This is a genomic window from Prevotella pallens, from assembly GCF_900454935.1.
GTDB classification, from domain to species: Bacteria; Bacteroidota; Bacteroidia; order Bacteroidales; family Bacteroidaceae; genus Prevotella; species Prevotella pallens.
In genome coordinates, this window is sequence record NZ_UGTP01000002.1 from 57,672 (window position 1) to 115,342 (window position 57,671).

The window sequence follows — 57,671 nt, forward strand, 5'->3', positions numbered from 1 at the left end:
TCTTAATTGTGGGGTGTGTTCCTATGGTAGTAATATCAATCTTTCGTGGTACAGTAGGTTCAGTGTAGTTGTCTACAAGGTATTTTCCACCATCGCTAAGTGTTGCATTGTGGTAGCCACGACCATTATCTAACAAGGTACGGATGCCATTTTCAACATTCACAGACCATGTATTGCGTTGTATTGGACTACATTCGTTAGACACATAGACAATAGATTTTGCTTTGCTATTAAAGCCTAACACATCCATAACTACCCAGTTACCTTTTGTGATCTGCTTTATTTGCTTACCATCTTTATCGAATAAGTAGATATGATTGTAACCATCTTTTTGCGAAAGCATAATAAACTGATTGGCATTCCATGGCAAAAAGAGGATAGGATGAGTTGGTTCAACGTATTTAGCATCGGTCTCACGATACAATTCGGCAATTCTCTTGCCAGTCTCTGCATTGTATGACACCAAACGACAATCGTTCTGATCGCGATTTAGTTCGAACATATAAATGATTTTGCTGTCTGGACTCCACTGAATGTTAGTGAAATAACGGTCGGTCGGGTCGCCAGCATCAAGGTAAATTGTTTTCTTGGTATTTATATCGTACACGCCTACGGTTACATTGTGAATCTTTTCTCCCGCCATAGGATATTTTGTGGGTTCTGGTGTTGCTATACGTGATTCGCCTTTTGCTGGCTTCCAATCTACCTCTGGTATATGAACAAGTGGATAATCGGTTACCATACTTTGGTCCATACGGTAGAATGCAAGACGATTACCTGTTGGGCTCCAGAACAAACCGCCTTTAATACCAAATTCGTTGCGGTGTACAGCTTCGCCATACACTATATTGCGTGAACCATCGTTAGTGAGTTGTGTTGTTTTTCCAGTATTATCTGTAACAAATAGTTGGTTGTTCTGCACGTAAGCTATTGCTCTCGACTCTTTATTATAAGCTTGTGCTTGAGCATCAGCAACAGTTTCGGTTGAGCTTTCTATCTTTTTAGTTTTAAAATTTATTGTTAGAAGTTCTTTTCTGGTGGGTATCTGCACCAATGGTTGATTGGCAGATGGAAAAGAAACATGGAACAACGAACGCACAGTTCTGTCGCTATTGTCTTTTGAAAGTATAGCATTAATGTCATCAAGCGTGAATAATGTTGTTTCTTTCAGTGTGTTTGGGTTTACGATGGAGCATTTATTGTTCTCTAAATGCACTATCTGGTCGCCCCACCACGTGGTATAACGGTTTTCTGCCCGTAGGTTCTGAAAGTTCTTGCCACCGAAATTAAGGTCTTCGAGTGTAAATGTTTTCTGTGCCATAGCGTTGTTAGGCAATGCTAAACATAGGGTTGCTATTGCTAATCCTGTAGTTACTATTAGGTTCTTAGTCTTCATTTGTATTATATTTATCTTTTTTACGAAACTTATTTCCTTTGTTTCCTTTATCGAATCGCTTACCATCGAACTTCTTTTTTCCTTGAAAAGCTCCTCTTTCATCGTCGAAGTGGTCATCTTTTCGGAAGTTCTTACGTCCGCCTCGTCTACCGTTTTCGCTTTTCTTTCCACCTATAGATATGTTGTGTTCAAAGCTATGGAACGTGAAAGAGCGTATATCTCCTTCTTCGTTCTCTTCGGTTTCATCGAGTCTTTTCTTAAATTCACGGTTCTTTTTAAAGCGATGCTTTTGTGCCATTTCGCGCTTTTCGTCCTCTGTTTTCACAATGCCACCTTCTGCACGGAAGTTGTCTAATTTACCATCGAACATTTGATAGCGTCGAAATTCGCATTCTAACGAGCCGTTGTACACTGGTATTTTAATACTTGGCTTCAGTCCTATTTCACGAAAGCATTCTTCCCGATACGATAGAATCCAAGCCTCGTTACCTATGAATTGGTGCTTTAAGCGTTCACCTATCATTTTGTATGTACCTAACAGATTAGGTGTAGAGATGCGTTCTCCGTATGGAGGATTCATCACAATAATACTCTTCTGAGCTGGCTGAGTAAAGTTTTTAAAGTCTTTGTTCTCTATCGTTATATCTTTAGAGAAGCCTGCTGCAGCTACGTTTATCTTTGCAGTGTTCACTGCTTTCATGTCTACATCGTAGCCATAAATATGATGTTCGAATTCGCGTTCTTGTGAATCGTCATTGTATATCATATCGAAAAGTTCCTGATCGAAGTCTGGCCACTTTTCAAAAGCGAACTCTTTGCGGAATACGCCTGGCGAGATATTACGTGCAATGAGAGCTGCTTCGATAGGCAGAGTACCCGAACCGCACATAGGGTCAATGAAGTCTGTTTCTCCTTTCCAGCCTGTCATCAATATCATACCAGCTGCAAGCACTTCGTTTAATGGAGCTTCTACGCTTTCTTGACGATATCCTCGACGATGCAAAGACTCTCCACTAGAATCTAACGACAGTGTTGCTTTGTCTTCAGCAATATGGATATTCAGTCGAATATCTGGATTGCTCACCGATATATTTGGTCTGATGCCTGTATTTTCACGGAACTGATCGACAATGGCGTCTTTCACTTTATAGGTTACAAACCTTGAGTTTTTGAACTCTTCAGAGTAGACTACTGAGTCTACCGAGAATGTTTTGCCTTTTAAGATGTACTTACTCCAGTCTATTTTCTTAACTTCATCGTACATATCATCGGCACTCTTAGCCTTAAAATGTGCTATAGGTTTTAGCACTCTTATGGCTGTATGCAGCTGGAAGTTGGCGCGATACATTGTTTCTTTGTTTCCGGTGAACGATACCATACGCCGTCCTATCTGTACGTTGTTAGCTCCCAGCTGGGTGAGCTCCTGCGCCAAAACCTCTTCTAACCCCATAAAGGTCTTGGCAATGAGTTCAAATTCTTCCATTAATTTGTTTGTTAAAACTTATATTTGCCTGCTTTACCTACTGATTGTGGATTGGCAGACAAGATGTTATTTCTTGTTTATGATATTATTATTTTTGCTTTTTCAAAATATTCTTACTGTCATTATATTGCTGTTCCTGCTATTTTATGGTGGCAGAAAGGTTGTAACGACTTTGCAAAGATAATGATTTTCAACGAAAAAACAAGCGAGTAGAGAAAAATATAGTGGTAATAACAGACTTTTTCTAAACAAATATCCCCATTATCTTATTGACAATGGGGTGATATGTGCTATTATCTAAATATATTGGTTCTCATTTTACGTTGCGAGCATCTTTCCTTTACTCGCAATGTATACAATTCTTACACCTTATTATATATATAACAACATTTGCAGAGAAACGTTGTTGTACGCCTGCATACCTGCTTTACACTTTTATTACATTAGCCAAGATACTTCATTAACACACGTGCGTTACCACTTAAGCGTATTTTTTCTATCGCCTTTTCGCGTATTTGGCGCACACGCTCGCGTGTAAGTTGCATTTCAGTGCCGATTTCTTCTAAGCCTTTTTCCTGACAGCCTATACCGAAACATTCTATCACTATTTTGCGTTCGCGCTCTTTCAGTGTGTTCTGTAACACCGATTTAAGATCGTCCGACATTGATTCGAAGTCTACACCGCGGTCTGTTCGAGAGTCTTCTCCCGATGCCAACATATCGCTCATAGAGTTATCGTCGTCGTCGCTAAATGGCGCATCTATACTCATGTGATGGTTGTCGGCATTCTGACTTTGGTGAATACGTGCCTCATCAATGCCTGTTAGTTCGGCTAACTCGTGGATAGAAGGACGACGATTGTGCTTTTGAATGAACTCGTTGGTTACTTGGTTTATCTTTGAAATTGCTCCCACCTGATTTAAAGGCAGACGCACTATGCGACTTTGCTCTGCAATGGCTTGCAGTATGCTTTGTCTAATCCACCAAACTGCATACGAGATAAACTTAAATCCACGTGTTTCGTCAAACTTTTCAGCTGCCTTCACAAGTCCAATGTTACCTTCGTCTATTAGGTCTGTAAGCGAAAGTCCTTGGTGTTGGTATTGTTTGGCAACAGAAACCACAAAGCGTAGGTTCGCTTTTATAAGTTTCTCTTTTGCGCGTTCGCCTTTTCTGCCGCCTTTATGAATTTCCTGAGCAAGCTCAATTTCTTCATCAACGGTAATCATTGGTTCACGTCCAATCTCCACTAAGTACTTGTCTAGTGCCTCACTGGAACGATTGGTAATACTTTTTGATATCTTAAGTTGTCGCATTAGATAAAATATACCTAAATATTAAATATGGTGTTATGCTCCGTCTGGATAGACGGAATATTGTGCAAAGTTACTAAACATTTATTGAATAACAAAATATTAACTCATAAAATATACTTTATTAACATCTCATATCCTCCTTTTTGTTCGTTACACGGTATTCGTTGCAAACTGTATGCCAAAAGTCATACTGTGTCAGTGGTATTTTGGTTAGTTGTTTCGTTATGTTTCAACGCTTCAAAGCAAATGCCCCAAAATATGGCTATATATAGCTTTCTTTCTGGGGCAATACTTTCTTATGCGACGAAAGTCGATATGCACACTCTTTATATTCTATAGAAACCTTGTCTGCTTTCTATGCGGTTTACATTGGCTACTTAGTTTCTTAGTTCTTTCTATTCTGCCTTCTTGGCAGCTTATTTTATTTTGTGTGCCAGCTCGGCTTTGTAAATATCGCTGTTAATGTTTGTTTCTACTTCTTTAAAGCGTTCTTTGCTTTAGTATAGGTCTTTTTTACTGCCTTTCCTACTTTCACTTCGTCGCGTTTCACAGCAGCTCCAACTTTCTTTGCATCGCGTTTGAATGCACAACCTGCCTTGTGAGCAGCTGTTTTTACTTTTGCTTCGTCGCATTTTACAGCAGCTCCAACCTTTTTAGCATCGCGTTTAAATGCACAACCTGCCTTGTGAGCAGCTGTTTTTACTTTTGCTTCGTCGCATTTTACAGCAGCTCCAACCTTTTTAGCATCGCATTTGAATGCACAACCTGCCTTGTGAGCAGCTGTTTTTACTTTTGCTTCGTCGCACTTTAAGTCTTTCTCAAAACGATTTACTGTAGTACCATTTTTAACCTTTGTGGTAGTGCTTTTCTTGCAATTGTTTGTACACTGAGCTTGTACTGCTGTTGTACCAAGTGCCATTGCTGCTACGAGCGATAAGGCAATTTTACGTATTTCCATTTCTTTCGTCTTATAAATTAAACAAAATTGTTATCCAAAAACTGGTGTTAAGTCGTTATTTTAGTTTCCCTAATCCAATTTTATGTTGTTGCAAATATACTTAAAACTTATTGACTTTACAAGTTATGCGTGGTTTCTTTATTGTTTCTTAACAGTAACTTTAGTCTAATTCAGGCATTAGAACTATGATAGAATATAATGATATTACACCTTATTATATATATAGGGTTATAACTAAGTCTTCAGCATTACTTTTCAAACTATATGTTTGCAGTGGATTACACCACTGCAAAAAGATAATGGAAGAACAAAGCATAAGCAATGCTGAGAGGTATGCTGTAAACATATCTCTCTGCAAATTAAAGTCGTAGTTTGTTGTTTCTTTATTAAGGCTTAATAGAGCCTTGCATTTGGAGTAATAATGTTGTGGAACAATTCAAAGTTTGATGCGTCTACTGGTTTTGTTTCATCATTATCGTCTGCTCCTACATATACAGGTCTGATAGAAGCCCCTTGGTCTTTAGATGGAGCGGCAATATTCATTGTTTAATGTTAAGTTAATGTTATTCTCTTTGATTTATGTTTTTATTACGTCTATAATGTGAGATGATGCACTGCTGTTTTTTACTTTTTGCGAAAAAAAGAAACACAGGTAATGCTATAAGCTATGTGGTTTAACCAAAATTGATAGTTAGGGCATAAACATATTTCGGTTTATTATCGAGCATCTGTCTGTCGTTGTAACACAGGCGTAACGGGCTACGTAAAGTTACAACTACTGGCAAAATGCCAATAAGAAAATAAAAGATGTTAGCAAACAATTCCATAGTAATAAGAATTATGCATATTGTGTCTAAGTATCCATTTGGTTTTAAAACAGTTTAGCTACCGTTTGTTCCGTAGATTACTCTTTTGCAGTAGTTTCATTGTCTGCCCAATGCACCATATCATAAGGATAATACTGATTGTTCTTTAAGTCTGAATCGTCTATGTGCATTATCTTAGCAACGGCTGCAACCTCCCACGCCCAGTAGCCTCGATAACAGTTATCTTTCAGATGACTGTTATACCAAGGTGCATCGCTATTTAGATTATACCACCTATCAAGATACTTGTTAAGGGCATCTTTGGCAGCGGCTGCATTTGGTGCCTGTATCACCTTATACAGTCCGTTATACAATCGGGGATAAGCAAGTGTCTCTGCATATTTCTGCTTCTCTTGCTCTTTCATTCTAGAGTTCAGCATAAACCAGAGCAACAAGTCTGGTGTCCAGCCAGATGGTTTTGCCTGCTTATCCATTCCGCAAGGTTCAACAAAGAATATGTCTCGCGGTGTCCAGCCAGATGGTTTTGCCTGCTTATCCATTTGTTTTACATAGTCAATCAGTTGCCTGAAGTTATTATCGGGAATATTTAATAGTACACCCAACGAAACATAATTCAGTATATCTGCATAAATTGGATTTCTTTTATTAAACGCCTGCAAGAAATAATACATAGATTTTATATATATATCGCGCAGTTCGTCTATTTTGGCATCAACAGAATACTTAGATTGAAGAATTAAGATATAACTATAGCTAAGAGAACGATACATATACAAATTTATATTTTTTGCTGTATCCATTCTCGCTTTAGTTGTTTCCATTATATCCAAATCTTCTGCCAGAACTCTCTCAAAATCCTTTCTGGTCTTCAATTTGTCTCTAATAGGTTTATCTTGCTCCTGCTTTGAACGGCTAAAGAGGAAGTTTAATATCTTCATAAATTATTATCAATTAACTAACCTTTCTCCAGTGAATGAATCACCTTACGATTTTATGATTATACATATTTCGTTGTAAATGTAGACATTGTTATGCTACAAAGTTGCGCATCGCAACCATTTAGATGAGAAGTCTTATGTAGTTATTGGGTTGTTCTGGTGTTTGTAATATATTGCAAAGTTATAAAATATTAGAAGAATAGCAAATTTTTGTAGACAAAAAACGAAAGAAAGACTAAAAATAGTGCATTAACAGAATTAATTGCATTACTACCGGGTTGGCAAGAAACAATAAAAGCAGAGTTTCTTCATAATATCTAAGTGGTGAAAAACAGATATCTAAAACGATATTCACAGATATCTGAAACGATGCTCACAGATATCTGAAACGATACTCACAGATATCTGAAACGAATGCCCTCTATGTGTGCCACCGTTTTGCCACATTTGTTCCGCAGATATTGGAATGTATAATTCAGTGGAATTAATATATTGTTTATGGTATTGCGTTCTGTGTTTTTCTGGTTCTTTGCTGGTGTATTGTTTTACTTTACAACTTGCCGTTGTTTGCTACATTTTTATTATAAAGTTAAAGCGTCTGTTCAATAATAACACAAAATATACCAAAACTTTAATAGTCTATTTAACCCTAATAGGTTGTTATAGCATAAACATATTTTGCTTTATTAGCGAGCAAATTGGCTATCGTTGCATAGCAGACGTAGCGAGCTATGTCAAATTAAAAAGGCAGATAAGATGCTGATAAGAAAATAAAATATGTTAGCAAACAATACATCGTGATAAAAACTATACATATTGTGGTTTAATTATCCATTTGTGGTTAAATTTATAAAACCTCTCTATTGTTATTATACATATTCGTAGCAAAGAAGGGCAAGAAGCATAAAACCATCATCGAGAATATAAATATGTGGTTTTAAAGAGGTTATAACACCTATAAACATAAGCCATTTTAAGCGTTATGGTGCTATAAAACGAAAGAACTCCCTCCATGGAGAGACCATTGAGGGAGTCTTTTAAGCTATGAGAAATGTTTTTTGTTGTTTTTGGTTAGTAAGCGAACAATGGATAACCTTTCATTGTTTCATTTACCTTCTTGCGAACATCTGCAATGACCTTTTCGTCTTCTGGTGCAGAAAGAACCTTGTCTATAAGTTCTGCAACAAGCACCATTAGGTCTTCTTTTGCTCCACGAGTAGTCATAGCAGCTGTACCAAGGCGTATACCAGATGTTTGGAATGCAGAACGAGTATCGAACGGTACCATATTCTTATTCACTGTGATATCAGCAGCAACAAGAGCATTCTCTGCAACCTTACCAGTTAGTTCAGGGAATTTAGTGCGTAAGTCTAGCAACATAGAGTGGTTGTCTGTACCACCAGAAACGATGCCATATCCACGCTTCACAAGTTCGTCGGCAAGCACAGCAGCGTTTTTCTTCACCTGTGTTGCATATTCTTTCCAGCTTGGAAGTAGAATTTCGCCAAATGCAACAGCTTTAGCAGCAATAACGTGCTCTAACGGACCACCTTGGTTTCCTGGGAACACAGCAGAGTCGAGAAGTTGCGACATCTTCTTTACCACACCCTTTGGAGTTTTCTTTCCCCATGGATTGTCAAAGTCTTCTCCCATCATAATAACACCTCCACGCGGACCACGCAGTGTTTTGTGTGTAGTGGTTGTTACGATGTGAGCATACTTAACTGGATTCTCAAGCAGTCCCGCAGCAATTAATCCTGCAGGGTGAGCCATGTCTACCATAAAGATAGCACCAATTTCGTCAGCTACCTTGCGGAAACGTGCATAGTCCCATTCACGGCTATAGGCAGACGCACCTGCAATGATGAGCTTTGGCTTGTGCTCGCGTGCTAGTTTTTCCATGTGGTCGTAGTCTACACGTCCCGTCTCTTTATCGAGTTGGTAACCAATTGGGTGGTAGAGAATACCAGAGTTATTCACTGGGCTACCATGCGAAAGATGGCCGCCATGGTTCAGGTCGAGTCCCATAAAAGTGTCGCCCGGTTGGAGAACAGCAGCAAGAACGGCTTGGTTAGCCTGTGCCCCAGAGTGTGGTTGCACGTTAGCCCAGCATGCGCCGAATATCTTCTTAACACGCTCGATGCAGAGGTTCTCTACTACGTCTACTACCTGACAACCACCGTAATAACGCTTTCCAGGATATCCCTCAGCGTACTTGTTGGTTAGGTAAGACCCCATTGCCTGCATTACTTCGTCGCTGACGAAGTTTTCCGAAGCAATCAGCTCCATGCCTTTTAATTGGCGTTGGTGCTCTTGCTCGATGAGATCAAAAATCTCAAGATCTTTTCTCATGTTGTTTAAGTATTAAAAGATGCCTCCTTCGACTATCCACGGTTTTTAGTAAGATGCCGTCAAAAGCAAGGTTGTTATAATTAGCTGCAAATATAGGAAAAATCTAATAACACGGCAAATATTTCGTATAAATATTTGCATAGACACGCTGAAACTTCATTTTAGTATAATTTTTCTGGTAGGGTACACTCATAATAAAAGTGGTAAACTTAGCTTTCTACACACTAAGAATACCACTTTTATGTTTTGCTTAACTCAATGCGGTCATTAGCAATTTTGCCAGGCTTCGTTCTATTGTTAAGCTGTTTGAATTAACTTTAGAACGAAAACGACATAATAGCATAATGAGCAATTTAAGTTAAATATATTTGTTCACCCTTTATACACTCCTAACACAGTTCCACATTATCTATTTGTTGTTCTTTATCGCAATAATGGCATTTCAATATACCCGCAGCTTTATCTACAACGTTAAATATTGTAGCCATTGGCTCGTTGTTGGTTACACATTTTGGATTGTTACATTTCACTATTCCGCACAATTCATCGGGCGTTATCACTTGCTTTTTCTCTACCACTTCATAGTCGCGAATAATATTCAATATAATGTTTGGAGCCACTACAGAGAGGCGCGATATTTCGTTATCGGTAAAGAACTTATCGCTTACTTTAATAATTCCCTTACAACCCACCTTAGAAGATGTGAAGTTATAGCCAATGGTAACAGGAGTTGATAACTTCTGAAGCTCTAATAAGTTCACCACTTGAAAGGTTTTTTCAGCAGGTATATGGTCTATTACGGTTCCATTCTCTATGGCTGCTACCAAGCGTTCTTTCTTGTTCATTTCTATCATCTCCTTATTTTATAATAGTTGTATCGTTTTTCACGTCGTCTATTCCAATTCCAAGACAGTATGCAAAAATTGCTTCACGAGCAAAAAGACCATTTTTAGCTTGCTGTATATAGTAAGCATGTGGATTAGTATCCACGTCGTATGCTATTTCGTTTACACGAGGTAATGGGTGCAATATGCGCATATTAGGTTTAGCAAGATGCAACATATCGTTACGCAGAATGTAGACATTCTTCACTCGTTCGTATTCCATAAGGTCAGAGAAGCGCTCTTTCTGTACACGTGTCATATATAATATATCAGCTCCAGCAATGGCTTCAGGTGTAAAATCTTCCTGTTCTGTGTAACGAATGCCGTGCTGTTTACAGAACAATTTGTATTCCTCAGGCATCGCAAGTTCGGCAGGTGCAATAAAGTGGAACGTAGGATTAAAGTGTCGCATTGCCATTAGTAGCGAGTGAACGGTGCGTCCGTACTTAAGATCGCCTACAAGATATATGTCCAAATTCTCTAAAGTACCTTGTGTTTGGTTGATTGTGTAAAGATCGAGCAAGCACTGTGATGGGTGTTGATGAGCACCATCGCCAGCATTAACTATAGGAACAGGCGATACTTCCGATGCATATTGTGCAGCACCTTCAATGTAATGGCGCATAACTATGGTGTCTGCATAGTTCGAAACCATAAGAATTGTATCTTTCAACGTTTCGCCTTTGCTCACACTCGATGCCTTTGCATCGGTAAAACCAATAACTTTAGCACCCAAGCGATTGGCTGCTGTTTCGAAACTAAGACGTGTACGAGTGGAAGGCTCGTAAAAGAGAGTCGCAATAATGCGACCTTTTAATAGCTCGCGGTTGGGATATTTCTCAAATTCCTGAGCCATCTGAATAAGGTATAGTAGTTCTTCCTTATTCAAATCCTGAATGTTCACAAAGTTTTGTTTCACCATTTGTATTGTGTTGAATTGGTCGTTTTCGTGTGTAAAGGTACGTATATTATTTGCCACCGAAGAAGTTTTATAAAAGAAAATATAGATTAATTGCATTCTACAAAAAACACGTCAGTTTTATTTTGCCTTTTCATCTATTTACTTTACCTTTGCAATCTAAACACAATAAACAAGGAATGCGAAGACATTTTGTACATACTCTGTGGCTAATCTTGATACTTCTCATTAGTTCTACCACAGTCTTTTTTGTGTCGGTTTGGAACGGTTGGGTTGGTTATATGCCCGACATGGAAGAACTATCGAACCCTGTAGATAAGTTTGCTTCACAGGTTTATTCTGCCAATGGTAAACTTATTGGTACATGGAATCAGGATAATGCTAATCGTATAGCGGTAGATTATAATAGTCTTTCACCCCATTTGGTGCACGCTTTGGTGGCTACCGAAGATGAAAGATTTTACGAACACTCTGGTATAGACTTTATTGCACTTGGCCGTGCCATACTTAAACGTGGTATATTAGGACACGACAATGCTGGTGGTGGGTCTACTATTACGCAGCAATTGGCAAAGCAAGTATTCTCGGAAAAAGCACATAGTACATTCGAACGACTGTTACAAAAGCCTATTGAATGGATTATTGCTGTGAAACTGGAGCGCCACTTCACAAAAGAAGAGATTATTGCGATGTATCTAAACTACTTCGATTTCCTCCATAATGCCGTTGGTATTAAACGAGCTGCTAACATTTATTTTAGTAAAGAGCCACGACAACTCTCTGTTACCGAAGCTGCTACCCTTGTTGGATTGTGCCAAAACCCATCATTATATAATCCTTTGCGACACCAAGAACGCTGTCGTACACGCCGAAACGTTGTGTTAGGGCAGATGTGTAAGTCTGGTTATATTACGCGCGAAGAATATAACGAGCTTATAGAACGTCCACTTGGTATTAAGTATTCGAAAGAAAAAAGCATAGAAGGTTCGGGCGATTACTTTCAAGCATTTCTACGTCAGTATATGATGGAGAAGAAACCAGAACGCAAAAACTATCAAGAATGGCGTATGCGCGACTTCGTTCTCGACTCTATTGCGTGGGAAAAGGACCCTCTTTTTGGCTGGTGTAACAAGAATACAAAGCGAAATGGTGAACACTACGACGTGAATACTGATGGTCTACGTATATTCACCACCATAGATACTCGTATGCAACATTATGCCGAACAGGCTGTACGCAAACATGTTGGAGGGTATTTACAGAAGGAATTTAATATTGCAAACCTATATAAAAAGAACGCTCCGTTCTCGTCAAACATCTCCTTAAGCACTATAAAAGCCATTCTCAATCGCTCTTGTCGCCAGAGTTTAAGATACCTCAGACTAAAGGAACAAGGTGCAACTCCCGATGAAATACGTCGTAGTTTCCGAACAAAACACGAAATGACTCTCTTCACTTATCACGGCAATATAGACACGTTGATGACACCAATCGACTCTATACGCTACTACAAATCGTTCTTGCGAGCTGCCTTTATAAGTATGGAGCCACACACAGGAGCAGTGAAAGCTTACGTTGGTGGTATCGATTACGACCACTTTAAATACGATATGGTAATGGGGGGACACCGACAAGTGGGGTCTACCATTAAACCTTTCCTCTACGCTTTGGCTATGCAGAACGGTATGACACCATGCACCACTGCGCCTAACATACAACGTTCGTACGGCAATTGGACTCCGCGCAATGGCTCAAGAGCACGCTACGGTCAGCAAGTTCCGTTGCGATGGGGCTTACAACAGTCTAACAACTGGATATCAGCATACCTAATTAGTCTACTCGGACCATCACAGTTTGTGAACATTCTGCACGATTTTGGGTTAAACAATCCAGATATCGACAAGAATGCAACGCCTGTTTTATGCCTTGGACCGTCAGAGCTGTCGGTTGGCGAAATGTGTAGTGCATACACTACCTTCGTTAATCATGGTGTGCGGTGTGCACCTCTCTTTGTTACCAGAATAGAAGATAGTCATGGAAACATAGTGGCTAAGTTCCAACCATTAATGAACGAAGTAATCTCAGAAGAGAGTTCTTTCAAAATGCTCGATATGCTGCAAGCTGTTATTCAAGGGGGAACTGGTGGACGTTTACGCTACAACTACCATCTTACTGGCGAAATTGGAGGCAAAACGGGTACCACAAACAACAACTCCGATGGGTGGTTTATGGGCTTCACACCACAGCTTGTAAACGGCTGTTGGGTGGGCGGAGAAGACCGCGATATTCACTTCGATAATACGGCAATGGGACAAGGTGCTACAATGGCTTTGCCTATATGGGCTTACTTTATGCAAATGGTATATGCCGACAAGTCGTTACACTATTCACCAAATACTAAATTCGATATTCCAGCCCATTTCGACCCGTGTCATTCTACAGATTCTATCTCTGTGAATGGTATACAAGAGGTTTACTTCTAACATTCAGAAACTCACTTTTAAACAAAAATAATAACAAATCAAATATACGTATATGAAAACAATCTTATTATCGATCGTTATGATGGGCGCAGCCCTCACAGCAGACGCACAAGCTACTGTAAAGGTAAACTTTAACAAAAACGACACCACTATATACAAAGATGTATTTAAGGTGGCTATTGATTTGCCTATGGGACAGGGAAGCAAGAGCGTAACAGTTACAAAAAATACACGATATGTGGTGCTCGATAAAACGCCACAAGGATACAAAATAGAATATAACGTGGTGGATACGCAGTTTGATGGCGACAAAGATGTTGTTGAGCAAGCGCAGGTTGCAGGCAATCAATACCTGAAAGGGGTAAAAATGATACTGCAAACAAACACCGATGGAAAGGTAGAGAAAATATTGAATTTGGCTGAAGTGGCTGCAGCAGGAAGCAAAAATGCTATTGCAGATATTGAAGAGGATTATAAGAAAACTCCTGAAATGGAACAAATTCTGCCAAAAGCTAAGGTTCTTACGGCTATCAGCGAACAATTCGAAGAGAAGGCTCTCATTGATAATTTAAACGAAACAAGCTTCCTTCTCTATTATGGCAAAGACCTGAAGAAAAACAGTAAGGAAGATATAATGAAGCAAGGCATGAAGCTTACTTCTACATACACAGTGGCTAACAATGGAGGAAACACTGTAATAACAACGAACCTGAAAGACAATATGACCGAAAGCGACGTTAAGAAGATGATAATAGACCAGATGAAAAAAATGGGTATGGGAGACGAAGTTACCTCGCAAATTGAAGTAGGCTGGGATCAGATGAAAGCAATGGGTATGACTAATATCAGTGCTAACGGCACCGATATCAACACATTCCTACCCAATGGTTGGTTGCAAACACAAACAGGAAAGGCATCAACCAAATTAATGGGTATGGAAATGAAGTTCAATACACAATGCGACATTCTATATAAAAACTGGAAATAAGTGGGTTTATACCACATCTTATACTAAACTATTTGTTTAGATCTGTCTAAAACTTTTATTTCTCAGGGTGGGCATACTGTATGGTGTGCCCACTTTATGTTATATTACATCATTACCCATTATGCCCAAATATCTAAGTTTACAATATGAATTGCAAACTTAAATATTTAGATTTAAATAGCAAACAAAAATACTATCAGGAAAACATAACACATTAATGTTCAGATACCTATAATAGCATTCACATAAAAATAGCACAAACAATGTAATGCATAATTCGTCAGCAAAATAGATTTCTTTTAGGTGCTGCAATCCACAATTATATAGGTGGTTATTTTGTGTGATATCTAATTTGCAACTGACAGATATCTGAAACGAATGCGACAGATATCTAAAACGAACGCTACAGATATCTGAAACAAAGCTAACTATATATGGTAAATTTTTATAAACACTAACGGTGGCTTGTTTGGTTATAAAATAGACTGTGAATGCTGCCTATAGTTATCCTATCTATTCTCTACCTAACGCTTAAACTCTTTGCAGAAAAATTGCTGTATGGTATATCTTCTTTATGCTACGCTACATTCATACAGCATCTTCCGTAGCATCTTAAAAATCCTATTATTATTCCTATTGTCAAGCGTTACGCTGTCTGTTTTCTATAGAATATTGCAATTGCTCTACCCTATTACAAGCTATTATAACTATGTTTTCTAATGGTTAAGCATTTAGCAACACACCATTGTTTGTTGTTTTACGCCTAATAAAAAAACATATTTTACGGCTCAACTGTACCTCGTCGTCTAAATTCAGAACACACTATAGCAGTTGCAATTGCAACGTTCAACGACTCAGCGTGCGTAGCCTCCGTAGAGAAATTAGGTATTAACAGCCTACGGTTTATACGTTCTCTAATGGCAGCAGAAATTCCATTACCTTCGTTCCCCATCACTATTAATCCCGCAGCAGATAGCTTTTCGGCATAAATATCATTACCATCTAACAGTGTTCCATATATGGGATAACTCTTCGGCAACAAATCTATTAATCTCCCTAAATCTAAATAATGCATTGTTACACGCGCTATACTCCCCATAGTGGCTTGCACCACCTTTGGATTCCAACAATCGGCTGTATCCATCGAACAGAATATATGCTTTATTCCAAACCAATCGGCTATGCGAATAATTGTACCCAGATTACCAGGGTCTTGCACTCCGTCTAATGCAAGCGACAGTTCCGATACACAAAAAGCCTCGTTGTGGTCTGTGTTCTCTTGTGTTTCGTTCGTTAAAAAAGGCTCTTTTGCTTGTTCGGGCAATCTAAATATGCCTACTTTTCCTTGCGGATGCTGTAAGAACGACACCTTTTTTATATCGTCTTCAGCATCAAACAGTTCTACTAAATGGAAACCTGCAGCCAGCAAATCTGCCACTACCTTTGGCCCTTCAGCCACAAACAAGCCATGTTTTGCACGCCCCTTTTTCGTCTCAAGTGCTCTAACGAGCTTTATTTTATTCTTCGATATCACCCCACAAAATTACAAAAAAACCATCTATTTGCATTCTCTTACTGCTAACTTTTTAGTATCTTTGCGCAAAAAATCGGCTATATTGATGTTTCGAATAAAACTCTTCTATATATATATTCTATTGTTTTTTACCTTTGAAACGATGTTTTTAGCATCGTGTTCCACCGATAAGTTCGTACCAGATGGTAGCTACTTGCTAGACAAAGTGGAACTACGTTCCGATGCAGCCGACTTCAATGCTTCGCAATTGGCACAATACGTACGTCAGAAAGAAAACTCGCGGTGGTTTTCCTTCTTCAAAATACCGCTTGGAACTTACTCTTTAGCTGGCAAAGACACCACAAAATGGATTAACAGAACATTGCAACGCATAGGCGAAAAACCAGTTTATTACGACACTTTGCAAGCACGCTTATCGTGCGAAGACCTCCGTTTGGCTATGAATAACATGGGCTATATGAATGCGCGTGTGGACTTTAGCACCAAAGTAAGAGGAAAGAAACTCAAAGCAATATACACTTTAATGCCCGGCGAACCGTTTATGATAGACAATTTCAGTTACGACATACAAGACTCAACCATCGCCAATATTCTTAAACCCACACTTTCGCAAGGCATTAACACGGCTCGTCCACACCAATTCACCGTGGCAGCACTCGACAACGAACGAAAACGCATTACAAAAATTCTGAACGATCAGGGGTATTATCGTTTCAATAAAGACTATATTTACTATACTGCCGATTCTATTCGGGGATCGCGTGGCGTAAATGTAACTCTCCACCTTACTAAATATAGGACTACCGACACTGCAAAGCCAACCTTACACCCGCGTTATATGATTGGAAAGGTGAACATTATACCCAGCGACTCCACTGGACTGCACCTTCGCCGAAGCATTATTGCCGATAACACGCTAATAGAGCCAGGCAAATACTTTTCGGCAACCGACCTTCAAACTACTTACAACAACTTTGCAAGATTGGGAGCTATACGCTATACGGATATAGAGTTTAAAGAGATGCCACAATTCGACTCTGTTGCCATTAACAGAATATTCGACTACACATCACCTTCGTTTCGTTTCTTAGAAGCCAACATAAAACTTTCGCACACCAAACCTAACACAATTGCGTTTCAGCCAGAAGGCACTAACACAGCAGGCGACCTTGGTGCGGCTGCCGTTCTTACCTATCAAAACCGAAACCTATTTCATGGTAGCGAATTGTTTAGCATTGAATTGCGTGCCGCTTTCGAGGCAATAAAAGGTTTGGAAGGATATTCTAACCACAATTACGAGGAATATGGCATACAGGCTAAACTACAGTTCCCACGTTTCCTTTCACCTTTCTCTACGCGAGAGTTTCGCCGTCGCAGCAATGCCGTGTCCGAACTGTCGGTTGGTTGGGACTTTCAGGACCGACCAGAGTTTCACCGTAGAGTTTTTTCAGCAGCTTGGAAATACAACTGGAGTAACATTCGGCGACATCTGAACTACGAACTCGAAGTGCCAGACCTTAGCTATGTGTATATGCCATGGATAAGCGAGCGTTTTAAGGCAGACTATCTGGACAACGTTTCTAACCGAAATGCCATACTACGTTATAACTACGAAGACTTGTTCATTATGCGTTCTGGATTCAGTATTGCTTATAATCGTAACGACAATGTAGCCATTAAAGCAAAAATAGAGTCAGCTGGCAACTTGCTATCAATGACTAACAGCATTGCGAAGTTTAAGAAAAACGAACAAGGACAAGCTAAAATATTCAATATAGCTTATGCGCAATACCTTAAATTCGACTTTTCTTTTACTCGCATTCTACGGTTCGACCCACGCAACTCGCTTGCCTTGCACACCGATTTCGGCATTGCTTACCCCTATGGCAATAGTAAAGTGTTGCCGTTTGAGAAGCGTTACATTGCTGGAGGACCTAACTCGGTGCGCGGTTGGAGTGTTAGAGAACTCGGACCGGGTAGCTTTCGTGGCACCGATGGACGTATAGACTTTATTAACCAAACGGGCGATTTAAAACTTAATCTTAGCTCCGAATACAGAACACATCTATTCTGGAAGTTCGATGGGGCTGCTTTCGTTGATGCGGGTAATATATGGACGCTCAGAAAATATGCCGACCAAACAGGCGGACAGTTTACTTTCAGTAAGTTTTTAAAGCAAATTGCTGTCTCATACGGCTTAGGATTGCGCCTCAACTTCGATTATTTCATTCTCCGTTTCGATGCTGGTATGAAAGCTATAGACCCTGCCTACTCTTCTGGAAGACGACACTACCCTATTGTTAATCCTAAGTTTAGCCGCGACTTCACTTTCCATTTTGCTGTGGGACTGCCGTTCTAATAAAAACATAGAACTATATGCCCTAAAAAACAGTGGTTTATAACCACCACACAACACACAGAAAGCTTATAATGTTTAATAAATAACACATAATACCCCATATACCCACAGACCTTAACGAAAGTGAAAAACAACAGCACAAATACAAGTCGATGCCTATACGCATTGTTGTGTAAAATTTATTTATTACTTTTGCAACAAATTAAAAAGCAATGCTAAAATTTATATCATTTGGTAGCGGAAGCAGTGGCAACGCATACCTCTTATATACAGAGAACGATAGTATTATTATAGATTGTGGCGTAGGTATACGCTCCATGAAGAAGTATATGCATAGCTACGGACTAAACTTATCAATGATTCACCATATTCTTATTACGCACGATCACGCCGATCACATTAAGTCGGTGGGAAGTATAAGCGATAGCCTCAATATTCCTGTATACTCTACACAGGCTGTTCACGAGGGTATTGCTAAAAACTGGTGTGTAAAGAAGAAAGTTTCACCCAACCAAGTGAGGTATGTTGAAAAAGGAAAAACACAACAAATTGGCGATTTCACTGTTACTCCTTTTGCAGTGCCACACGATAGCTCCGACTGTGTTGGATATTGTGTGCAATGCGAAGGTATTACTTTTACGCTCGTAACCGATTGTGGACACGTAACAGAAGAGATATGTGCGTTTGTTGCAAAAGCAAACTACTTAGTGATTGAAGCTAATCACGAGGTGGAGAAACTTATGGCTGGGCCGTACCCGCTATATCTGAAGGAACGCATTACAAGCCAAATAGGACATTTAAGCAATGCTGAATGTGCGCGAACCATAGTAGAAAACGCCACCGAAAACTTAAAACATGTTTGGCTCTGCCACTTAAGTGATGAGAACAATCACCCTGAACTGGCACGAATAGCGGTTACAAGTTTAATGGAAAGCTATGGACTACGAGCTGGAGTAGACTTTATTGTAGAGGTGTTGCGACGGAAAATTCCAAGCGAAATATACGATTTAAAGTAACCCAAAGATACTTTAGAACTCTGCTCCAGAGATTGCTGTCTTGTTCTACGCTCTCAAATTATTTAAAACAAATATAGTGCTAATATAACACACAACCATTGGTTTCTGCCCTGCATTGCAACAGCAAAAACTAAACGTTTATAGCAATTCTGCAAAAAAAATGTGGCTATATTCTGGAATAGTAGACTATTGTAATGGCTTTCAAATTCATACAACAAAACACGGAACAACATATTGCTGTTAAGCTACTTATAGCAATAATAGAACCAAAACATTGTAGCATAAATAATTTTATATTTCTCAGCCAAATAAGTTTCTTTCTGCTGTTACAACATAGAGCCATAACTGTTGTTACTTTATGTGATATCTGAAACGAACACGACAGATATCTAAAACGAACACGACAGATATCTAAAACGAACGTGACAGATATCTGAGAAAAAACGAACTATATTTAGCTGACTTTTATAAACATTAGAGGCATTTTATTTGATTTATAAACAAACCACAGAAGCTGTTTACACCCCCGCCACCCATTTCCTACCAAACCTTTATTGCAAGAAGGCTGTACTGTTGCTTTTGCTTAATCCTAAATTTACAGTATTATTAGCATTCAATGGGTTATTATAACCACATAAAAACAAAAAGTCCCACTCAACCTGCTGTTGTATGGGACTTTATGTTTGCTTGTTTTTATGCTATTGCACAACCACTTTCACATAACTGTTGGTATTTTCATAATTCGCGTTTCCGTCGAAAGCGCTTTCTCTAAATATATCACCAAACTTTGCTTTCTGTTGTGCTGTCATCGTAACAACAATATTGGCAAGAAAACCGTTGGGCGATTGACTACCAGCATAGAACGTTGTTAGCCTTGTAAACTTGCGAATGTCAAGTGTAGTAAACTTGCAATGAGACACTCTCAACTCTTTTAACGCTACGTTGTTTCCTAATTTCAGTTCACTAAGATTAGAAGCAAACGATGTACGCAGCTTGGTAAGTTTTAAGTTGTTTCGTACATCTAATGTTGTTATCTCTTTAACAGCATATACATCTATCATCTGTAGGTTAGGATTGTGCGACACATCTAAAGCTCCAACATGGCTTAGTGCCAATTCCAAGCTAAGTAAGTTTTCACCAGCAGAAGCCAATCCCTTAATTTCTGTAACATCTGAATACGATATATTTACTGTCCGCAACTTAGTTTGTTTAGAGAAATCCAGCTTTTTAAGTTTTGTATAAGACGCTACGAAATCCTGAAGCAATAGATTATCGTCCAGACCAGTCATACTTTCTAAACCGTTAACCGATGCAGCATTTATGCTTCTTAGTTCAGGCGTATTCGATGTATTGACGGTTTTAACGCGCGGACTAGAATAGAATCTTACTTCTTTTAGTACAGGCAAATTGCTAACATCTACGCCTTCTAATACCTTGTTACTGTACAAATCAAGTGCTTCAAGTTTTTTGTTGCCACGTGTTACTACCTCTTTCACACCGTCCATATTGTGCACTTTTAGCGTGTTTATATCTAAGCCCGTAACATCTACCTTTGTAACGGCAGGACAGTGCTGTATTTCTACCGAACCTGTTAGCTGCTTATATTTAGACAAATCTATATTGCCTGCTAAGTTTTTGTTACCATCAATGTTCAAACTGGTAACATTACGGAAGTATTGCAGTCCATCTAACGATGTAATATTATCGTTATTGGCAATGTTTAGATTACCTTTAAGCGATAGTATTTTCTCTAAGTTATTGCCCTTATAGATATCTAAAGTTCCATCAGGATTAATCTCTAAGTCGCTGATTTGTTGTTTTACCGACTCTATTAACCCTTTATTCGATAGTATTTCTACCTTCGCTTTCGATGCATTGAGCGCAATGTTTCCCAAATCATAGCGTTTTGCACGTTCTATATTTACAGCATCGTTCAGCTTAACTTGTAGACTTTTACCATCGGTTAATATAAATGCAAGTGTTAGCCCAGAAGCAAGTTTGCCTGTTGGAAGCACAACAAAATAGTTGGTATTTTCTGCCATTGTGCCCGAAGCAGGCACATAGTTTACTATGCCTGTTTGTGTATTTGCAACAAAAGTAGAGTTTGCGGTGCCAATTGTTCCATTATCTTTAAACTCAACCTCTGTACTCACATCGCCAGCCAATGCTTCTAATCCGCGAGAAATAAGCTTTATTTGTGCCACATTACTTACACCATGAAAGCTGAACTGCAATAAGCCACAAAGGTTGTAGGCAACAAATGGCTTATATTCTTGTGGAATAATTCCCACCGCAAAATTAACTTTTGGGTCGAACGTACCAGCAATAGCGGTTTGTGTTTTAGGTATGGAGTAAGTATATTTAGCCTTGTTGTTTGCCAATACTTCTATTTTCTGTCCATTTTGGTATGGATACATCATAAAATAAGGTGCCTTATTATCAGGCGCTTGTCCCCAAAACCTTACATCGCTGGCTGTGGTAGGTGTTGTAAATGGTTGTACAGCGCCAGCTGTAGAACCTTTATAGCCGATAGCTATTACGTCGTTAGCATTCCATATTACTTGTGTTTGGTCGGCTTCCAAAGATGTCCGAGTAGGTGCATTCTTTAGAGTGTCGGTTGTCTCATTATCATAATTAGGAACACCCACTGTACGAAACGACATTTGTGTTAAATGTTCGTTGCTATTTTCGCAGACAATATCTGTATCGTTGGTGCACGAAACGGCAGCAACCACTGTTGCACAAAGCAAGAATTGTGTTACTATTTTGTTCATTTCAGAGTTGTTTAATGTTGTTATCCTGTATGCTTACTATTCTTTCGCCATTTGTTTACAGCGTTTAGAAAGGCGAATCGTCGCCGGTTCCATCTTCAACATGGGGAGAAAGATCAGTTACTTCAGTAAATCCTTCGTGTTGAGCGCCATGTGCAGAATCCATTAAAAAGTTTTGCGTAACATCCATTATTACTACCTCTGTTATGGGAGAATCATACCTCTTTTTCATTTTTCATTCCTTTGTTATTCATAGTAAAAGCACTTTTATCTGCAAAATAAGCAAGTTAGTTGCCAACAAACTGCCTCACACGTATTGCGGAACAATCCACAAGCGGTGTAAAGATAGTTTCAGTGAACAGACTTTCGGAACTTCGATTACTGTTATTTTGAGTTCATCAGCGTGCTAAGCAAGCTCTTTTAAGAGTGCTACTACTACTATTATTTATCCTAAAAACAAGTTTACTTTTAGCAAACGTATATAGTTAAGTTTCTTAATATGTAATTTTTTCAGTGCAAAGTTACATAGTCTTTTGGTATTTAAAACAACTTTAGGTGAAAAAACAAATTATATACAACATTAATTAACAACGTATGCGAATAGCAGAACACTTTTTTTGTTAAAGAAACAAGATGCGAAGCACAGAGCAAACAAACTTTTTTGTTATACTAAAATGAGCACGAAGTTTCAGATATCTGTCGCAATCGTCTCAGATATCTGTCGCAATCGTTTCAGATATCTGTCGCAATCGTTTTAGATATCTGTCGTGATAGTTTTAGATATCTATTTTGAGAGCGTCTGAAAACTAACCCATTTTCTTTTAATCAAAATAGGTTGTTAGAATATGAATAGAAAGCGATGGAAACTACCTAAAAAACTTGATAAGCAGTGGAATAAGCCATTGGTTTCTGAAAAAAGGCGTGCGAAGAATAGTTTCATACTAGGTATAAAAGAAACCAATATGCCAACATAAAAACAAGAAAGAACAGAGCGCAAGAGCATAAACAACATAGAATGGTTTATGCCATAACAAAATTGTTGGAGCGAGAAAAAGCCAACAAAAACAAAGCAGGAAGCAAATTTTTTAAATTCACTTCCTGCTTCATTGTATATTATTTACACCTTATTAATATATAGCACGATATTCTACAGAACAAGTGCAACAAACAACCATAGCAAATGCCACGTGTTTACAATGCACTCTCAAACTCTTTTAAGAATCGAACATCGTTTTCGGAGAACATACGAAGGTCGCTCACCCTATATTTAAGATTGGTAATGCGTTCTACACCCATACCAAAAGCATATCCGGTGTACACATTCGAGTCGATACCACAAGCCTCAAGGTCGTGAGGGTCTACCATTCCGCAACCTAAAATCTCTACCCAACCCGTGTGTTTACAAAATCCGCAGCCTTCGCCACCGCATATATTGCAACTTATATCCATTTCGGCACTGGGTTCGGTAAATGGGAAATAGCTTGGACGAAGGCGTATTTTGGTATCTGCACCAAACATTTCGCGAGCAAAAGTAAGTAGAACCTGCTTTAGGTCGGTAAAGCTAACATTCTTGTCTACATACAGTCCCTCCACCTGATGAAAGAAACAATGGGCACGTGCACTAATGGCTTCGTTTCTATATACACGTCCTGGGCAAAGCACACGTATAGGTGGCTTGTGAGTGGACATATAGTGAGCCTCGTCGTTAGAGGTATGGCTTCGTAGCAGAACATTCTTTGTAACGTCTAAAGAGTGCGAATGTTCAATAAAAAAAGTGTCTTGCATATCGCGCGCAGGGTGGTCGGCAGCAAAATTCAGCATAGTAAACACATGCTCATCGTCATCAATTTCTGGACCCTGATAAAGGGTAAACCCCATTCGTGCAAATATATCTATAATTTCTTTCTTTACTAACGTAAGCGGGTGTCGAGAGCCTAAACCAACAGGGTATGCAGTTCGGGTAAGGTCAATATCGTTACCTTGCGCCTCGTTCGTTTCCAACTGTTCGCGTAAGTCGTTTATTTTAGCTTGCGCAAGCTGCTTTAGCTCGTTTATTTTCATACCCACCGTCTTCTTCTGGTCGGTAGCTACATTGCGAAATTCGCTCATTAAGGCATTTATTTCGCCTTTCTTGCTAAGATATTTTAATCGAAGCAGCTCAACTTCTTCAGCGTTCTTTGCCGATACGTTGCTCACTTCTTTTAATAGTTCTTCTATCTTTTCGAGAATCATAACGCTTAAAATTTTCGGCAAAGGTACAATATATAATCTAAAATATAAGCACTGCAATAGAAAAATATTGCTTATTACAGACTTTAGTAGCTACTGAAAACAAAACGTGTGGGGGGGTACAGAGTGTTTTCATTTTGCTTTCTCAACATATTTAATTATAAATACCTACTTTAATATAAAATAAATGTAGTACATTTGCAACAGTTTTAGGAGCAAAGAAGATAATTTGAGAAATATAAATAGAGAATATGAGAAAAGCAATTTTACTCGTTGTACTTGTGTGTGTAGCTATGATAAGCCTCACAACAAGTTGTAACAAAAAGAAAGTGGAGCCAGCTGACTCTACCAAAACTGTTGTTGCCGACACCACAGATACTACAAACAATGTGGATTCGGCTACAAAAATTATTGCAGAAACACCAATGCCAAAAGCCGCCGACCAACTATTCGACGACTTCTTTTTCAACTTTATCGCTAACAAAAAACTACAGCGCAAACGCATTGTGTTTCCACTGCCCGTTGAAAACAATGGGAAAGTAACGAAACAAATAGCTCGCAACCAATGGAAAATGGATTATTTCTTCCGTCCAAAAGGCTATTATACGCTGATTTTCGATAACGAAGATCAGGCAGAATATGCTAAGTCTACCAAGCTCGACACTGTAATTGTGGAGAAAATAAACCTGACTCAGAAAAAGGTAGAACAATATTGTTTCGACCATCAGGACGGTAAATGGAAGATGAACAAGATAAACAACATTGGATTTGCACAGAAATATAACGCAGCGTTTCTTGAGTTTCTTAGCAAGTTCCTTGCAAACAACGGACGAGGAAGCATAAAAGACCCGCTGCCATACGTGGGAATAGACCCAAGTGGAGAAACAACAAACAAGGTAAACACTACTATTCCTGCATCGGAGTGGAGCACGTATCTGCCAGAAGTGCCAAAGAACAATATCTATAACATTCTGTATGGACAAAAGTACGGAGAGAGCAAAAAGAAAATTCTTGTATTTAGAGGACTTTCTAATGGTATTGAAACCCAATTAGAGTTTAAAAATAGAGGAAAGAGCTGGCGTTTAGAGAGAATTATTGCTTACTAAAAGGATATGGCAAACGCTCAACAATAAAAACAGAAACAAATTAGAGACAACGTATGATAGACCAGGAAAACTACAGCCTACTTAGGCACAATACGTTTGGAATAGACGCTAAATGCAAACGATTTATAGAGTACAGTTCGGTGGAAGAGGCACAGCAAGTAGCGGGAATGATTACTGATGCCGACCGACCACTACTTATTTTAGGTGGAGGAAGTAATCTATTGCTTACTGGCGACTACAATGGAACGGTGTTGCACTCAGGCATTCGCTTCCTTGAACAAACCGACGAATGCCACGTTCGCTGTGGTTCTGGTTTCATTTGGGACGACGTTGTAGACTATTGCGTGGCAAATAACTTGTACGGAGCAGAGAATCTATCTATCATTCCAGGAGAGGTGGGTGCCAGTGCCGTACAAAACATTGGCGCATACGGCGCAGAAGCCAAAGACTTAATAGAATGCGTAGAAGCAGTAGAGATAGAAACAGGACAAATTTGCCGCTTCACAAACACAGAATGCGCATATAGTTATCGGCAAAGCAAATTTAAACACGCATGGAAAAATCGCTTTCTTATCACTGCTGTTACTTACAAACTTTCTAAAACATACAATCCGAAGTTAGACTATGGCAACATTCGTGTAGCATTGGCTGCAAAGGGTATAGACAATCCAACGGCAATGCAACTTCGCGAAACCATTATTGACATAAGAAATGCCAAACTACCTGATCCAAAAGTACTGGGAAATGCTGGTAGCTTCTTTATGAATCCAGTGGTATCAACACATAAATATAACCAGTTGGCACAGCAATATGTTGGTATGCCCCACTACACTATTGATAGCGAGTACGAAAAGATACCAGCAGGTTGGCTCATAGAACAATGTGGTTGGAAAGGTAAAGCATTAGGAAAAGCCGCCGTACACAATAAACAGGCACTGGTATTGGTGAACTGCGGAGGCGCAACTGGTAGCGAAGTGGTGCAACTTTATAAAACTATTCAGCACGATGTTAAGCAGAAATTCGACATCGAAATTAAACCAGAGGTGAACATTTGCTAAACAAAAACAATGAAATTACGCTTCTTAGGTACTGGTACTTCTAATGGTGTGCCCGTCATTGGGTGTACATGCAAAGTGTGCAAAAGCAACAATGCTAAGGATAAACGACTACGTACATCGGCATTACTCGAAACCGAAACTACTCGCATTCTTATAGATTGCGGTCCCGACTTTCGTCAGCAAATATTGCCTGTGCCTTACAAAAAGATTGATGGTATATTAATAACACATATCCATTACGACCATGTGGGTGGAATAGACGATTTGCGGCCGTTCAGTTGGTTATCTGATTTGGAAATTTATGCTAACAAAGACACCTGTCAAGGACTACGCCACAACTTTCCTTACTGCTTCAAAGAGCATCTTTACCCGGGTGTTCCGAAGCTCAATCTGCACACTATTGTTCCGCACAAAGCATTCTCAATAGGCGATTGCACCGTTACACCCATCGAGGTAATGCATGGAAAGATGCCTATTATGGGTTACCGCATAGGCAACTTTGCATATATCACCGATATGAAAACCATAAACAACACAGAGCTATCATATCTCAAAGGTGTAGATACACTTGTAGTAAATGCCTTGCGATGGGAAAAAGAACACCACTCGCACCAATTAATAGACGACGCCATTGCATTTAGTCGCACCATTAAGGCTAAACAAACCTACCTAACACACCTAACACACGAGATAGGTTTACACGAAGAGGCTCAGCAACGCTTACCTAAAAACTTCTATTTTGCGTACGATGAATTGGAGATAGAAGTATAGAGAAGCATATACATTACTAAACTATAAGCATGCAATGGCACTTGTTCCATAGCATTCTAAGATATCAGAAAACCGTTCGCTACACCTCATTTACCTCAATAGCATAATGTAGTAGAAGGTGCACAAAATACTAAAAAATATGTATTTTTACGCAATTCCTTGTAGATTTAGTTTTTTTTCTCTACTTTTGCACACAATAAAAACATTGTGCAATGGTATAAACAGCTACCATTTCGGCATAATAAACCAGAGGAGTTTAAGGAGAGAAAGAGATGTCTATTTCAAAGACAAGACAAATGTTTGTAGACGTAGCAAGGCAAATCTTTGCTAAGAAAGGTATTGCAAACACAACAATGAACGACATTGCAGAAGCGTCGGGAAAAGGGCGTCGCACACTATACACGTATTTTAAAAGTAAAGACGATGTGTATTATGCCGTCATTGAAGGTGAATTAGAACGCTTATCAGACAAGTTAGACGAAGTGGCATCGAAACGAATACCACCTCACGATAAGATTATAGAACTCATTTACACCCATCTTAGTATGATTAAAGAAACTGTTATGAGAAATGGAAACCTCAGAGCAGAGTTCTTTCGCAATATATGGATGGTAGAGAAAGTACGCAAAAACTTTGATGAAGACGAAATAGAACTCTTCAGAAAGGTTTACACGGAAGCTAAAAACGATGGCGATTTCGATATAGACAACGTAGACTTAGTTGCCGATATAACACACTACTGTATTAAAGGATTGGAGGTTCCATTTATATATGGCAGACTCGGACACGGATTAACCGAAGCAAGTAGTCGGCCACTCGTGGCAAAAGTGGTGTACGGAGCGCTCGGAAATAAGTTAGGAAAAGGCAAAACAGACAACAACACCTATTAAAATGTGTATCAATACCTATATATATAATAGGTGTAACTTGTATTGTTTAGATTTCCAAAACATACATTATTGAGATACTAAACCTACCAAAAACATAGATATTAAAAACATAAATAAAAACAGATTATGGGATTATTAACAGGTAAAACAGCCCTCATTACAGGCGCTGCACGTGGAATAGGTAAAGCAATTGCTATAAAATTTGCAAGCGAAGGTGCTAACATTGCCTTCACCGACCTCGTTATCGATGAAAACGGAAAGGCTACTGAGGCTGAAATTTCAGCTCTCGGAGTTAAATGTAAAGGCTACGCAAGCAATGCAGCCGATTTCGCTCAGTCTGAAGAAGTAGTAAAACAAGTGAAAGAGGAGTTTGGAAGTGTTGATATATTGGTGAACAATGCTGGTATAACCAAAGATGGTTTAATGCTCCGAATGTCTGAAGCACAATGGGACGCTGTTATTGGTGTTAATCTAAAGAGTGCATTCAACTTTATACATGCTTGCGTGCCAGTTATGATGCGCCAACGCAATGGTAGTATAATCAATATGGCAAGTGTGGTGGGAGTACACGGAAACGCTGGTCAGGCTAACTACGCAGCCTCTAAAGCGGGTATGATTGCTCTAGCAAAGAGTGTAGCGCAAGAAATGGGACCAAAGGGCGTGCGTGCAAATGCTATTGCGCCAGGCTTTATTGACACTGCTATGACACAACAGCTGTCAGAAGAAATACGCAAGGAATGGACATCTAAGATTCCATTGCGCCGTGGGGGTACCACCGAAGATATCGCTAACACTGCTCTCTATCTGGCATCAGACCTATCAAGCTATGTTTCTGGACAGGTCATTCAGGTTGATGGTGGTATGAATATGTAATATTCCTTTCTATTTTCTATCGTCCTTACTCGCATAGGGAAAGGGCGATAGATTCTTTTAAAACTATGCAAGTTCTTTACGAAGACAACCATATTATTATTGTATATAAGCAAAGCGGAGAAATAGTACAAGGCGACAAGACTGGCGACAAACCGCTCTCTGAAACTATTAAGGAATGGATTAAACAGAAATATGCAAAGCCTGGCAATGTATTCTTGGGCGTTGTGCACCGTTTAGATCGTCCTGTGTCTGGTATAGTTGTCTTTGCCAAAACATCAAAAGCTCTCTCCCGACTTAACAATATGTTTAGAAATGGCGAAGTCAGAAAAACATATTGGGCTATGGTGCAAACGGCACCTAATATGCCAGAAGCTACACTAACTAATTGGCTGGTGCGAAACGAAAAGCAAAACAAAAGTTATGTGTATAATAACGAAATGCCAAACGCTAAACAAGCCATACTGAAATATAAGACCATTGGACAGACCGAACATTACACCTTACTCGAAGTAAACTTGCTTACTGGGCGCCACCACCAAATACGGTGCCAACTCGCTGCGATGGGTTGCCCTATTAAGGGAGACTTAAAATATGGCGCGCGCCGTTCTAATCCAGATGGTAGCATATCGCTACTAAGTCATAAGGTTGAATTTATACACCCCGTAAGCAAACAAAAAATTGTTGTTGTTTCACCTTTACCAACAGAAAAGGTATGGGACAATTTTAGATAACACCCACATAAATGACTACTCCTACCCTATTGAAACGTTTTGTTGCATGGCTTCAAAAATTGTCGTTCTGCACTGGCGTTGTTGTTTTGGCTATGTGCATACCGTGCTATATTGCATCGTTCGCTCAAGCCGTTTTCCCCATATCTATGGAGATGAAAGGTATCTTGTGGGTTATTTTCTTCGGATTAGCAAAGGCTTTCCAATATTGTGGACTCGCTATATTGGGTGTTGATGGCTACAAACGATTGAAAGCAAAATTTAGAAAAGTGTAAATTAAAACATAAAGGGCGAAGCACTGTAAGAGGACAACTACCTCTCTACAATGCTTCGCCTTTTTGTTTCTTCTTATTTGTAGTGCAATATCTGCCTTACTTTCTCACAATCACCGACCCATTTGCCTGATGTGTTGCCAAAATTAGCACTTCGGCTATCTGTACATGGGCAGGAGCACTTGCCGCATAGAATGCTACATCGGCAATATCGTCGCCTGTAAGTGGTTTCACACCTTTATAAACACTTTCTGCACGAGCATCGTCGCCATGGAAACGCACATTAGAGAAGTTGGTTTGAACCAATCCTGGTTTCAAGTTAGTTACACGCACATTACTTTCTGCCACATCTATACGCAGTCCGTCCGACAATGCTTTCACTGCTGCTTTTGTTGCACAATACACATTTCCGTTTGCATAAGCAGCATCGCCTGCCACCGAGCCTATATTTATAATGTGTCCTTCGTTGCGTTCCACCATTCCGGGAACAACAAAACGGGTCATATTCAGCAAACCTTTTATGTTGGTATCTATCATTGTGTCCCAATCTTCAAAGCTGCCTTCGTACTCTTTGTCTAGCCCTAATGCCAACCCTGCATTATTTATCAGCACATTTATATTTGCCCATTTACCTTTTAAAAAGTCTACTGCCTTGCGTGCTGATGCACGTTCGCGCACGTCAAACTCCATTGCCAACACTTCTGCTCCCATATTCTCAAGCTCACGGCGCAGTGTGTCGAGCTTCTCTTTGCGGCGTCCGGTAATTATAACATTATATCCACCACGTGCAAACTTGCGTGCACAAGCTTCGCCAATGCCACTTGTTGCACCCGTAACCATTACTATTTTCTTTTCCATGTATTATATTGTTTAAGCTGAGCATAGTGCTTCCACTACACCTTATTATATATATATCGTTGTTTTGTTTTGCTTCTGCGCCATGCTCAAGGCAAGCAACCAGAATAGACGACAAAGGTAATAGATTTTATTTAGTCTGCAAAATTAATTCCTACTCTCTTCTCAACATTTTTAGTAACTATAATGTTTACTTATGTTAAAATATACCGATTCGTCAGCAATATCGCCTGTATATCTTGCATATATAAAAATAAATACCTACCTTTGCACTCGCAATTCAGGAACAAGTAATTAGAACTTATTTTTTAAATTGCAAATGGTAATATCGCGGGTTGGAGCAGTTGGTAGCTCGCCAGGCTCATAACCTGGAGGTCGCATGTTCGAGTCCTGCACCCGCAACAACAGAAAAAAGAAGTCGTCTTACTAAAGGCGACTTCTTTTGTTTTTAGCACTACCCTCACTCAGCTACACTCTTACACTAACAGCAGCACATTATTTTGCTAAACAAAGAAGTTTCAGTAGAAAAGAAAACTATTGTAATAGTCTCCACGCTTGTACCACAAAACACAAAACTACATATTGGTGGTTAGCCATTCATTATAATACCCAAATGGAAACACCGAACAACAACAAATGTCGTATTTTGCAACAGAACAAACAACTCTTATATATTTTAATATAAAAACATAAATGTTGCTGTTTTGTGTGATATCTATTTACTTACTAACAGACGTCTGAAACATTACTGACAGACGTATAAAACGAACGCCACAGACGTATAAAACAAAAGCAACTATATTTAGCAGTTTTATATATACATCTAATATGGCATATCGGCTTATAAAACAAGCAGTTGGCGCAGTTTATAGCTTTCTCTCTTATTTTTAACCGAACCTAAAAAAAGATATTTAAATTAAACAACTTAGGTACGATTGTTACAAATAAAAAAAGCGACTTGTTCAGCCGCTTTTTCTATGTATCATTACTTTCTGTTATTGCCATGCTGGTGCCTTTAGCCAAGGAATGAAATAATGAGTTCCTACTGTAGTCATCTTTTTAGTTTGTGCTGCACCATTGAGACTAAGCTCCGCTGCAAACGGCATAAATTCGTAGCTGTTGAGTTGTCCATCATCTTTAACCCAATAAGTATCCAACTGGAAGGTGCGTTCTATAATTTCGTTCCTGTCTATTCGCTTCCAAAAATCTTCGTGGCACATATAATAACCTGCCACGTTGAACGATAAATTATAGTTTGGTCCAAGATAATACGGCTACAGTGCTCTAAAAAACCGACAATCTTATTAGTTTAGGTAAAGAAAATAATAACTGTTTCAGCCCCCACAGTCTATTATTGTTTTCCATTATGCACGCACATCGTTGGCTTTATATTCGTCGGTTTCTATATATATAAATATATTGTAGTTGGCAAAATCTGCTCTCATATTTCGCTCAATATCGTTAATTATGGCAGACGCTTGCGCCTCAAATTCGGGTTTTAAATCAATTTTAGCCGTAACCAAAATATCTGTAGGACTTAAATGTATGGTCTTTACATTAATTAGCTTACTTATTTCGGTGCGATTGAAAGCAGACTTAATGCGCAGCAAGTCTTTTGTTGTAACGCTTTCGCCAATAAGCAACCCGTAAAATTCGCGTGCCAAAAAGAGGGCTGCACCGCAAAGCAACAATCCAATTAACACACCAGACAAGGCGTCGTAGAATGGGTTATTGGTGAAATGGCTAAGCAACGTGCCACCTAAAGCTATCAGCAAACCCAAAACGGCACAACTGTCTTCGGCAAAAATTATAAGAATTTCGCTATGTCGGCTCTCTCTCAAAAATCTGTAAAGCGACAACCCGTCTTTGTTAAGTGCTTTTATCTCTTTAATAGCAACACGCAAACTAACAGTTTCTACAATCAGTCCGAACACCAATATACCCATCACAAGCCACGTGTTTTCTACATTGTGTTCGGGGTGGAACAACTTTTCGGTGGCTTCCATTACACCCAATGCACCGCCTGCAAAGAACAACATCATAGCAACTACTAAGCTATAGAAATATTTTGCACGAGCCTGACCAAACGGGTGTTTGTCTGACACTTTTGCAGCAGCTTGCTTATTGCCCACAAGCAGCAATATTTCGTTGCCACAATCTACTATGCTATGTATCGACTCGTTCAACATAGCAGCCGAACCAGATATTGCAAAACCTATAAACTTTGATATTGCCACCAGCACATTAGCACCTAAAGCAGCAATAACACTCATCATTCCACCTTTGTTTTTTTCTTCGTTCATCTCTGTTTGTTAAGTAATTAAGCTTATTTTTTACGCTGCAAAGTTAGTGATTTTTTCTATTCGAACAAGCAACTTTATTCGCATTTTGCACCATATAGGCTAACTCTACGCCCTACACTATTGCAAAGCGCACCACACACAAGCAAACAACAAGCAACAAACAACAAGAGTGCATTAATAAGCATACACATACCAATGTGGCATTTTTACAGGCTATATATATAAAGGTGTATAACATATAGTGTACACCCTTATTTTATAAAGAAAATGCGATAGATTAGAGGGAGATTTAAAACAGACGTCTGAAACGAACGTTACAGATATCTAAGACGAACGTTACAGACGTCTAAAACTTTGTGCTTGCATAAAGTGGTATGCCACAACACACTGCACACAACAAAAAACAAGTGGTATGGGCACAGAAAGTTGCTTAATGGAACATGGAGAAACAATAGAACTAAAGGAAGAAAAGCAATGACTGATTACGCTGCCGTACACACTATTGTTTTTATTTAATGTTTACTTGTAACTATCTTATAATCTGCTATTATCGCTTTACATAAAAAAAGAAGATACTATTTGTATCTTCTCTTTAGTGACCCCGATGGGATTCAAACCCATGACCTTAGGAACCGGAAGCTAATAGCCAATTCTTATTATTGTGCTGTGGGTCAGCCCATTGGAAACACTTGTAATTCTCTTTTGAACCACATTTGAGCCACAACTGCAAAAAATGCGTGTTAAGCTCGGTGGTTATGTGCTGCAAAAATAGCTATTTTCTAACAAACTCTATCATCTTTGCGTAATTTATTTTTGTGTGTGGGTTATGGCTTACGACCTCAACCTCTATTGCTTTGCAGCCCCAGCGGAAAAATAAGAAGCGTTTAGGCACTCTGTGAGCAATAATAGAAATAGTGTCGTTGCTCTCAAATGTACCTTGAAACCTATTATCAGCACCTATACACCCACTGGCATTTATCCAGCCATCGTTGTAGCTAAAACATTTGAGTGTGTCTGCTATGCCTTTGGCTGGTAAGAATACAATACTGTCTTTTATAACAGTATCAATCTTCAAACTGGTAAGTGTTATGGTACTGGTGGCTGATTTGAGGTTTTTAATTTTTAGCCCCAGCCTCTCTACCTCCTCTTTAAGATAGCTATTGAGTTGCTTAAACTCTTTCCCTTTCAGAGATAGCTCAACAACCTTTGCTGCATTTTTGCCATCTTTGGTTTTGTACAATTTAACCTCTTGCATAAGAGCGGTTTGGTTATTTGCCAACCTTTTGTTCTCCTCTTTCAGCTTGCTACACCTTTGTATAGCTCCAAATGCCAATGCAACAGCAGCAAGCAATAATACAATTAAATACCTTTTCATACCATACTAATGTAATCAAGGATTGCCTGCACGTGTGTTTTAACGATTTTCTGTTTCCCCTCATTAGAGAGTAGCAGTTTGCAATCCTGTTCGTTGTCCATAAATAAGTTTTCAGTTAGCACTGCTGGGCATTTGGTATCTCTACACATAGCAAGGTTTTGCACCCAGTATCTTTGGTTTGGAGAGCTAACACGCACCTTTAAGCCTTGCGCCTCTGCACTTGCGCTGAAAAGGGTTGCTAATGATTTGCTATTTTGTGAGGCGTTAAGCCCTACAAACACACTCCACCCTCTTGCTTGCATAGGCTTCCCTGCATTTCCAGCAGCATTACAATGTATGCTTACAAGCAGGCAGTTTTTAGCTCCTACTTTTGCGCATAGCTTGTTCACCCTATTACATCGTTCTCGTAACGATATATCTGTATCTTCGGGTACAATGCGTACTGCATCAATGCCTCGCCCTACAAGTTCTTGCTCCAGTATTACGGCTATTTCTCGTGCATACCTCCACTCGAATAGCTGTGAGCCATCAGCCCACACTGGGCTACGTTTGCCCAGTGTGTCCTTGCCGTGTCCATTATCAATTATTACTTTCATTTTTTGCCTCCTCTTCTTTTTGTTTTGCTTTATTTTGCTCGTATTGCTCAATAATTGGTTTAATATGGCTGGGCATTGCTCGCTTAAATTCTAAACGTATAACAAGGTAAATAACCCATATAGCAAGGTTGTTTGGGTATGCAATGGTCAAATTGCGGAATGAGTGTTGCAGGTAAACGTATGCAAATACATAGGTAATGCTCTTTACTGCATACAAAGCTATTGCGCTATCTCCACACATAACCATTACAGAGTGTATGAGGTAAATAATAGCTATGTACAGCAACAACTCTTTTAATGCCCCTCTGAATTTCTTTTTATCAAAATTCTTACAGGTGTGTATAACCACACCATCTGCACGCATACCACACCAAATATTCCAGCTGCTCATAAGTATGAGAGCTAAAACAAACCCATTTGTAGGCGTAATCATTCCTAACAGGGTGCTAATTACAGTAACGACAATGAGGCGTAACTGCTCGTAATTAAGGATTGAATTCATATCTTATCTCCTTTGTTTCATATAACTGCGTTTCTTCATTAAATACAGGTTGTACGCATCTATATCGTCTTGCGATATGGCTTCCTTTGCGCTGCGAAACTCAAAGCCAGCCATTTCTCTAATGAGTACTACCTTAATAATGGTATGGAAAGGAAAACGGATATTTGGGTGTTTTACAATGGCAAGTAGTTTTTTACTGCTCGTCCAAAAAGCCGTTTCAGCCTCTCCCAAATCCCACTTAAACCGTATAAGAGTGCGCTTGCCATTTTCAGTATCAACATCTTCTGTAAATCCTGTACACCAAATAGGCTTGTTTATTACAGCATCTATACTGGGGTAATCTCCACTTGGCTTTTGTGGGTTTGCTCCATCCCCTTGCAGTGGGAGGTCTGCAAAATCATAAGTTTCCTCTGTCATATCTTACTCCATAGGAATGTTATTAGTTGCACAATCTGCATCAACCATAGCACGCAAAGCCTTACGCTCTGCAAGGAAATCAAGGTACGGCTGCTTCTTGCTTTCGTCCTCAATACCTGCTACTGCTGCGTTATAATCGTTGAGCAGTTTCTTTTCAATATTATCGCTATACTTAGCCATAATGAGAGTTTCCAATACAGTATTGGCGGTAACAGGGTAATAACACAAAAGGCTATCATACACATTAACCTTGCGCTTTTTACCTTGCTCATCATCTACTTGTTCGTAGTGCTGGTTGAAATTGTACAGCGTTGTACCTTTCGCTCTATCAATCACATCAAATGTGGGCTGCACGCTATCGCTATGCACGCCTGTACTCAATCTTTTTTCTTCCATTTGTTTTATTCTTATCTGTTTTAACGTTAAACTTACTATCTCTTTATAATGCTTGCTTGAGCAATGTTGCAGCCAGCCAAAGTGTGCAGATAACTTATGTTGCAACTCGCTTTCTGTCATCACTCCATAACTATTTTGCAGCCTTTTCAACTTTCTCCAATAGGTGTACAAAATGCTTTTTCGTGCCAATATATTGTAATGGTTGCTTTTGTAACCTACAAAGTCTATACTGCGTGCATCTACTGGGAATATTTGCCAGTTTGCTTTTATAGTTAGCCTTAGCTTTGTTTGCAAGTACTCTCTTACTTGTTCAAGTATATAGTGCAGTTTTGCTTTACTATTAGCGAGTATTACAATATCGTCCATATACCTGTAATAATACCTTACACGCAATACCTCTTTAACCCAATGGTCAAATGGGCTTAAATACCAATTTGCAAAATGCTGGCTTGTTAAAAAGCCTATTGGTAAACCAATATCGCCCTCAGTACTATCTATGATAAGGTACATAAGCCAAAGCAGCTTTTTATCCCCATAGCTTTTTGCTATTATATCTTTGAGTATGCTATGTACAATGCTATCGTAATAATGCCTTACATCTATTTTTAGGCAATACTTTGTACCTGCTTTATCTTTTTGCAATGCACGGTTCAAATCGGTTAGGCACTTATGTATTCCACGCCCTTTAATGCAAGCATAGGTGTTGGCAATAAAAATCTTGCGCAAATCTCCCTCAATAACATCTATCAAGCAGTGGTGTACAATTCTATCGGGGTATAGTGGTGCTATTTTAAGGTTGCGTTGCTTCACATCAAAGATTGTTCTCTCTGTGTATTTTGATGGCTTGAAAGTTTGTTTTTCCAGCATCTCCCATACATTTGTTAGGGCATCGCAATAGCCACGTTTTAACAACCTTTTTACATCGTGCCTATTCATTTTACCACGTAGAGTGTTATTTGTAGCTCTTAGCACGTTTAGAGGGTCGCATACCCTCCAATACCCATTCTCACTATTTGCATATATCTTATGTGCCATTGTCTTATAAGAGCTTTCGCACTTGTGGTACAACCACAATCTACCAGCACTTTATTTTAACCATATTCTTTTGCCAGCACCCTTATACAAGGTGCTTTTGTGAGGCAAGGTTTACGGTGGTTGTAAAAATTCTCCTTAAAAGGGAAAACCGTAATTATGGTATAAGGGGAAACCCCAATTCGTATTCGTATTCGCACCCCGATTATTCGCATTCGCACAGCGAACACCCGAATTCTCCGAATTGTTCGCATTAGCAGAGGAGAGGAGTTTCCGAACCACCGTAACCGTATTGTTATGAACTCATACAGAGCAACTGTTACTCAACAAAATTAAATGCCCTCGGAACTCGGAAATTCAAGGCACAAGGGGAAACCCCAATCCGTACCCGCATTCGCACCCCGACTAATCGCATTCGCACAGCGAACACCCGAATGCTCCGAATAGCCCGCATAAGCAGAGGAGAGGAGTTGATACCAGCCATCGGCATTGTTTGTGGCATTTACCGTCTGCCTCCAAAAATAGTCGCAATAATTCTTGTTAGCAGCTCCACCTGTTACGTTGCTTGGGAAAGAGTACCCATTGGCAACTCCCATTTCAGAAATGTAGCCACTGCCAGTAGGTAGCAATCCTAATTCTTGATAGCCATCTACATTTTCCCCTGCGTGGTCGCTTGGGGTGGTAAACTTTGCAGGGTCGCTACATAAATACAACTTACAAGCTCCACCATCGGCAAAGGGTGTGTAGAATACCAGCACATCATCGTTATGCTCCCACAGGTATTGTTGTGGTTGCTCCCAGCCTCTGTAACTGGCTACTTTGATGGTTTTATCTACTCCGCTCTTCCACTCTTTAATTAGGTAATCAACAACACCAGTATTGTTGCCCAATTTTGCAGTGATACCAGCAGGAATAAATGGCTGATAGCCATTGAATGCTCCCCACTCTCCACCTACATAAGAGCCGTTGCCCAATCCGCCTTGCGCAAACCCATCTTCTGTTTTTTGAGCATTGTAAGGAGCTTGGCTATCAAGTTCGCCAAATTCAATAGCCATTAGCCAGCTCATTTCTTCACGGAAACGCCAACCTCCACAATGCCAGTTGTCGCCCAAACTCTTGCATCGTGTCCGTATAGTAGCTTTGTTAGTACTTGTTGCAGGCATACCCAGCACGCTTGTAGGCTTACCATCATTGCCAGTAACATTAGTACCGCCTCTGTACTCTGCTGCATTTGGGAGTAAGTCAAGCAACCCTGTTTCTGCAACACGCTTTACAGAGCCGGTGCTTTCCCATTGTAGGAAAGATGCACAAGTGGGTTTGTTGTTAGTACGGTTGAATGTTGCCAGCCACGGACTACGAGATTTCTCTTTCATACGTGTAAATCCAGGCAATGCAACCTCACTAATGGCTACAAGGAGGTACTCTCCATCGAACTCAAACTTACGGTAATAATCGGGCTTATAGAGCTGCACAATACCATCAACAGCGTTAAGTTTTGCTGCTCCTCCTCCCTCTTTTAAGGTGCTATCATTAGCCCCCAACCAATAATTAACCGTTCCATCTTCACGTGCTACATAACGCCTAATACGTTTCTGTATAGGCAATGAGCGGTGTAGGTCTAAATTTCCCACACGCTCAACCTTGCCATCTGCTACATTATGCCCTCCATTTTTGAGGTTAATGCGAATGCCATACCATAACTCTTGGTATGGAAATTTGGGTACTGTGTTCCCAACACCAATAAGTAATCCCATTTGGCTATTGTTTAATTATTATTTGTTTATTCTTATACGCTCCAAAAATACGAAAAGCGTTGGTTATATACACGCTTTATTTGTCGAACTTTTGAAAGTGTAGGCAATTATTGCCAGTTATTATCTCTAAAAGCTCCCACCAGCAAGCCAGCACCTAAATGATTTGTGTTTATACTTGGTGTTGTGAATGAAGAGGAAGTTGGCATCTGTACAACCTCTGCAAGCTCTCCACCATTCCAAACGACTGCTCTACCATTGGAGAATATTTTAACATTATTGCTACTATCGTTACCATTGATAACCATTATCCTTTGCGTTGAAGCAGCATTCAAGCAGTATTGAAAGACAGTGCCACCTTGTATGTTAAAGATTATGGTATCAACAGGGAAACCGCTGTAATCGCCATTTTGCCCATAGCAATTAACCTCATAATATCTTTCCCCATTACTACTGGTTTTAGAGGCTAAATTTACATAGTTGCCATCTGCGTACACACCGTTTGGGTAATAGTAGCCATAAGCTCCCTTGATAACTAATACGTTTCTTTCTCTTGCTCCAAATGAGCCACGACACCAAATATCAGAGGAATAAAATCGTAAACTACGCCCATTCTTTGTACCTTGATGCTGCATATCGCCACTAAAATACAGTTTACCCTCGCTGGAATTAAAGCCAATTTCAGCTTTTACATTACCGTTACTATCAACGGCTTGTAAAACTCGGAAAGTACCAGTAACACCATCTAATTTGCCACTAAATGTACCATTTGTTGCATTGATAGTGCCTGTAATCTCTGCATTAAGTGCTTTCAGCTTTCCATTGTGGTATATAATAGTCATACCCTCCTTATCTCCTGCCAAAGCCTCTTGGTAAGTACCTCCAAAGTATGCTGCAATCTCATCTGTGCTATTGAGCATAGCCTTTAAGCCTGCACTCTCAACCCACGCACCACTTTTTTGTAATGCGCCCAGCTTTAAGAATGTAGATAGGATAAGCCCACCCTCAATTTGTGTGTAATTTTGGGTAATGGCTTTCAACAAGTCCTTGTTAGCCTTAATCATACTTTGCACCTCTTGGTTGCTTGAGTTCCATTCGGGGGCTTTGTTACCCTCTACCAACACAAACTTTGTCATATACAAATCGGTAAATTGCATATCGGCAGTATCTGTACGGAAATACAATTCTGTATCAGGCTGGCTATCTCCTGTTGCTACAAATGTATATACAACTCGTTTCCATTTCGTATCAGCTGTAAAATACTTGTATGGTGCAACTCTTTTATCTCCTTGTGGGTTCATAAAGCCCATATTAAGCTGTATAGGAGCATTAGCTTTTACCCAAAATGCAAGTGTGTATGTAATACCACTGCCAAACTTTTCATTTGGCAATAATATGTTACCTCCAGCTTTGGCAAAAGGAGTATGCAGAAACCAAATATCTTTTTGGTTCGTTTTCCTAAACCTCATAACATTCCCCATAATGCTATCGGCATAAATAGGCGAAACGTTCTGCGTGAAAACTGTACCACCCAAATTTATATCAATACCATCATTAGGGTTGTGAAACCAGCCTTTTAGGTCGGTAAAATAGGCACTATTCCCTATGTAATTGCCGTTGCCGACCTCCACACTATCAACATATTGTTTGCTCACTGCATCAAGCAGGTTGGTGCGCTCTTTGTAATATGCAGAGAAATTGCCGTTGTAGGTTGTTTTGTTTACCCCTGTGCTATTTGCCTGCATATTTGAGAGCAATGCACTAACATAAGCAAGCAGCGTGCTATATGCAGCATCAAATCCTATTGTAGGACAACCTGCCATCTGTGCCTTTGCTTTAACAGTAGAGTAGTCCACCTTAATGTTGGCTAACTCGTCTTTGAGCTTAATTTTTTCGCTGGGCGTTATTATGCCATCTGTTGCCAAATCTGTTAGCTGCTGCAATGCTGCATTAGCATTCGTATCATCGGTATAACCTGCATCTTTCCAATCTGAACTGCTATACCCACTTAACGCCTCACGCTCCTTTGTACAGATGCGTATCTTGTAATCATTGAGGGTAATCCACAAATCGCCAATTTTATACGGTGGTTTTGGGTATGTGTTGGCATTTGCCGTTAAAAACGTATGATTCTTACTGCTGGCTGTTTCCAACGCATTATTAGCAGTTTGTATGGCTTGCCCAATGCCAGTGCTGGGGATATTTACCCATTTATAGGTTTCTCCCTCCTTTGTAAATCGATACTCTAAACCAGTAGCGGTATCAGTGTACAAGTCGCCCAAATGCGTTTTCTTATCCAGCTCCGTTGTCCACTGGTTAGCTGGTGCAGTTCCCAGTGTTGGCACACCAGCACCAAACCAATACTCAACCGTACCGTCCACTTGGCTTTGTAAGCCCTCTATAATCTCATTTACCCCATCAAGTGCAGTAGAGGTTGTATTCACTAAATGCTCCAACTCCTCTATACTTTTCATCGTACCATCGGTTGAAACAAATTTTATGTTACCTCCAATCTCGCTATTATCAAGGTCAAAGTAAGTACGTTTATCTATACTCTCAATGCGCCCACAGTTGATAGTACGCCCTGTTATGCGTGTAGCTCCGTATGTTGTTGTAAGCTCACGATAGCCGTTGTAAACAGAGGATAGCACACCAACAGGGAAATAATAGTAAGCACCTGTATCTACTGCATAGCGTGTTTGGCTGAAAATAAGGCTTGCGCCACTCTCCCCAGCTGCTTTTGTACAACGTGCATATAGGTAATATGCTCCATTACTTGTTAGGGTAATGGTATTTTCTCCTATATTCCACGTTCTATTATTTTCCTCAATAGCGTAATGGATTAACACTCCGTTATTACTGCCTATCCTCACTAAATTAGGGTTAGGCTTACCATTTACAGCAGCATTAGCCTCAATGACGATGTTTTGTAAAATGAATTGCCCTGCACGATTGCCAACGCTCAACATAAGCGTTTCAATGCTATTTGGGCGTATATTGGTGGCATCAAAGAAACCATCGCCATCAAACACCATATTTAGCAGCTCCTGTGTAGTTCTCCAGTTAGCTCTTGCCTTAGCAACATCTGTTAGCTGGTTTAAGGTAATGAGCTTGTTTTGCTCCTCATTATCTATAATCAGCTTTTCAATAATGTTTACCTCTGCTGTGTCGCTAATTGTTAGTTTATAACTGTACTCATCTTTGTAACAATCTCTTGTAAACCCCTTAATTCGTATAGCCTTATCTACATTTATATCCTTATCTTTAACAGGCAAATAATCGCCAACCTTAAAGAGGTTAGGCAATGAGCCATCTACACCAAACCTGCGTTTGAGCAGCAGGCTTGCAAATTCAAGCTCATACTCAACCTTTGGCTGGCTGTCTGCCTCCAAATCTTTTGTCCCTGCCTTTTTAAGCTCTGTTTCTGCATCAACCACGTATGGGTCGTTTGGCATAATAATATCAAGCAACACATACTTATCCCCCTTTTTAATTTGGTAGGCGGTGGCTGCACTTGGTATTTTCAAGCCTCGCTTATCCTCATACTGGTTAATCGTGAAAGTTTGTGTTTTGGTATCATAGTCGGCTATCTCGAACTCATAGCCAGCCAAATTACTATTACCAACAAACTTGAGCTTTGCAGCAGTGCCATCTATCAACCAGCGTGTATTGCCGTTGGTATCTTTCTCTTTGAGGTCAAACATTGTGTTGTCCACAAACTTAAAAATATCTCCCTCAACAATAGAGCTTACAACTCCTGTACGATGTGGGTAAATATCCTCATATACTCTGCTCCCCTCCTTAACTCCAAAGGCTGCTATTGCTTGTTTGTTATCAATATAACTCTCCTCGTTGTCCGCAATCCTTAAACGCTGCGCTCCATTTCTGTAATTGGTAGTGATGTTCTTAGTACCACCCTCAACATACAGGCGTGTTACAATATCATTACTATTAACATTCTTTCGTTTCAGTTTGTAAATACCTCCTCCCATACCAAATGAGAATGTAGCAGGGAAGAGTTTGCCAGCTTTGCGGATATGTAGCTTATAATGCTTATGGGCTACAACCTCAATCTCAAACTCTGTATTGAAATCTTTGCATACACGCTGCAATACGCCCAAACAATTCTCTTTGCTGAAAGAGAAATCTTTGTACTCTGTTTCTATGCAGTCGCCCAGCTCCCAAACCTCGCCCAAAGGAGCTGCTACACGTTTTATGTTGTTGATTAGCAAATTCATCAACAACCCCATATTGGCTACAAGTTGGAACTCTCCGCTGGGGTTATGCCCAGCAGCATCGGTATTACGGTATTGTGCATCAAGTAGCTTGTATTGCAAGCCCTCAAATACCATTGTATTCTCAAACTTGCGTTCTCCAATTTTAGTAGGCTCATTTATCTTGTTAAGCGTGTAAACATCGCCAAACACCTCTATATAATCGCCTACCATATACTCCATTGCCGTTGCGCTCTCTGTTTTTACAGTTACAGTATCTTCGCCCAGCAAATCACGCTTTTGCTCTGCGCTTTTTACGGTGCAGAGCTTTGCAGTACTATCTAACACATAGCGTACCTCTCCATTACGTTTGTGTACTATAATTTGTCCCATACTATAATTGCGTTTGTGGTAAACTCCACTATATCCTCAATAACACCTGTTACAACTACATAATAGTCGCCATTGGTTGTATAATTGTGCGTAATAGTTTTGTTAGCTCCGTACACATCTTGCGTTGTCGTACCATCGCCCCAGTATATATTAACCAGCTTACTTGTGGTAATAGTGATACTTACTTGCTTTGAGCTTTCGTTTACCCTAATGTGTTTCAAAACCTTTTTGACAGGTTCGGGTTCTCTCAAAGTAAGAGTAAATGTACCTGTCATATCTCTATCGTTCCACACCTTTTCAACCTGTGTAGCATCGGGCAAATACACCTCGTAAACCAAAGCCTTTGTAGGGTGTATATCTATGGTCAATCTGTGTAACCCTGCTGCTACTGGCTCTGCTTGTACAATATCCGTGCTGGTGGTGTGCTTCTTGTTGAACAGGCTTAGAAAGTTTGTTACTGCTTTTACAAACTCCATCTTACCGCCTGTGGAGTGGATAAAGCACTCTAATGTAATCTCTCTTGCCTCAAAGCGTGGGCGTGCCAAATCTACGGCTTCTCCGTGATAACCGCTGAAATCAACCTTTAATGGGTCTTTCATCTTTAAGCTCCCCAGCAGCCCCTTGCTCGCACTTACAAATACTCCATACTCCTTAAAGTTCACTCCATCTAACAGGTAGGCAAGCTGCTTTGTATTGTTTAACTCCCCATCTATCTCCTCCTGTGTGAGTTCTTTTTGATATATGCGAGTTTCGTCCAAACAGCCATTCCCCAGCGTTGTATTGTAGTTGTCTTGGTTAATGCTTATGCCGATAGGATTTCCAAAGTCGTTAGGCATTACAGCACGTTCTACAAGCGTTGAGTTAAGGTATGTGCAAATGGTGTTACCGCTCCTGCTGATTGCAAGATAGTACCATTGCTCTGCGTTTAGCTCTATGCTCTTTTGGTACAGCTTGTTAATGCCATTGTAGTTAAATACAATGATGAGCTGGTTGCTAACAGGGTGCAGCTTAACCCACGTGCAAATTGTAAAATCACGTGTCATATCCAGTACGTTTTTTTGCACCTCGCATTTGCCTGTACCATCAAATCTTATACAGTTTGATTGCCTACCAGCCTCAAAGCTGGCATCTGTAACCACTCCGTCTGCACGGTTTGGGCTATAATCATACGTTTTCTTTGCTCCCTCTGCCTCGTCAAAAGGCATATTGAGTACCATAAATTGTTCCTGTGCCATATCCTAACTATTTATATGTATTACATTTGTATGTCGTAATTTTCGCCTGTTCTGCAAAGCCTTTAACCAGTACCTTGCTGTTGCCATATTGGTTTATGAAAACCTTAGCTCGCTTACTCTGTATAGTTACATTAACCGCTGCATTTTCAAAGCAATCTATGTGTAGATGGCTATTATCTGTTACTACAATAGCAACTTGGCTATTGTGCCTACACCAGCATTGGTGTATGTTGTAATGTGTGGCTGTAAAACTCACATTACTACTGCCTAAAAAAGCAGCTTTTGGAGAGGCTGCAACCTCTCCTTTGCTATCAACATACACTCCAAACTTTTCTCCATCTTTGCCGATATGCTCACGGAAAAACGCCAAATTTGGAAAATCTTTTTGTATGCACGGTTTGATAAAGTAAAAGTATGTATCGGCAAGTTTGGATATATTCCCTTGCGTGTTATGTACCATACTTATGCTTGCAGCACAATGTCCGTGTGCCATTAGCTGCCTTAATACTGCTATTCGTTCCATACTTATGCTGTTAATCCTTTTGCTCGTAATGGGTTACTTGCAAGCGATGATTTGATGTTTTCAAGCTGCTTAGTAATATCCAGCAGATGCCTATTGTAGCTTGTATTATTAGCAATGGAGCTTAGATATGTTAGAGCAGATTTAACGGTGTTATCTACGCCAATCATTGTAGCCTGTAAGCCTTGCATAACCAGCAGCTGCTCCATTTGCCTAATACGCATTGTTGTCATTTCTCCAGCTAAAATAGAGGCTGTGTCCTCTGTAACGCCTTTAATTTGTCCCTCCAGCGTATTACTTGCCTTGCCGACCTCGTCCTCCATACCTTGAAAGTACTCTTCAAACCCTTTTAAGCCATCTGTGAATGCCTTACCAGCGTTTTGTAACATACGTTTCCAGTATGCGAAGTTGAAACCTACCACACTGTTGTTATGCGTTCCCATATACTTTGCAAGGGTACTGGTAAACTCATTAACAATAGGCTCTATGAGTTTTAGTTTGAGCGAGTTCTTAACTGCATTTGCAATGGTGGTATTCCAAATCTTTTCAAAACTCTTTGTACTATCTTCCATTTTGCCGAACGCATCAGCCCAAACATTTGCCAACTCATTAGCCAAATCACGGAAGTTTGTTTGCACCAAAGATTCTACAATTTCTTGCTCAATCTTTTTAATATCTCGCTCCGCTTGCTCTGCATTAGCTAAATACTCCTGTACTTTGTTATCATCACGGTCTTTCTTTTTCTTGCGACTTTCAAGCCGTGATAACTCCTCATACTCTTTCTTTTGCTTTTGCAAGTTCTCTATTGCCTTTTGTTGCTCTTTGTAGTAATCATCGCCAATGGCATTTTCTACATTAAACTGGATTTGGCTATATATGCGTTGCAAGGCTTGTAGCTGCTTTTCGTGCTGCTTCATTTCACGCTTAATTCTCCTGCTCGTGCTATCGAACACAGATATTGCGCTTGTAATGAGGCTAACACCACCGCTGATAATATCCATAGGGTTGCCTGTTGCTATACCCTTTGCGAGTGTTGCAGCACCGCCAATCATTTCGCTAATATCGCCCAGTAACTCCTGTGTTGCCTCATCGCCAGCCAGCCCTAAATCCTTTAAGCCATTAACAACACTATCAAAGCCATCTTTAACCATAGAGATGCTTGCGCCAATAGAGGTAAACATCTTTTTGAACTTTACCGATTTCTCGGTACTCCCATCTGCTGCTGCGTTGTACTCTTTGATAGAGTTTACAAGCAACTTAAATGGGTTTCTTTCGCCCTGTGTTTGTATCTCTAAATCATCAAGCTGCTTTTGTAATGCTCCCTTAATGTCGGCATCAGCTATACCTGCAACCATAGCACGTAATTTTTGCAGGATATTATCAAATGCAGAGCTACTTAAATATTCTGCATTTTCAAAAAGCTGCTTCCAATCGTCTGTTGCCTGTATTCTTGTAGCATCAATTTCAGCAATAGCCTTACTACGTGCTTTCTCTGCCAGCATCGCCTGTTCTTCGTAGCCGTGTTGTTTTAACCACGTAATTTCTTGCTCATACTTTTGCTCTGTTTCAAAACGTAAAGCAGCATTGCTCTTGTAGGTTTCCAAAAGATGCTTTTGCAGTTCTTGTGTACTCTCTTCAATTTGCTTATCTACTTGCTGTATCGCTTTTGCTCTTTCCTCTCCAATGAGGTTGGTTTTACCTTGTTGCAAATCCTGTTTGAGCTGTACCAAACGTGCAAGGCTTTCGCTTAGTGTATTACTATTGTCTTTGGCTTTTGATAGGCTCTCACTGAATTGCTCAAACTCTGTTTTAAGCCCCTTAGCTGCTTGTAACTCCTGCTGGAATGTTATGAGGTCGTTACTCTCTGCCTCGTTAAGCCCAGCCGTGCTTGCCTCTTTCTCTACAAGGTTTTGCACCTTGCTTTCAAGCCACGCTGTATAAGTATTACCATTAGCTACCAGCTTCTCAAATTGAGCATTAGCCACATATTCGCCGTATGTGCTTACCCACTTGTAGTATAGCTCATATTGCTTTTTGCGCTCGCTAATCTCTGCCTCTGTAAGCTGGCTTAACTTAATCTCGTAACTGGCATTCTCGTTGGTTCGCAAAGCTGTAAAATTAGCCTCTGTTTTAGTAGGCATAGCCTTACCAGCTTTCTTGTACTTTTCTGCCAGCTCTTTTTGCTCTTTATCAATTCTTGCAAGCTCTTTTTGGTGTTGGGCTTTAAGCTCTGCCTTGCGCTTTTCAAAACCATCTTTGATAATATCAAGTCGGCTATCCTCAACCTCAAGCTCTAAATCAATTTCCCTTTGAGCAATATCTTTGAGCGCATTAGCTCTTTCCTTTGCTTGCCTTTCAGCCTCTCTTGCTGCTTTTTTTGCAGCTTGTTCTTTGGTTCTGTTTGCAGCTTTGGCAATTTTAGCTTGCGTTTTAGGCAATCGGTTTTCCAACTTTGTTATTTGGCTATCCAAATTCTTCCATTCTGCACTGCCTAATGTAGCCTCTCCACGCAATTTTTTAAGTTTGCCAATCTCATCATTGATACCATTCTCGGTATTGAGGTTGTTTTGCTTGTTGTTAATGAGGTTGTTTACATCACGCAACATTGCCATAGTTTCAGTATAGCCATATAGTTTTAAGTCTATACCAATCTGTGAGCCGTTGAGTTGAGAGGAAAGTTTATGCAACTCGTCCAAACTTAACTTAGTGATGTCTATCTCATTTTTAAGGTTATTGGTAATAGGTTTACCAAACATACTATCTGTTTGGCTACTTATTAACTCAATACCCTTGTTACAGGCTTGTGCAGAGGTTAAGGTGCTTTGTACTGCACTCTCTACACTGCCTTTGAATGCCTCCATTTCTTTGTCCGTTGCTCCAGTAGCCTCTTGCACACGTTCAAGAATGTTGGTTATAAGCTCGTTATAGGCTTTGTTGTACGCATCACCTGTAAGCCCTTGCAGTTTCTCTGCTCCATCAGTTGCAGCAGTTAGTATGCTTGCCCATAGTGCATCTGTTGCCTCTCGTATATGTACAGAGGCTTCATCAACAGCTTTGTAAGCCGTTATTGCAACACCTTCGGGGGTAACATCTATTGTTTCCTTAATCTCCTTGTGGCTTGCCTCTTCTGCTTGCTCTTTTAGTTCTTCGAGTATTTCCTTTTGCTTTTCTGCAAGTTTATTGTATTCCTCCTCTATGTACTTAGCCTTAATCTTAGCAGCAGTACTACGCCCGATGGCATCTACAAGCTCATCGTGTTTTTTAGCCTGCTCCTCAAGCCCAGCATTTTCTTTCAGTAGCTCAACGCTATGCTCTCCGCAAAGGTCGTTTATCTTTTTCAGAGCATCTTTGTACTCCTTAGAGTTTGCAGAGGAGGTTTTTAATATGGCAAAGTAAAGGTTTAGTTTATTGTAACTTTCTGTTACGGCATCTTGGAACTCTCCAGCAATCGTTGTATTCTCCTCCTCTTGCTTGCCAAACATCATAAATGCACTTGCAGCAAGCCCTACAAGTGAAATAATCGCTGTGAAAGGGTTTGCAATAAGTGTAGCCCACAAAACCCTTAACTTTGCGGTAAGGAATGTTGTTGCAGTGCTTAGTAGAGTAGAGGATGCGGTTTGCATTGCATCGCTGGCTGCTTTACCCTTTCCTGCCAAAGATGCTTGCTGGGTTGCGAGTGTTGTAATCTTCTGCGTTGTAGCCTCCTTAGCTAATTTTGCAGATTTCATTTCGCTAACAATAATACCATGCTGTTTAAGCTGGTTGTGCTGCTGTTCTTTTAATGCAGCAACCGCTTGCGTATTACCCTCTTGCTGTGCCAGTGCTATTTGTACACGAGTTTGCTGTATTTTGTTTTGGCTAACCCTATAATCTTGAAGCAAAGAGGCTTCTTTAGCTTTCAACTTAGCAGCCTCTGTACGCAATGCGTTCATACTGGCTGTATTCTCCAGCATTTGCGCCTGTATGCTTTGTTCAATAGCAACACCATAAGCCATACTATTGCGTGTAAGGTCTTGCTTTGCCAAACTCATACGCTGGTCAGCGGTTAATATACTCTCTGCTGCTGCAAGGTACTCTACGCTTTGAGAGTTTAGGTTTAATCGGCTTAGGTATTGTTGCTGCTCCTGTGTGAGCAATGCAGCAATAGCCTGCATTTTAACGCCTCTCAAAACCTGTTCCTGCTGTTCCAGTGTTAGAGCCTTTTGCAGCTCCAGCGTGTATGCTTGATGAGCTTTGCCCATTAGCTCGTGTTGTACAACATAATTGTGTGCGCTCGCATTGAGGTTAGCAAGCGTACCCATACGAGCCTTTTGTACAATCATATCAACCTTAGCCATACCAGTACTCTTGCCCTGCTGTATGGCAACAGTAGCCATAGCCACTTTGTATGTACCATACATCGCGACTAAACCACCTAAAACACGTAATACTTTGTCGTAATTCTCTACCAGTGAGGCAACAACGCTAATACTGCCACTTAATACGCCTTGTGTATTTTGCCCAATATCATTGAGCATCATATCAAAGGCATCTTCAAGGTTAGAGATTTGACCTGTAAGGCTCTTGCTTTGCTCCTCCATCAAGCCATAGAACATACCACCCTCGTTGGTTAAGCTCTCTATGACTTTTTGAACTTCGGGGAAACCTATTTGCCCAGCAGTAACCATAGCATTAACTTCATCAGTCGTTTTGTTAAGCTGTTTAGCCAACTCTTGCACCAAAGGTATGCCACGCCCCATAAATTGCCTTACATCTTGCGTGAACAAACGCCCCTGCACCATAGTAGTACCGTACAGATACACAAGGTCGTTTAATGGTATGCTCAATCCACTTGCTATGTTACCCAATCGCACAAGTGTACCGTTTACATCTTCTGCTGCTGTACCGTATGCCAACAACTGTTTAGCACTACCAGCAATACCTTTTAGGTCAAATGGAGTAGAAGCAGCCGTTTTTACCAGTTGGTTCATTAACTGCGTGCCTTGCTCTGCACTGCCCAGCATTGTATTAAATGCTATTTCGAGCTGCTGAAACTCTCCACGCACGCTAATTATATCTTTTACCCAGCCTTGAAGCATAGCACCAATGGCAATGCCTCCAATAGCCTTGCCTATACCCTCAAAGCTGCCAACAACGCTTTGGGATTGCCCCTCTACATTCTCGGCAAACTGCATAATGCGTTTCTCATCTTTAGCCAACATTTCATTTATGTTGCTATCTCTAATGAGTACATCAAAAGCCAAAGCACCGTTATTACTTTCCACTACTAATGCTGTTTATATAGTTAATGAAATCATCTGCATTCTCCTCTGTAAGCTCTATGCTGCCATTATCAAACTGGCTATCTCCTGCACTGTTATTGGTAGGCTCATCGTCCATATCATAGCGTGCTTGGTCTGCCAGCATACGCTGCACAACAGCCCACGCAATACCTTTTGTGAGATACTCCCACGTCCAATGAAAGTATGCGCATATAGCCCCACGTTGCCCATAGAGGCTGTTTAAGCCTCTTGGTTCTCCTCTATGCGTGTCGGTATTGTCGTTCTTGCGCTCGATAACAATCGCATAGAGTTTATAAAATCCGCTAAATTGTTCGTTAGGTCTATTGCCTGCACCAAATCAATAAGAGTGCTGTTTTTAAGCCAGCGAACAAAAAACTCTGTATGCTCGTTTAATAGCTTTTCATTTTCCCACTCGTTACCCAGTACGGCTATTGCCACAATCTTTGCCATACGCTTGTTATGTGCTGCAAATAACCTGCGTGCCTCCTGTCTTGGTGCTTCTTTTAGCTTATTCTCATCAATAATAAGCTCTATATACTCCATAGAGAGCCTATCCAGTGTAAAGGCGGTTGGCTCTTTTACTATAAACTCACGCTGCTTATCCTCAACAATGGTTTGTGTTTTTTTGAGCCACTTGCACCATTGGAAGCGTGGTATTTTTACTTTCTGCTTCTCTGTATAATCCACAGTAAAGCTAATCCCTTTGTTTATGAGCAGGCGCAATTCCTTTCTTTCCGCCTCCAAAGCCTCTAATGCCTTTGTATTATCTTCCATACTCGTAATACTTGTTAGTAAAAAAGCCCACTATGCAATAAGCACGGTGGGCTTTACTCGGTATTATCCAACCCCACGTTATCCAGGGAATGAACTTGTTTTCTTCTTTGCCTTAATGGTGGCTACACCCGATTTCTTTGGTTTGAGTGGGGTAACGGTAAAGTCCACAAGGTTAATGCCCTGTGAGGACATTTCTGCGTTAAGCACCGCCTCAATATCTGCACGTGGAATGGTGTAAACCAAACCTACTTCGGGAACAGCTCTAATGCTGGCTTCGATGTTCTCATCGGTATCGCTCCAGCTCCATTCTGCTTCATCTGCATCTCCTGCAACAGTACCACCCAAATAGGCTTTGAGAAACTCTACATCGGGGTCCATTATAGAGAAAGTAAGGATAGGTACTTTCTTCTTTCTCTTGCGCACCTCTGGTGCGCTCTGTCCCTCCTCGTAATGTTCTGTTACATCTGCCGATTCCTGTACCAGCTTACAGGTGTTTTGGTAGGTCTTGCCAATCTTTTTGTAAGTTTTAGCCTCGCCTCCATCTTCTGAAATTGCACCTACTTGTATTTCGGTCAATCCTAATGAAATCAATCCCATACTCTTTACTTTTATAGGTTATGAAAATTAAATCTTATTTTGAGCCATATACGGTGGCAATGTAGTGCTGCCTCCTCTATAACATCCTGCGCAACGCACTCGAAACTCCCCCAGCTTTCGCTGTAATACTTTTCCAACACCTCGTATGCAAGCCCTGCAAGCTGCTTGATACGCTGCGTGTCAGCATCAGTATTGGAGGCATCGCTTTGCGTTACACAGTCTATCTTATCGGGAACATAGATGTTTACGTTGCTTGTGCCTAATTGCACTGTGCCACTCTCAATAGAGAGGCTGCTAATGATGCAGTCTTCAACCTTTGGTGGCTGTGTGCGTACAGGCTTTTGGCTTTTCTTTATTACGCCTGTAAGCTCCTTTGCCAGCTTAGAGTTGTTTAATACCACATACAGAATATCGTCCTGTACGGTGTTAAACTGCATCCCTTTCCGCAACACTATTTTATCTACATTTTTATTTGCCATCTTATAAAGCTACCTTGTAAATCTGCTTCTTCAAATCTTTCAATATGGTTGGTACTTTTTGCAAGGCGTATCTCTCTGCGCTATCCAGTACATCTTTGTTAAGGCTCTCAACATAATGAGCATAGTGCATACCAGCTACCACAATCAGCACATAGCCCTTTGTATATTTGGTTGCCAGCTCCTCTGCTAATGCTTGCCCCTCTAAAATGCCACTGTTATTAGCAGCAGAAACAATCTTGCTTTGTACACGCTCCTCAAAATTTTTGCAAATAATATCTCCATTGCGTACCAGTACATAGCCTATTGAGTTGCGCAAATTACCTGTAATGTCGTTGTACGTTCCTTTCTCTCTTGCAATGCTTACACATTGTTCGCCAATATACTGCATTATAACCTCTAATGCACGGTGTATGCGTAAAGCATACTGGCTGATAGAGCTGTGTACATCGTCCTTACCGAAATTAGCCTTAAACCCATATTTTGGCATAGTGTTGGTATTTTTTGTAGCGTAATACAGAGCCTATAACTTGCACCTCTCCTGCCTCACTTAACACCCTTACACGTGCATTGAGAGGCACGGCTGGGGAGTGTTTGGGGAGAAATATATTAGAGCTGTATTCTATGGCTTTTGCATTTACTGTTGAAAGTACTGCACCAGCCTTAGCAGGTTCTTCTCTGCATTTAGAGAGAGTTACCCAAATAGGCTTACCGCCTACCAAATCGCCAACCTCATTACGAGTTTGAGCCTCTACTTGCTCTATTTCCAGCAAATCTCTGTATCTACCTCCCATAATTAAAACATATTAGAAGCGTGAGAGAGCGTAATAACTGCATCGGGGGCAAACTCGGAGGCATCTATACCGTTGCTTTTGCAGAGGAATAAAATCCTATCCTTGAGCTTATCGTTATAGCTTTGCGAGTATTCGCCCTCTTTCTCGGAGGTTAGAGTAATATACTTTTGGAGTGTGAATATGGCTGCCAGTGCAATTACACGCTCATTATCGGGCGTATATTCGTCCTTTATGCCATACGTTACCCCTGCTCTTTTGCAAGCAGATAATAACGCCTTTTCAAACTCCAGCTCATACTCATCTGTACAATATGGTTTAACCTCGCAATATATAGCCTCTAAGTTTGTCATACCGAATGCTTGTTATTAAAGTCCTCTTACTTGGTAATTGACAATACTATCAATTTCCGTAATAATAGGCAATGCTCTCCAACTTGCTTGCGTGTACTCTCCTGCCTTTTGTCCTGTGCTTTCGCCAGTTTGCCACTTGGCAATACGCATACCGTTACCAGCATCTGTGTACTGCACGTTTGGCTCTTCAATGATAGCATTGTCCTCAAATGCAGGTTGTACCTCTCCAATCTTGCCAGCAGGCTTGAGCGTAATAACATTATCATTCCACGGATTGATAAGCTCGGTTTTACGCTTTCCGTCCTCTGTAACAGCATTACGCTTGTTAATGAGAGTGATTGCTGGCAATTCAAACTGTTGCAGCATTGCATTGAGTTCAGCAGGTGTTACAGCCTGTCCGCTCTTATCTGTACCCTTAATTGCTCTGCGTACAGCAGGACAGTTAATGAGCCACGCATACACAGAGGGCGACATACAGGTTTCGCCAAACACAATACCCTTGTTTTGGAATGTGTAGCGAATATCAGCCAACTCCTCAAAAGGATTTACCTTGCTCTCATTCCCCTTTTCCCAGTTATTGGTTGCTTTCAGGATATTCTCCTTTGGCATATTGTAGTCCACCTTATAGGTGCGACCATCGGGGTTATTAAGAGTAGGGGTAAACTCTGCTACACCCTTATTTGACATAGCCTGCAAAATGATATGGTCAGCCGTATCCTTGCAACCCAAATAAGCCTCCTTAACCTCTCCCATAAGGATTTTGTACACCTCTTGGAATTTCTGCTGGTCGGTATAACGCTTGCCGCTCGCCTCTAAAATAGAGAGCATTTTGCGCATCTTCTTAGCAGACATACCGAAACGGTGTCCCATACGGGGAATTTCTTCGCTAAAGGTCTTAAAGCCATCGGTAGGGCGCAACGGAGTTGCAGCATCGTTACCAATTACGCTTGCCATAAAGCGCACGTTGTAGGTTGCTTGAATTGCATCTGCGGTCAAATCCATTTGTGGCAAATTGTAGTCGAACCACTTATCAACATACAGTTGCTCGAAAATAGTTTTGTTTTGCAGAGAGGCTTTATCAAAGAAAATTCTCAATGTTGCCAGCAAATCCACTGGAACGCTGGGCAAACTTACTTTACTAAAAATAGAATCCATAGTTATTTACTCCTCCATAGTTTAACGGCTATTGGTATAGCTTACCTTTGTGCCTTTGAGCAATGAACCCTCCATAAGTGTTGCAGGAACAGGGGGAACTCTGCGAGCGTACACCTCTCCATTGCCACTATCACGAGTAACATCAATGCCAGTGTCTGCCAACTCCTCCTTAATCTCTGCATCAGAACCCTCTCCAATGGTAATAGAGTTAGGCTCTGCAACCAGTTTCACATTAGCTTCGTTGGCTACAACCTCAAACAGAGCATCACCAACAGTAAGCCCCTCAATAGCTTTATTCAATGTGATTTGTACCCCTGCTTCTGTATTAGCAACGGCTGTAATCTTAGGACAAACTGCAAGTGTTGCAGCCAAATCCTTTGCTACAATGTCGCCAACAATAAACAGAGGCTTGCTAAACTCATCAGCCTCAAGCGTAACCTTTTTAGTATCGCCTGCGATTGCTACAACTCTTGCGCTCTTAATGAGCGTTGCCAAACGTGTTGCCTCATCAACATACGCCAATGTACCAAAAGGTACAACTGCACCAGCAGTAAGGTTTGTTTGGGCTGGATTGAGCGTAAAACCCCCTGTAACCTTTACAGGTGGCATAGTGGTGCAATGTCTATCACCACCATAGTTTTGGAATTTACGTTTCATACCACTTGTTTTAATAATTACTTAGCATACTCACTTAGCATAGTTTCCGCCAAATCGCTCTCTGCTTTTTCTCTTTCCTCTTTGGAAACACTGCTATCAACTGGCTTTAAGCCTCTATCAACAAGGCTTTGCTTGTATTTACCTAAATACTCCCCAACATTGACATCTGCTGGAATTGTAACAAACTCCATATCTGCCTCTGTTAGCCCCAGTTTTTGCATCTCGCTCGCAATTACAACATTGCGCTGGCTTTCGCCCAACTGCTTTTGCAAATTGCCGATAACTGTGTTTTGTTCCTCAATCTTTGTAGAGAGGTTTTCGGTTACTTTTTTGATAATAGCCTCAATGGAAGCCTCATTCAGTTTTTCCTCTTGCTGCTGTTGTTGTTTGGGGTTCTTGTTTTGCGCCCATCGGGTTGCCTCTCCTTGCATTGTTTTAAGGACAGGCAAAAACTCATTTGCACGTGTTTCAATAGCCTCGTCTGTTGCATCATCTGCCAAACCATTGCTTGCAATGCCAGCAATTTTTTGGATAGATTCTTCTGATAGCCCCATGTCCTTGCATTTTGCTACCAATAATTCTAGTAACTTTTTGTTCATACTATACTAATTTGCTTTATATCGGTGGCAAATATAGTCTTATTTATTTTAAGCGTGCATATAATAAACGTACAACTTTTGAAAGTAATTCATAACCAGTCAAATATGAATACTGTTACAAAAGGTTAAATAATTGGATTTATTCATTTGAATGTTTGGTGTATTGACTTCTTCAAACTACATTTGCATCAAGTTAAGCGTGAATATACGAAACGCTTTTAAGGGTAAAAGTTGAATAAATGAATTATAAAGCAATGACAAATGAAGATTTTAGCAACGCTGTTGCACTGGTAAGCGAAAGCCCTAACATAAAGGTAGCTTTTAATGTGCCTGTTAAAGACCATTACAGCAATGTTTATAAATTGCTCATACTTGAGAGTAATTCTACTATAATTAGTAAGTTCATAGAGGCTGGTTATAGTTTGAGTATGTGCGCAAAAGGTTTGGTAGTTGATAAATTTTAATGGTATGGGACAATTTAGCTGGATTACACAAGACACGAAACATCGTATTGTAAACGATGAGCCTTTTACAGTGTATATGGTAGATGATAAAGGCAAGCGTTATAAGGAAACCTGTTATGAGGGTTACGGAGTGTTTGGAGGTAAAGACTATTATGAGTTGCTGGCAGAAATGAATGGCTATGGCTCGGATAGAGAAAAAGGTATTGAGCTTGCGTTTGAGGGTGCGCCTTGTGGAGATAACCCAAATGTAAAACACCCCTCTATTACAGAGAATGGGGAGTATTACGGAGGTATAGCACCCGAAGCAGACCCCGAACAGGGCTTTCCTGCATACGTTTATGATGATGATTTGGAGGATATAAGTGAGGAGTGGGAAGATTAGGTAATACTTTTATAATTACGGAATATGGTAAAAACAATCAAAGCAAAAGTACGTGTAAAAATTACTACTGAATTTGGTAGGTATTGCTTAGATGAGATACACGGCTTAAAGGAGGGTACAGAATTAGAGGGGAAGTATAACCCAAAGAACAAAGCATTTGATTTTACTTGGAAAGGTACAGATGCTATGTTGTGGGTGGGGCAAAATGCAGAGTTAATAAGTTAAATACAGGGCTGGTGCAAGCCAGCTCTATTATACAGAGTGAGTATGACAACAAAACAGTTAAACAAGGCATTGGAGATTGTGCGTTTAGATGGCGTACAATTTAATACACCAAATGGAGTAGCTAAAATATATGGCTATGGCTTCTATGTTGTTGGTAAAGGCTACTTGCAGTTTAA

At 40.2% G+C, this 57,671-nt stretch carries 52 protein-coding genes and 1 tRNA gene (2 of these 53 cut by a window edge); 17 read left to right on the plus strand and 36 right to left on the minus strand.

The genetic code is table 11. The features are described from left to right. From DX009_RS09420 to pyrB, 9 genes are all read right to left on the minus strand, one after another. Positions 1 to 1,396: the 5' portion of a S9 family peptidase gene (locus DX009_RS09420; protein ID WP_115084060.1), read on the minus strand. The gene continues 809 nt to the left of window position 1, outside the view; 1,396 of the gene's 2,205 nt are visible here — the first part of the coding sequence; it begins with the start codon at positions 1,394 to 1,396; its stop codon lies beyond the left edge, outside the window. After that, positions 1,386 to 2,879, minus strand: a complete 1,494-nt coding sequence (locus tag DX009_RS09425) for a THUMP domain-containing class I SAM-dependent RNA methyltransferase (RefSeq protein WP_006046267.1) — start codon at positions 2,877 to 2,879, stop codon at positions 1,386 to 1,388. The genes DX009_RS09420 and DX009_RS09425 overlap by 11 nt, the downstream gene beginning before the upstream one ends. Before the next feature lie 443 nt (positions 2,880 to 3,322). Then, entirely contained in the window at positions 3,323 to 4,195 is an 873-nt protein-coding gene (locus DX009_RS09430; RefSeq protein ID WP_006046269.1) for a sigma-70 family RNA polymerase sigma factor, read from the minus strand. A 472-nt stretch (positions 4,196 to 4,667) separates the two neighbouring features. Beyond that, a complete protein-coding gene (locus DX009_RS09435; RefSeq protein ID WP_115083885.1) occupies positions 4,668 to 5,153 on the minus strand; it encodes a hypothetical protein in 486 nt (161 codons plus the stop codon). A 393-nt stretch (positions 5,154 to 5,546) separates the two neighbouring features. Further along, positions 5,547 to 5,696, minus strand: a complete 150-nt coding sequence (locus tag DX009_RS13360) for a hypothetical protein (protein WP_181792347.1) — start codon at positions 5,694 to 5,696, stop codon at positions 5,547 to 5,549. A 361-nt stretch (positions 5,697 to 6,057) separates the two neighbouring features. Further along, entirely contained in the window at positions 6,058 to 6,918 is an 861-nt protein-coding gene (locus tag DX009_RS09440) for a PoNe immunity protein domain-containing protein (RefSeq protein ID WP_115083886.1), read from the minus strand. A gap of 1,071 nt (positions 6,919 to 7,989) precedes the next feature. After that, positions 7,990 to 9,270 carry a serine hydroxymethyltransferase gene (gene glyA, locus DX009_RS09445; protein WP_115083887.1) on the minus strand — a complete coding sequence of 427 codons (1,281 nt, stop codon included), beginning with the start codon at positions 9,268 to 9,270 and terminating at the stop codon, positions 7,990 to 7,992. A gap of 389 nt (positions 9,271 to 9,659) precedes the next feature. After that, the gene (locus tag DX009_RS09450; RefSeq protein WP_040595908.1) at positions 9,660 to 10,115 is read right to left on the minus strand and encodes an aspartate carbamoyltransferase regulatory subunit; all 456 of its coding nucleotides are present in this window, start codon (positions 10,113 to 10,115) and stop codon (positions 9,660 to 9,662) included. A gap of 13 nt (positions 10,116 to 10,128) precedes the next feature. Further along, positions 10,129 to 11,076: an aspartate carbamoyltransferase gene (gene pyrB, locus DX009_RS09455; RefSeq protein WP_040595910.1), complete on the minus strand. Its 948-nt coding sequence runs from the start codon at positions 11,074 to 11,076 to the stop codon at positions 10,129 to 10,131. A 176-nt stretch (positions 11,077 to 11,252) separates the two neighbouring features. Between pyrB and DX009_RS09460 the strand changes: the two genes are divergently transcribed. Next, the gene (locus tag DX009_RS09460) at positions 11,253 to 13,556 is read left to right on the plus strand and encodes a transglycosylase domain-containing protein (RefSeq protein WP_115083888.1); all 2,304 of its coding nucleotides are present in this window, start codon (positions 11,253 to 11,255) and stop codon (positions 13,554 to 13,556) included. A 52-nt stretch (positions 13,557 to 13,608) separates the two neighbouring features. Continuing rightward, on the plus strand, positions 13,609 to 14,544 hold the full coding sequence (locus tag DX009_RS09465; RefSeq protein WP_115083889.1) for a hypothetical protein: 936 nt from the start codon (positions 13,609 to 13,611) through the stop codon (positions 14,542 to 14,544). Positions 14,545 to 15,325: 781 nt separating this feature from the next. On the opposite strand, the gene DX009_RS09470 is transcribed toward DX009_RS09465, so the two are convergent. Continuing rightward, positions 15,326 to 16,078 carry an RNA methyltransferase gene (locus DX009_RS09470; RefSeq protein WP_006046280.1) on the minus strand — a complete coding sequence of 251 codons (753 nt, stop codon included), beginning with the start codon at positions 16,076 to 16,078 and terminating at the stop codon, positions 15,326 to 15,328. A gap of 85 nt (positions 16,079 to 16,163) precedes the next feature. Here DX009_RS09470 and tamL point away from each other — a divergent pair, with 85 nt between their 5' ends. Together tamL and DX009_RS09480 are read left to right on the plus strand one after the other, a co-directional pair. Beyond that, entirely contained in the window at positions 16,164 to 18,437 is a 2,274-nt protein-coding gene (gene tamL / locus DX009_RS09475) for a translocation and assembly module lipoprotein TamL (RefSeq protein WP_115083890.1), read from the plus strand. 212 nt (positions 18,438 to 18,649) lie between these two features. Then, positions 18,650 to 19,453, plus strand: a complete 804-nt coding sequence (locus DX009_RS09480; RefSeq protein WP_115083891.1) for an MBL fold metallo-hydrolase — start codon at positions 18,650 to 18,652, stop codon at positions 19,451 to 19,453. A gap of 698 nt (positions 19,454 to 20,151) precedes the next feature. Here the strand turns inward: DX009_RS09480 and DX009_RS09485 are convergent. Both DX009_RS09485 and DX009_RS09490 read right to left on the minus strand, forming a co-directional pair. After that, positions 20,152 to 22,227, minus strand: coding sequence for a leucine-rich repeat domain-containing protein (locus tag DX009_RS09485; protein ID WP_115083892.1), 2,076 nt, complete (start codon positions 22,225 to 22,227; stop codon positions 20,152 to 20,154). Positions 22,228 to 22,291: 64 nt separating this feature from the next. Then, a complete protein-coding gene (locus DX009_RS09490) occupies positions 22,292 to 22,456 on the minus strand; it encodes a single-stranded DNA-binding protein (protein ID WP_115083893.1) in 165 nt (54 codons plus the stop codon). A gap of 613 nt (positions 22,457 to 23,069) precedes the next feature. On the opposite strand from DX009_RS09490, the gene DX009_RS13740 reads away from it, so the two are divergent. Continuing rightward, positions 23,070 to 23,198 carry a hypothetical protein gene (locus DX009_RS13740; RefSeq protein ID WP_262510430.1) on the plus strand — a complete coding sequence of 43 codons (129 nt, stop codon included), beginning with the start codon at positions 23,070 to 23,072 and terminating at the stop codon, positions 23,196 to 23,198. A gap of 217 nt (positions 23,199 to 23,415) precedes the next feature. Here the strand turns inward: DX009_RS13740 and pheS are convergent, their stop codons facing one another. Beyond that, entirely contained in the window at positions 23,416 to 24,456 is a 1,041-nt protein-coding gene (pheS, locus tag DX009_RS09495) for a phenylalanine--tRNA ligase subunit alpha (protein WP_115083894.1), read from the minus strand. A 248-nt stretch (positions 24,457 to 24,704) separates the two neighbouring features. Here pheS and DX009_RS09500 point away from each other — a divergent pair, with 248 nt between their 5' ends. The 7 genes from DX009_RS09500 to DX009_RS09530 all read left to right on the plus strand — a co-directional run bounded on the left by DX009_RS09500 (position 24,705) and on the right by DX009_RS09530 (position 30,154). Next, positions 24,705 to 25,559 carry a DUF4348 domain-containing protein gene (locus DX009_RS09500; protein WP_115083895.1) on the plus strand — a complete coding sequence of 285 codons (855 nt, stop codon included), beginning with the start codon at positions 24,705 to 24,707 and terminating at the stop codon, positions 25,557 to 25,559. A gap of 53 nt (positions 25,560 to 25,612) precedes the next feature. Then, entirely contained in the window at positions 25,613 to 26,617 is a 1,005-nt protein-coding gene (gene murB / locus DX009_RS09505) for a UDP-N-acetylmuramate dehydrogenase (RefSeq protein WP_115083896.1), read from the plus strand. Positions 26,618 to 26,626: 9 nt separating this feature from the next. Beyond that, positions 26,627 to 27,388, plus strand: coding sequence for an MBL fold metallo-hydrolase (locus DX009_RS09510; protein ID WP_115083897.1), 762 nt, complete (start codon positions 26,627 to 26,629; stop codon positions 27,386 to 27,388). Between the two features lie 272 nt (positions 27,389 to 27,660). Beyond that, complete coding sequence (locus DX009_RS09515) at positions 27,661 to 28,278, plus strand: TetR/AcrR family transcriptional regulator (protein WP_006046292.1); 618 nt, start codon at positions 27,661 to 27,663, stop codon at positions 28,276 to 28,278. A gap of 126 nt (positions 28,279 to 28,404) precedes the next feature. After that, positions 28,405 to 29,151 (plus strand): 3-oxoacyl-[acyl-carrier-protein] reductase, encoded by a 747-nt coding sequence (gene fabG / locus DX009_RS09520; RefSeq protein WP_004363487.1) that lies wholly within the window; start codon positions 28,405 to 28,407, stop codon positions 29,149 to 29,151. Positions 29,152 to 29,216: 65 nt separating this feature from the next. Beyond that, complete coding sequence (locus tag DX009_RS09525; RefSeq protein WP_115083898.1) at positions 29,217 to 29,882, plus strand: RluA family pseudouridine synthase; 666 nt, start codon at positions 29,217 to 29,219, stop codon at positions 29,880 to 29,882. An 11-nt stretch (positions 29,883 to 29,893) separates the two neighbouring features. Further along, positions 29,894 to 30,154: a hypothetical protein gene (locus tag DX009_RS09530; RefSeq protein ID WP_115083899.1), complete on the plus strand. Its 261-nt coding sequence runs from the start codon at positions 29,894 to 29,896 to the stop codon at positions 30,152 to 30,154. 96 nt (positions 30,155 to 30,250) lie between these two features. On the opposite strand, the gene DX009_RS09535 is transcribed toward DX009_RS09530, so the two are convergent. Further along, positions 30,251 to 31,009, minus strand: a complete 759-nt coding sequence (locus DX009_RS09535; RefSeq protein WP_006046296.1) for an SDR family NAD(P)-dependent oxidoreductase — start codon at positions 31,007 to 31,009, stop codon at positions 30,251 to 30,253. Between the two features lie 326 nt (positions 31,010 to 31,335). Between DX009_RS09535 and DX009_RS09540 the strand changes: the two genes are divergently transcribed. Next, a tRNA-Met gene (locus DX009_RS09540) sits at positions 31,336 to 31,408 on the plus strand. A gap of 593 nt (positions 31,409 to 32,001) precedes the next feature. Here DX009_RS09540 and DX009_RS09545 read toward each other — a convergent pair. From DX009_RS09545 to DX009_RS09645, 22 genes are all read right to left on the minus strand, one after another. After that, on the minus strand, positions 32,002 to 32,226 hold the full coding sequence (locus DX009_RS09545) for a DEAD/DEAH box helicase family protein (protein ID WP_115083900.1): 225 nt from the start codon (positions 32,224 to 32,226) through the stop codon (positions 32,002 to 32,004). Between the two features lie 144 nt (positions 32,227 to 32,370). Beyond that, positions 32,371 to 33,309, minus strand: coding sequence for a cation diffusion facilitator family transporter (locus tag DX009_RS09550; RefSeq protein ID WP_115083901.1), 939 nt, complete (start codon positions 33,307 to 33,309; stop codon positions 32,371 to 32,373). 772 nt (positions 33,310 to 34,081) lie between these two features. After that, positions 34,082 to 34,684: a DUF6549 family protein gene (locus DX009_RS09555; protein WP_115083902.1), complete on the minus strand. Its 603-nt coding sequence runs from the start codon at positions 34,682 to 34,684 to the stop codon at positions 34,082 to 34,084. Further along, complete coding sequence (locus DX009_RS09560) at positions 34,681 to 35,280, minus strand: N-acetylmuramoyl-L-alanine amidase (protein WP_115083903.1); 600 nt, start codon at positions 35,278 to 35,280, stop codon at positions 34,681 to 34,683. The genes DX009_RS09555 and DX009_RS09560 overlap by 4 nt, the downstream gene beginning before the upstream one ends. Further along, the gene (locus tag DX009_RS09565) at positions 35,264 to 35,782 is read right to left on the minus strand and encodes a hypothetical protein (protein ID WP_115083904.1); all 519 of its coding nucleotides are present in this window, start codon (positions 35,780 to 35,782) and stop codon (positions 35,264 to 35,266) included. Before DX009_RS09565 ends, DX009_RS09560 begins: the two co-directional genes overlap by 17 nt. A gap of 3 nt (positions 35,783 to 35,785) precedes the next feature. Then, positions 35,786 to 36,199 carry a hypothetical protein gene (locus DX009_RS09570; RefSeq protein ID WP_061450348.1) on the minus strand — a complete coding sequence of 138 codons (414 nt, stop codon included), beginning with the start codon at positions 36,197 to 36,199 and terminating at the stop codon, positions 35,786 to 35,788. 3 nt (positions 36,200 to 36,202) lie between these two features. Next, positions 36,203 to 37,630 (minus strand): RNA-directed DNA polymerase, encoded by a 1,428-nt coding sequence (locus DX009_RS09575; RefSeq protein WP_115083905.1) that lies wholly within the window; start codon positions 37,628 to 37,630, stop codon positions 36,203 to 36,205. A gap of 329 nt (positions 37,631 to 37,959) precedes the next feature. After that, positions 37,960 to 39,381 (minus strand): hypothetical protein, encoded by a 1,422-nt coding sequence (locus DX009_RS09580; protein WP_115083906.1) that lies wholly within the window; start codon positions 39,379 to 39,381, stop codon positions 37,960 to 37,962. A gap of 107 nt (positions 39,382 to 39,488) precedes the next feature. Continuing rightward, on the minus strand, positions 39,489 to 43,985 hold the full coding sequence (locus DX009_RS09585) for a phage tail protein (RefSeq protein ID WP_115083907.1): 4,497 nt from the start codon (positions 43,983 to 43,985) through the stop codon (positions 39,489 to 39,491). After that, complete coding sequence (locus DX009_RS09590; protein ID WP_115083908.1) at positions 43,970 to 45,220, minus strand: LamG-like jellyroll fold domain-containing protein; 1,251 nt, start codon at positions 45,218 to 45,220, stop codon at positions 43,970 to 43,972. Before DX009_RS09590 ends, DX009_RS09585 begins: the two co-directional genes overlap by 16 nt. 7 nt (positions 45,221 to 45,227) lie before the next feature. After that, positions 45,228 to 45,743: a hypothetical protein gene (locus DX009_RS09595; RefSeq protein WP_115083909.1), complete on the minus strand. Its 516-nt coding sequence runs from the start codon at positions 45,741 to 45,743 to the stop codon at positions 45,228 to 45,230. Positions 45,744 to 45,745: 2 nt separating this feature from the next. Next, positions 45,746 to 51,004 carry a tape measure protein gene (locus tag DX009_RS09600; RefSeq protein ID WP_245944627.1) on the minus strand — a complete coding sequence of 1,753 codons (5,259 nt, stop codon included), beginning with the start codon at positions 51,002 to 51,004 and terminating at the stop codon, positions 45,746 to 45,748. Further along, a complete protein-coding gene (locus DX009_RS13365; RefSeq protein WP_181792348.1) occupies positions 50,994 to 51,146 on the minus strand; it encodes a hypothetical protein in 153 nt (50 codons plus the stop codon). The genes DX009_RS09600 and DX009_RS13365 overlap by 11 nt, the downstream gene beginning before the upstream one ends. Before the next feature lie 95 nt (positions 51,147 to 51,241). Beyond that, the gene (locus tag DX009_RS09605; RefSeq protein ID WP_115083910.1) at positions 51,242 to 51,796 is read right to left on the minus strand and encodes a hypothetical protein; all 555 of its coding nucleotides are present in this window, start codon (positions 51,794 to 51,796) and stop codon (positions 51,242 to 51,244) included. Between the two features lie 78 nt (positions 51,797 to 51,874). Next, entirely contained in the window at positions 51,875 to 52,393 is a 519-nt protein-coding gene (locus DX009_RS09610) for a hypothetical protein (protein WP_061450356.1), read from the minus strand. 11 nt (positions 52,394 to 52,404) lie between these two features. Next, positions 52,405 to 52,872 carry a hypothetical protein gene (locus DX009_RS09615; RefSeq protein WP_115083911.1) on the minus strand — a complete coding sequence of 156 codons (468 nt, stop codon included), beginning with the start codon at positions 52,870 to 52,872 and terminating at the stop codon, positions 52,405 to 52,407. Position 52,873: 1 nt separating this feature from the next. After that, positions 52,874 to 53,359 carry a hypothetical protein gene (locus DX009_RS09620; RefSeq protein ID WP_061450358.1) on the minus strand — a complete coding sequence of 162 codons (486 nt, stop codon included), beginning with the start codon at positions 53,357 to 53,359 and terminating at the stop codon, positions 52,874 to 52,876. Beyond that, positions 53,340 to 53,663, minus strand: coding sequence for a hypothetical protein (locus DX009_RS09625; protein ID WP_061450359.1), 324 nt, complete (start codon positions 53,661 to 53,663; stop codon positions 53,340 to 53,342). The genes DX009_RS09620 and DX009_RS09625 overlap by 20 nt, the downstream gene beginning before the upstream one ends. A gap of 2 nt (positions 53,664 to 53,665) precedes the next feature. Continuing rightward, on the minus strand, positions 53,666 to 54,013 hold the full coding sequence (locus tag DX009_RS09630; protein ID WP_061450360.1) for a DUF6706 family protein: 348 nt from the start codon (positions 54,011 to 54,013) through the stop codon (positions 53,666 to 53,668). Between the two features lie 15 nt (positions 54,014 to 54,028). Then, positions 54,029 to 55,168, minus strand: coding sequence for a major capsid protein (locus tag DX009_RS09635; protein ID WP_115083912.1), 1,140 nt, complete (start codon positions 55,166 to 55,168; stop codon positions 54,029 to 54,031). A gap of 21 nt (positions 55,169 to 55,189) precedes the next feature. Then, on the minus strand, positions 55,190 to 55,825 hold the full coding sequence (locus DX009_RS09640; protein ID WP_115083913.1) for a hypothetical protein: 636 nt from the start codon (positions 55,823 to 55,825) through the stop codon (positions 55,190 to 55,192). A gap of 17 nt (positions 55,826 to 55,842) precedes the next feature. Further along, complete coding sequence (locus tag DX009_RS09645; protein ID WP_115083914.1) at positions 55,843 to 56,424, minus strand: hypothetical protein; 582 nt, start codon at positions 56,422 to 56,424, stop codon at positions 55,843 to 55,845. A 254-nt stretch (positions 56,425 to 56,678) separates the two neighbouring features. Here DX009_RS09645 and DX009_RS09650 point away from each other — a divergent pair, with 254 nt between their 5' ends. The 4 genes in view from DX009_RS09650 to DX009_RS09665 are tightly spaced (at most 42 nt apart) and all read left to right on the plus strand, a layout consistent with a single transcriptional unit that may run on beyond the window. After that, the gene (locus DX009_RS09650) at positions 56,679 to 56,888 is read left to right on the plus strand and encodes a hypothetical protein (protein WP_147278676.1); all 210 of its coding nucleotides are present in this window, start codon (positions 56,679 to 56,681) and stop codon (positions 56,886 to 56,888) included. 4 nt (positions 56,889 to 56,892) lie between these two features. Then, positions 56,893 to 57,270, plus strand: coding sequence for a hypothetical protein (locus DX009_RS09655; RefSeq protein ID WP_147278677.1), 378 nt, complete (start codon positions 56,893 to 56,895; stop codon positions 57,268 to 57,270). Positions 57,271 to 57,294: 24 nt separating this feature from the next. After that, the gene (locus tag DX009_RS09660) at positions 57,295 to 57,495 is read left to right on the plus strand and encodes a hypothetical protein (protein WP_115083917.1); all 201 of its coding nucleotides are present in this window, start codon (positions 57,295 to 57,297) and stop codon (positions 57,493 to 57,495) included. Between the two features lie 42 nt (positions 57,496 to 57,537). Continuing rightward, positions 57,538 to 57,671 carry the 5' portion of a hypothetical protein gene (locus DX009_RS09665; protein WP_115083918.1) on the plus strand. It continues 115 nt past the right edge of the window, so the window shows 134 of its 249 coding nt (coding positions 1-134); its start codon is at positions 57,538 to 57,540; the stop codon falls past the right edge of the window.

Bases quoted from the DNA above. Each gene is read 5' to 3' on its own strand.
- DX009_RS09425 (WP_006046267.1), bottom strand. From the start codon at position 2,879: ATGGAAGAATTTGAACTCATTGCCAAGACCTTTATGGGGTTAGAAGAG.
- DX009_RS09430 (WP_006046269.1), bottom strand. From the start codon at position 4,195: ATGCGACAACTTAAGATATCAAAAAGTATTACCAATCGTTCCAGTGAG.
- DX009_RS09435 (WP_115083885.1), bottom strand. From the start codon at position 5,153: ATGGAAATACGTAAAATTGCCTTATCGCTCGTAGCAGCAATGGCACTT.
- DX009_RS13360 (WP_181792347.1), bottom strand. From the start codon at position 5,696: ATGAATATTGCCGCTCCATCTAAAGACCAAGGGGCTTCTATCAGACCT.
- DX009_RS09440 (WP_115083886.1), bottom strand. From the start codon at position 6,918: ATGAAGATATTAAACTTCCTCTTTAGCCGTTCAAAGCAGGAGCAAGAT.
- glyA (WP_115083887.1), bottom strand. From the start codon at position 9,270: ATGAGAAAAGATCTTGAGATTTTTGATCTCATCGAGCAAGAGCACCAA.
- DX009_RS09450 (WP_040595908.1), bottom strand. From the start codon at position 10,115: ATGAACAAGAAAGAACGCTTGGTAGCAGCCATAGAGAATGGAACCGTA.
- pyrB (WP_040595910.1), bottom strand. From the start codon at position 11,076: ATGGTGAAACAAAACTTTGTGAACATTCAGGATTTGAATAAGGAAGAA.
- DX009_RS09460 (WP_115083888.1), top strand. From the start codon at position 11,253: ATGCGAAGACATTTTGTACATACTCTGTGGCTAATCTTGATACTTCTC.
- DX009_RS09465 (WP_115083889.1), top strand. From the start codon at position 13,609: ATGAAAACAATCTTATTATCGATCGTTATGATGGGCGCAGCCCTCACA.
- tamL (WP_115083890.1), top strand. From the start codon at position 16,164: ATGTTTCGAATAAAACTCTTCTATATATATATTCTATTGTTTTTTACC.
- DX009_RS09480 (WP_115083891.1), top strand. From the start codon at position 18,650: ATGCTAAAATTTATATCATTTGGTAGCGGAAGCAGTGGCAACGCATAC.
- DX009_RS09485 (WP_115083892.1), bottom strand. From the start codon at position 22,227: ATGAACAAAATAGTAACACAATTCTTGCTTTGTGCAACAGTGGTTGCT.
- DX009_RS09490 (WP_115083893.1), bottom strand. From the start codon at position 22,456: ATGAAAAAGAGGTATGATTCTCCCATAACAGAGGTAGTAATAATGGAT.
- DX009_RS13740 (WP_262510430.1), top strand. From the start codon at position 23,070: ATGAATAGAAAGCGATGGAAACTACCTAAAAAACTTGATAAGCAGTGG.
- pheS (WP_115083894.1), bottom strand. From the start codon at position 24,456: ATGATTCTCGAAAAGATAGAAGAACTATTAAAAGAAGTGAGCAACGTA.
- DX009_RS09500 (WP_115083895.1), top strand. From the start codon at position 24,705: ATGAGAAAAGCAATTTTACTCGTTGTACTTGTGTGTGTAGCTATGATA.
- murB (WP_115083896.1), top strand. From the start codon at position 25,613: ATGATAGACCAGGAAAACTACAGCCTACTTAGGCACAATACGTTTGGA.
- DX009_RS09510 (WP_115083897.1), top strand. From the start codon at position 26,627: ATGAAATTACGCTTCTTAGGTACTGGTACTTCTAATGGTGTGCCCGTC.
- DX009_RS09515 (WP_006046292.1), top strand. From the start codon at position 27,661: ATGTCTATTTCAAAGACAAGACAAATGTTTGTAGACGTAGCAAGGCAA.
- fabG (WP_004363487.1), top strand. From the start codon at position 28,405: ATGGGATTATTAACAGGTAAAACAGCCCTCATTACAGGCGCTGCACGT.
- DX009_RS09525 (WP_115083898.1), top strand. From the start codon at position 29,217: ATGCAAGTTCTTTACGAAGACAACCATATTATTATTGTATATAAGCAA.
- DX009_RS09530 (WP_115083899.1), top strand. From the start codon at position 29,894: ATGACTACTCCTACCCTATTGAAACGTTTTGTTGCATGGCTTCAAAAA.
- DX009_RS09535 (WP_006046296.1), bottom strand. From the start codon at position 31,009: ATGGAAAAGAAAATAGTAATGGTTACGGGTGCAACAAGTGGCATTGGC.
- DX009_RS09545 (WP_115083900.1), bottom strand. From the start codon at position 32,226: ATGTGCCACGAAGATTTTTGGAAGCGAATAGACAGGAACGAAATTATA.
- DX009_RS09550 (WP_115083901.1), bottom strand. From the start codon at position 33,309: ATGAACGAAGAAAAAAACAAAGGTGGAATGATGAGTGTTATTGCTGCT.
- DX009_RS09555 (WP_115083902.1), bottom strand. From the start codon at position 34,684: ATGAAAAGGTATTTAATTGTATTATTGCTTGCTGCTGTTGCATTGGCA.
- DX009_RS09560 (WP_115083903.1), bottom strand. From the start codon at position 35,280: ATGAAAGTAATAATTGATAATGGACACGGCAAGGACACACTGGGCAAA.
- DX009_RS09565 (WP_115083904.1), bottom strand. From the start codon at position 35,782: ATGAATTCAATCCTTAATTACGAGCAGTTACGCCTCATTGTCGTTACT.
- DX009_RS09570 (WP_061450348.1), bottom strand. From the start codon at position 36,199: ATGACAGAGGAAACTTATGATTTTGCAGACCTCCCACTGCAAGGGGAT.
- DX009_RS09575 (WP_115083905.1), bottom strand. From the start codon at position 37,630: ATGGCACATAAGATATATGCAAATAGTGAGAATGGGTATTGGAGGGTA.
- DX009_RS09580 (WP_115083906.1), bottom strand. From the start codon at position 39,381: ATGGGATTACTTATTGGTGTTGGGAACACAGTACCCAAATTTCCATAC.
- DX009_RS09585 (WP_115083907.1), bottom strand. From the start codon at position 43,985: ATGGGACAAATTATAGTACACAAACGTAATGGAGAGGTACGCTATGTG.
- DX009_RS09590 (WP_115083908.1), bottom strand. From the start codon at position 45,220: ATGGCACAGGAACAATTTATGGTACTCAATATGCCTTTTGACGAGGCA.
- DX009_RS09595 (WP_115083909.1), bottom strand. From the start codon at position 45,743: ATGGAACGAATAGCAGTATTAAGGCAGCTAATGGCACACGGACATTGT.
- DX009_RS13365 (WP_181792348.1), bottom strand. From the start codon at position 51,146: ATGCTGGCAGACCAAGCACGCTATGATATGGACGATGAGCCTACCAAT.
- DX009_RS09605 (WP_115083910.1), bottom strand. From the start codon at position 51,796: ATGGAAGATAATACAAAGGCATTAGAGGCTTTGGAGGCGGAAAGAAAG.
- DX009_RS09610 (WP_061450356.1), bottom strand. From the start codon at position 52,393: ATGGGATTGATTTCATTAGGATTGACCGAAATACAAGTAGGTGCAATT.
- DX009_RS09615 (WP_115083911.1), bottom strand. From the start codon at position 52,872: ATGGCAAATAAAAATGTAGATAAAATAGTGTTGCGGAAAGGGATGCAG.
- DX009_RS09620 (WP_061450358.1), bottom strand. From the start codon at position 53,359: ATGCCAAAATATGGGTTTAAGGCTAATTTCGGTAAGGACGATGTACAC.
- DX009_RS09625 (WP_061450359.1), bottom strand. From the start codon at position 53,663: ATGGGAGGTAGATACAGAGATTTGCTGGAAATAGAGCAAGTAGAGGCT.
- DX009_RS09630 (WP_061450360.1), bottom strand. From the start codon at position 54,013: ATGACAAACTTAGAGGCTATATATTGCGAGGTTAAACCATATTGTACA.
- DX009_RS09635 (WP_115083912.1), bottom strand. From the start codon at position 55,168: ATGGATTCTATTTTTAGTAAAGTAAGTTTGCCCAGCGTTCCAGTGGAT.
- DX009_RS09640 (WP_115083913.1), bottom strand. From the start codon at position 55,825: ATGAAACGTAAATTCCAAAACTATGGTGGTGATAGACATTGCACCACT.
- DX009_RS09645 (WP_115083914.1), bottom strand. From the start codon at position 56,424: ATGAACAAAAAGTTACTAGAATTATTGGTAGCAAAATGCAAGGACATG.
- DX009_RS09650 (WP_147278676.1), top strand. From the start codon at position 56,679: ATGACAAATGAAGATTTTAGCAACGCTGTTGCACTGGTAAGCGAAAGC.
- DX009_RS09655 (WP_147278677.1), top strand. From the start codon at position 56,893: ATGGGACAATTTAGCTGGATTACACAAGACACGAAACATCGTATTGTA.
- DX009_RS09660 (WP_115083917.1), top strand. From the start codon at position 57,295: ATGGTAAAAACAATCAAAGCAAAAGTACGTGTAAAAATTACTACTGAA.